Annotated in this window: 46 protein-coding genes, 15 tRNA genes and 1 riboswitch (1 of these 62 only partly in view); of the genes, 54 read left to right on the top strand and 7 right to left on the bottom strand. The window is 47.1% G+C overall.

Going from position 1 to position 55,259, the window contains the following annotated elements:
- The first annotated feature begins 7 nt into the window (after positions 1-7).
- The 33 genes from A8709_RS03865 to A8709_RS03705 all read left to right on the top strand — a co-directional run bounded on the left by A8709_RS03865 (position 8) and on the right by A8709_RS03705 (position 28,703).
- Positions 8-80 (top strand) — tRNA-Val (locus A8709_RS03865).
- 56 nt (positions 81-136) lie between these two features.
- Positions 137-213, top strand: a tRNA-Met gene (locus A8709_RS03860).
- A gap of 36 nt (positions 214-249) precedes the next feature.
- Positions 250-322, top strand: a tRNA-Val gene (locus tag A8709_RS03855).
- Positions 323-378: 56 nt separating this feature from the next.
- Positions 379-455 (top strand) — tRNA-Met (locus A8709_RS03850).
- A gap of 34 nt (positions 456-489) precedes the next feature.
- Positions 490-566, top strand: a tRNA-Asp gene (locus tag A8709_RS03845).
- Between the two features lie 22 nt (positions 567-588).
- Positions 589-664 (top strand) — tRNA-Phe (locus A8709_RS03840).
- A 15-nt stretch (positions 665-679) separates the two neighbouring features.
- Positions 680-755 (top strand) — tRNA-Thr (locus A8709_RS03835).
- 9 nt (positions 756-764) lie between these two features.
- Positions 765-846, top strand: a tRNA-Tyr gene (locus A8709_RS03830).
- 13 nt (positions 847-859) lie between these two features.
- Positions 860-933, top strand: a tRNA-Trp gene (locus tag A8709_RS03825).
- Between the two features lie 25 nt (positions 934-958).
- A tRNA-His gene (locus tag A8709_RS03820) sits at positions 959-1,031 on the top strand.
- A gap of 22 nt (positions 1,032-1,053) precedes the next feature.
- Positions 1,054-1,125 (top strand) — tRNA-Gln (locus A8709_RS03815).
- An 8-nt stretch (positions 1,126-1,133) separates the two neighbouring features.
- Positions 1,134-1,208: transfer RNA gene (locus tag A8709_RS03810), tRNA-Gly, on the top strand.
- A gap of 10 nt (positions 1,209-1,218) precedes the next feature.
- A tRNA-Cys gene (locus A8709_RS03805) sits at positions 1,219-1,292 on the top strand.
- A gap of 11 nt (positions 1,293-1,303) precedes the next feature.
- A tRNA-Leu gene (locus A8709_RS03800) sits at positions 1,304-1,392 on the top strand.
- Positions 1,393-1,411: 19 nt separating this feature from the next.
- Positions 1,412-1,490: transfer RNA gene (locus A8709_RS03795), tRNA-Leu, on the top strand.
- 227 nt (positions 1,491-1,717) lie between these two features.
- Positions 1,718-3,481: a sensor histidine kinase gene (locus tag A8709_RS03790; protein ID WP_244163093.1), complete on the top strand. Its 1,764-nt coding sequence runs from the start codon at positions 1,718-1,720 to the stop codon at positions 3,479-3,481.
- 98 nt (positions 3,482-3,579) lie between these two features.
- Positions 3,580-5,181, top strand: a complete 1,602-nt coding sequence (locus A8709_RS03785) for a response regulator transcription factor (protein ID WP_065850857.1) — start codon at positions 3,580-3,582, stop codon at positions 5,179-5,181.
- Positions 5,182-5,464: 283 nt separating this feature from the next.
- Entirely contained in the window at positions 5,465-6,595 is a 1,131-nt protein-coding gene (locus A8709_RS03780; RefSeq protein WP_244163087.1) for a glycoside hydrolase family 88 protein, read from the top strand.
- A gap of 162 nt (positions 6,596-6,757) precedes the next feature.
- Complete coding sequence (locus A8709_RS03775) at positions 6,758-7,744, top strand: ABC transporter permease (RefSeq protein ID WP_425262305.1); 987 nt, start codon at positions 6,758-6,760, stop codon at positions 7,742-7,744.
- Positions 7,745-7,783: 39 nt separating this feature from the next.
- A complete protein-coding gene (locus A8709_RS03770) occupies positions 7,784-8,659 on the top strand; it encodes a carbohydrate ABC transporter permease (protein WP_065850856.1) in 876 nt (291 codons plus the stop codon).
- A 123-nt stretch (positions 8,660-8,782) separates the two neighbouring features.
- Entirely contained in the window at positions 8,783-10,459 is a 1,677-nt protein-coding gene (locus A8709_RS03765) for an extracellular solute-binding protein (RefSeq protein WP_065850855.1), read from the top strand.
- 111 nt (positions 10,460-10,570) lie between these two features.
- On the top strand, positions 10,571-14,146 hold the full coding sequence (locus A8709_RS03760; RefSeq protein ID WP_065850854.1) for a polysaccharide lyase 8 family protein: 3,576 nt from the start codon (positions 10,571-10,573) through the stop codon (positions 14,144-14,146).
- Between the two features lie 194 nt (positions 14,147-14,340).
- Complete coding sequence (locus tag A8709_RS03755) at positions 14,341-15,699, top strand: hypothetical protein (protein ID WP_065850853.1); 1,359 nt, start codon at positions 14,341-14,343, stop codon at positions 15,697-15,699.
- Positions 15,668-16,759 carry an alpha-L-rhamnosidase C-terminal domain-containing protein gene (locus A8709_RS03750; RefSeq protein WP_065850852.1) on the top strand — a complete coding sequence of 364 codons (1,092 nt, stop codon included), beginning with the start codon at positions 15,668-15,670 and terminating at the stop codon, positions 16,757-16,759. The genes A8709_RS03755 and A8709_RS03750 overlap by 32 nt, the downstream gene beginning before the upstream one ends.
- Before the next feature lie 112 nt (positions 16,760-16,871).
- Positions 16,872-19,085 (top strand): helix-turn-helix domain-containing protein, encoded by a 2,214-nt coding sequence (locus A8709_RS03745; RefSeq protein ID WP_065850851.1) that lies wholly within the window; start codon positions 16,872-16,874, stop codon positions 19,083-19,085.
- Between the two features lie 183 nt (positions 19,086-19,268).
- Positions 19,269-20,267: a glycoside hydrolase family 130 protein gene (locus A8709_RS03740; RefSeq protein WP_065850850.1), complete on the top strand. Its 999-nt coding sequence runs from the start codon at positions 19,269-19,271 to the stop codon at positions 20,265-20,267.
- Positions 20,268-20,364: 97 nt separating this feature from the next.
- A complete protein-coding gene (locus A8709_RS03735; protein WP_167356994.1) occupies positions 20,365-20,976 on the top strand; it encodes a hypothetical protein in 612 nt (203 codons plus the stop codon).
- Positions 20,960-22,453 (top strand): glycosyl hydrolase family 28-related protein, encoded by a 1,494-nt coding sequence (locus A8709_RS03730; RefSeq protein ID WP_065850848.1) that lies wholly within the window; start codon positions 20,960-20,962, stop codon positions 22,451-22,453. The genes A8709_RS03735 and A8709_RS03730 overlap by 17 nt, the downstream gene beginning before the upstream one ends.
- A gap of 246 nt (positions 22,454-22,699) precedes the next feature.
- The gene (locus A8709_RS03725) at positions 22,700-23,683 is read left to right on the top strand and encodes an ABC transporter permease (RefSeq protein WP_084224649.1); all 984 of its coding nucleotides are present in this window, start codon (positions 22,700-22,702) and stop codon (positions 23,681-23,683) included.
- Positions 23,684-23,698: 15 nt separating this feature from the next.
- On the top strand, positions 23,699-24,643 hold the full coding sequence (locus A8709_RS03720; protein WP_065850846.1) for a carbohydrate ABC transporter permease: 945 nt from the start codon (positions 23,699-23,701) through the stop codon (positions 24,641-24,643).
- Between the two features lie 73 nt (positions 24,644-24,716).
- On the top strand, positions 24,717-26,267 hold the full coding sequence (locus tag A8709_RS03715) for an ABC transporter substrate-binding protein (RefSeq protein WP_065850845.1): 1,551 nt from the start codon (positions 24,717-24,719) through the stop codon (positions 26,265-26,267).
- Between the two features lie 434 nt (positions 26,268-26,701).
- Positions 26,702-27,412 (top strand): class I SAM-dependent methyltransferase, encoded by a 711-nt coding sequence (locus A8709_RS03710; RefSeq protein ID WP_244163092.1) that lies wholly within the window; start codon positions 26,702-26,704, stop codon positions 27,410-27,412.
- Positions 27,413-27,488: 76 nt separating this feature from the next.
- Entirely contained in the window at positions 27,489-28,703 is a 1,215-nt protein-coding gene (locus tag A8709_RS03705) for an ROK family protein (protein ID WP_244163085.1), read from the top strand.
- Here A8709_RS03705 and A8709_RS03700 read toward each other — a convergent pair.
- Positions 28,693-29,487, bottom strand: coding sequence for an alpha/beta fold hydrolase (locus tag A8709_RS03700; protein WP_065850842.1), 795 nt, complete (start codon positions 29,485-29,487; stop codon positions 28,693-28,695). The two genes, A8709_RS03705 and A8709_RS03700, sit on opposite strands and share 11 nt — an antisense overlap.
- A 184-nt stretch (positions 29,488-29,671) precedes the next feature.
- Between A8709_RS03700 and A8709_RS03695 the strand changes: the two genes are divergently transcribed.
- The 12 genes from A8709_RS03695 to eutC all read left to right on the top strand — a co-directional run bounded on the left by A8709_RS03695 (position 29,672) and on the right by eutC (position 41,663).
- A complete protein-coding gene (locus A8709_RS03695; protein WP_065850841.1) occupies positions 29,672-30,055 on the top strand; it encodes a hypothetical protein in 384 nt (127 codons plus the stop codon).
- A gap of 184 nt (positions 30,056-30,239) precedes the next feature.
- On the top strand, positions 30,240-30,965 hold the full coding sequence (locus A8709_RS03690; protein WP_065850840.1) for a response regulator transcription factor: 726 nt from the start codon (positions 30,240-30,242) through the stop codon (positions 30,963-30,965).
- Positions 30,962-32,011 carry a HAMP domain-containing sensor histidine kinase gene (locus tag A8709_RS03685; protein ID WP_065850839.1) on the top strand — a complete coding sequence of 350 codons (1,050 nt, stop codon included), beginning with the start codon at positions 30,962-30,964 and terminating at the stop codon, positions 32,009-32,011. The genes A8709_RS03690 and A8709_RS03685 overlap by 4 nt, the downstream gene beginning before the upstream one ends.
- Before the next feature lie 152 nt (positions 32,012-32,163).
- A complete protein-coding gene (locus A8709_RS03680) occupies positions 32,164-32,727 on the top strand; it encodes a stalk domain-containing protein (RefSeq protein ID WP_208607631.1) in 564 nt (187 codons plus the stop codon).
- 157 nt (positions 32,728-32,884) lie between these two features.
- Complete coding sequence (locus A8709_RS03675) at positions 32,885-34,237, top strand: molybdopterin-dependent oxidoreductase (RefSeq protein WP_065850837.1); 1,353 nt, start codon at positions 32,885-32,887, stop codon at positions 34,235-34,237.
- Positions 34,238-34,331: 94 nt separating this feature from the next.
- A complete protein-coding gene (locus A8709_RS03670) occupies positions 34,332-34,976 on the top strand; it encodes an MOSC domain-containing protein (RefSeq protein WP_065850836.1) in 645 nt (214 codons plus the stop codon).
- Entirely contained in the window at positions 34,973-35,584 is a 612-nt protein-coding gene (gene mobA, locus A8709_RS03665; protein ID WP_065850835.1) for a molybdenum cofactor guanylyltransferase, read from the top strand. Before A8709_RS03670 ends, mobA begins: the two co-directional genes overlap by 4 nt.
- Before the next feature lie 85 nt (positions 35,585-35,669).
- A complete protein-coding gene (gene moaA / locus A8709_RS03660) occupies positions 35,670-36,674 on the top strand; it encodes a GTP 3',8-cyclase MoaA (protein ID WP_065850834.1) in 1,005 nt (334 codons plus the stop codon).
- A 17-nt stretch (positions 36,675-36,691) separates the two neighbouring features.
- Positions 36,692-37,960, top strand: coding sequence for a molybdopterin molybdotransferase MoeA (locus A8709_RS03655; RefSeq protein WP_244163084.1), 1,269 nt, complete (start codon positions 36,692-36,694; stop codon positions 37,958-37,960).
- Between the two features lie 166 nt (positions 37,961-38,126).
- Positions 38,127-39,599: an ethanolamine ammonia-lyase reactivating factor EutA gene (locus A8709_RS03650; protein ID WP_065850833.1), complete on the top strand. Its 1,473-nt coding sequence runs from the start codon at positions 38,127-38,129 to the stop codon at positions 39,597-39,599.
- Positions 39,596-40,978, top strand: coding sequence for an ethanolamine ammonia-lyase subunit EutB (locus tag A8709_RS03645; protein ID WP_065850832.1), 1,383 nt, complete (start codon positions 39,596-39,598; stop codon positions 40,976-40,978). Before A8709_RS03650 ends, A8709_RS03645 begins: the two co-directional genes overlap by 4 nt.
- On the top strand, positions 40,971-41,663 hold the full coding sequence (gene eutC / locus A8709_RS03640; protein ID WP_065850831.1) for an ethanolamine ammonia-lyase subunit EutC: 693 nt from the start codon (positions 40,971-40,973) through the stop codon (positions 41,661-41,663). Before A8709_RS03645 ends, eutC begins: the two co-directional genes overlap by 8 nt.
- Before the next feature lie 479 nt (positions 41,664-42,142).
- Here the strand turns inward: eutC and A8709_RS34860 are convergent, their stop codons facing one another.
- Both A8709_RS34860 and A8709_RS35385 read right to left on the bottom strand, forming a co-directional pair.
- Positions 42,143-42,247, bottom strand: a complete 105-nt coding sequence (locus A8709_RS34860; protein ID WP_208607630.1) for a YjcZ family sporulation protein — start codon at positions 42,245-42,247, stop codon at positions 42,143-42,145.
- 165 nt (positions 42,248-42,412) lie between these two features.
- The gene (locus tag A8709_RS35385; RefSeq protein WP_167356992.1) at positions 42,413-43,204 is read right to left on the bottom strand and encodes a stalk domain-containing protein; all 792 of its coding nucleotides are present in this window, start codon (positions 43,202-43,204) and stop codon (positions 42,413-42,415) included.
- A 6-nt stretch (positions 43,205-43,210) separates the two neighbouring features.
- A riboswitch (cyclic di-AMP (ydaO/yuaA leader) is annotated at positions 43,211-43,361 on the bottom strand.
- Positions 43,362-43,516: 155 nt separating this feature from the next.
- Between A8709_RS35385 and A8709_RS03630 the strand changes: the two genes are divergently transcribed.
- The 5 genes from A8709_RS03630 to lepB all read left to right on the top strand — a co-directional run bounded on the left by A8709_RS03630 (position 43,517) and on the right by lepB (position 47,306).
- Positions 43,517-44,173 carry a PspA/IM30 family protein gene (locus A8709_RS03630; protein WP_141692408.1) on the top strand — a complete coding sequence of 219 codons (657 nt, stop codon included), beginning with the start codon at positions 43,517-43,519 and terminating at the stop codon, positions 44,171-44,173.
- A gap of 139 nt (positions 44,174-44,312) precedes the next feature.
- Positions 44,313-44,975 (top strand): cell wall-active antibiotics response protein LiaF, encoded by a 663-nt coding sequence (liaF, locus tag A8709_RS03625; RefSeq protein ID WP_065850828.1) that lies wholly within the window; start codon positions 44,313-44,315, stop codon positions 44,973-44,975.
- Positions 44,976-44,996: 21 nt separating this feature from the next.
- On the top strand, positions 44,997-46,064 hold the full coding sequence (locus A8709_RS03620) for a sensor histidine kinase (RefSeq protein ID WP_065850827.1): 1,068 nt from the start codon (positions 44,997-44,999) through the stop codon (positions 46,062-46,064).
- A 26-nt stretch (positions 46,065-46,090) separates the two neighbouring features.
- Positions 46,091-46,738, top strand: a complete 648-nt coding sequence (locus A8709_RS03615; RefSeq protein ID WP_065850826.1) for a response regulator — start codon at positions 46,091-46,093, stop codon at positions 46,736-46,738.
- 19 nt (positions 46,739-46,757) lie between these two features.
- Positions 46,758-47,306, top strand: a complete 549-nt coding sequence (gene lepB, locus A8709_RS03610) for a signal peptidase I (protein WP_065850825.1) — start codon at positions 46,758-46,760, stop codon at positions 47,304-47,306.
- A 160-nt stretch (positions 47,307-47,466) separates the two neighbouring features.
- On the opposite strand, the gene A8709_RS03605 is transcribed toward lepB, so the two are convergent.
- The 3 genes from A8709_RS03605 to A8709_RS03595 form a co-directional block, all read right to left on the bottom strand.
- The gene (locus A8709_RS03605; protein ID WP_065850824.1) at positions 47,467-48,708 is read right to left on the bottom strand and encodes an MFS transporter; all 1,242 of its coding nucleotides are present in this window, start codon (positions 48,706-48,708) and stop codon (positions 47,467-47,469) included.
- A 167-nt stretch (positions 48,709-48,875) separates the two neighbouring features.
- The gene (locus A8709_RS03600) at positions 48,876-49,343 is read right to left on the bottom strand and encodes a MarR family transcriptional regulator (RefSeq protein WP_065850823.1); all 468 of its coding nucleotides are present in this window, start codon (positions 49,341-49,343) and stop codon (positions 48,876-48,878) included.
- Positions 49,344-49,493: 150 nt separating this feature from the next.
- On the bottom strand, positions 49,494-50,222 hold the full coding sequence (locus A8709_RS03595) for a hypothetical protein (RefSeq protein WP_065850822.1): 729 nt from the start codon (positions 50,220-50,222) through the stop codon (positions 49,494-49,496).
- 130 nt (positions 50,223-50,352) lie between these two features.
- Here A8709_RS03595 and A8709_RS03590 point away from each other — a divergent pair, with 130 nt between their 5' ends.
- Positions 50,353-50,799 (top strand): GNAT family N-acetyltransferase, encoded by a 447-nt coding sequence (locus A8709_RS03590; protein WP_065850821.1) that lies wholly within the window; start codon positions 50,353-50,355, stop codon positions 50,797-50,799.
- Between the two features lie 41 nt (positions 50,800-50,840).
- Here A8709_RS03590 and A8709_RS03585 read toward each other — a convergent pair whose 3' ends face one another.
- The gene (locus tag A8709_RS03585; protein WP_065850820.1) at positions 50,841-51,203 is read right to left on the bottom strand and encodes a hypothetical protein; all 363 of its coding nucleotides are present in this window, start codon (positions 51,201-51,203) and stop codon (positions 50,841-50,843) included.
- A 190-nt stretch (positions 51,204-51,393) separates the two neighbouring features.
- On the opposite strand from A8709_RS03585, the gene zwf reads away from it, so the two are divergent.
- From zwf to A8709_RS03570, 3 genes are all read left to right on the top strand, one after another.
- Positions 51,394-52,929, top strand: coding sequence for a glucose-6-phosphate dehydrogenase (gene zwf, locus A8709_RS03580; RefSeq protein WP_065850819.1), 1,536 nt, complete (start codon positions 51,394-51,396; stop codon positions 52,927-52,929).
- Between the two features lie 185 nt (positions 52,930-53,114).
- Positions 53,115-54,188, top strand: a complete 1,074-nt coding sequence (locus A8709_RS03575) for a metallophosphoesterase family protein (protein WP_065850818.1) — start codon at positions 53,115-53,117, stop codon at positions 54,186-54,188.
- A 46-nt stretch (positions 54,189-54,234) separates the two neighbouring features.
- A protein-coding gene (locus A8709_RS03570) for a peptide chain release factor 3 (protein WP_065850817.1) crosses the window boundary here: on the top strand, positions 54,235-55,259 show its 5' portion. 559 nt of this gene lie beyond the right edge of the window; only the first 1,025 of its 1,584 coding nucleotides appear in the window; the start codon lies at positions 54,235-54,237; its stop codon lies off the right edge, out of view.

Raw genomic sequence — 55,259 nt, 5'->3', positions numbered from 1 at the left:
TTCCCATGGAGGCTTAGCTCAGCTGGGAGAGCATCTGCCTTACAAGCAGAGGGTCGGCGGTTCGATCCCGTCAGCCTCCATCATGTTTCCTTATGCAAGGCTTGATTTAATAGGAAACCTGACATATACTTAATGACGCGGGGTGGAGCAGCCCGGTAGCTCGTCGGGCTCATAACCCGAAGGCCGCAGGTTCAAATCCTGCCCCCGCAACCAATCTCTNGTCACCATTAAAATTTTGTTTATTCCCATGGAGGCTTAGCTCAGCTGGGAGAGCATCTGCCTTACAAGCAGAGGGTCGGCGGTTCGATCCCGTCAGCCTCCATCATGTTTCCTTATGCAAGGCTTGATTTAATAGGAAACCTGACATATACTTAATGACGCGGGGTGGAGCAGCCCGGTAGCTCGTCGGGCTCATAACCCGAAGGCCGCAGGTTCAAATCCTGCCCCCGCAACCAATCTCTTATCATCAAGAGAAGAATTACTTAGTGTGGAGCTGTGGTGTAGTGGCCTAACATGCCTGCCTGTCACGCAGGAGACCGCGGGTTCGAATCCCGTCAGCTCCGCCATTTTTCTTGCAATATTTAGTTAGGCTTTGTAGCTCAGTCGGTAGAGCAGAGGACTGAAAATCCTCGTGTCGGCGGTTCGATTCCGTCCAAAGCCACCATTTTAAATTAAATAAGCCGTTGTAGCTCAACTGGTAGAGCAACTGACTTGTAATCAGTAGGTTGGGGGTTCAAGTCCTCTCGACGGCACCATTGCTTTGTGGAGGCTTAGTGAAGTGGCTAAACACGGCAGACTGTAAATCTGCTCTCTTCGAGTTCGGTGGTTCGAATCCATCAGCCTCCATTTTCCTTTTTGTAGGGGCATAGTTTAAGGGTAGAACAAAGGTCTCCAAAACCTTTGGTGTGGGTTCAATTCCTGCTGCCCCTGCCAAAAAAGTAAGAAACTTAATATTGTGGCGGTCGTGGCGAAGGGGTTAACGCACCGGTTTGTGGATCCGGCATTCGCGGGTTCAAGTCCCGTCGTCCGCCCATTATTACCTAAGCACTACAATGGGGATTAGCCAAGCGGTAAGGCAACGGACTTTGACTCCGTCATGCCAAGGTTCAAATCCTTGATCCCCAGTTTTATATGCGGAAGTGGCTCAGCGGTAGAGCATCGCCTTGCCAAGGCGAGGGTCGCGGGTTCGATCCCCGTCTTCCGCTCCATTATTACTAAGGCGCCATAGCCAAGTGGTAAGGCAGAGCTCTGCAAAAGCTTTACCCCCAGTTCGAATCTGGGTGGCGCCTCCACAAATTTATAAGCCGGAGTGGCGGAATCGGCAGACGCACAGGACTTAAAATCCTGCGGTAGGTGACTACCGTACCAGTTCAAGTCTGGTCTTCGGCACCATTGTTTTACAAGTAGATATGCCGGCATGGCGGAATGGCAGACGCGCTCGACTCAAAATCGAGTCCGAAAGGGTGGAGGTTCGAGTCCTCTTGCCGGTATACCGAATGGAAGAAGCTCATGAAATCATTTGATTTCATGGGCTTTTTTTCTGTTCAAGGGGTTAACACATTCACAGATGGAGATGGGAATAATCTTTCTGTTTTCATGGATAAAGTATCCAAAATGCTATGTACATGTGTTTTGCAGATAGTAAAATATGTAAGAGATACGTACAATGAAAGATCATAGCTAAAATGAGAATGAGGCGGGGACCCTTTTGAACATAGTGAATTCAGTGCGGTTTAAAATATTTATAGGGTTTGTGATGGTTGTAGGGCCATTGGTCTTGTTTCTTATATTTAATAATGCCTATTCGATGAATGTAGTTCGGGATCAAATCTCCCAAAACTACAACAAGCTTCTACAGCAATACGTGGAGGATACGGATAATACGCTCAAAGAGTTCGATAACTATTTGTTTCATTTATATAGTGATCCGGATGTGATCAATATGAATTTGTATGCTTTAGAATCGGATGACTATGTTCTGGCGAAGCAGAGATTGTTTAATAAGCTCACGCGGCAGCTGGATATTTATAATTTGATCAACACCTTTTTTATATTCTCGAATACAACAGGTGATCTGTTAGTTACGACGAGAGAAAATACTTATTATTATGACCGTGTGCAGACGGTAAAGGAATTCATTGTGGAGAATGCGACGACGCGACCCAATGATAGCTCGAACGGTAACTGGCTCATTATGAAAGCCAAGAATGGTGATCATTATTTGATGAAAATAAATAAGGACTTGGGTGCAGGGCTATCCGGCGGGATTCTCATCAAGATGAGCAGCCTTGTAGAGCCCTTGAGCAAGTGGGACACGGGTGAAGGTGGAGGCACGATTGTTGTCGCACCTGATGGTGCAACACTGACAACGGCGTATTTCCCATTAAAAAGATACCAAAACATAAGTAATCAGATTACGCCCAAAAGCTCGGGATTTCAAATTGTGAAAGATCGGGAGCTTGATCAGCAGTTTTTGATTGTGCGTGAAGCGTCTAGCCATGCAGATCTGGATTTCGAGCTGATTATCGCAGAGAAAAATATATTACAGAATTTGCCGTATTTGCAGCTCCTGATTTACTTTTTACCAGTTGGCGGAGCCTTGGTGCTGGGGGTGTATTTGTTGTATGTGCAGCGTATCCTGTTCAAACCACTCATGCAATTAATTCGCGGGATGCGGAAGCTTGCGCAAGGGGAATTATCGGTACGGCTGCATGAGGGCAGCTCGACGGAATTTGCATTTCTGATCGCTACATTTAATAACATGGTAGATCAGATCGAGAATTTGAAGATTTCGGTGTATGAGGAGAAGATCCGAGTGCAGCAAGCGGAGTTTAAGCATTTGCAAGTGCAGATTAATCCGCATTTCTATATGAACAGTTTGAACATCATCTATAACCTTGCCGCGTTGAAGGATACAAAAGCAGTCCAGAAGATGTCTTTGCATCTGGCGGATTATTTCCGTTTTATTATGCGAACGAACCGGACGACGATGACATTGAAGGATGAAACTGAGCATATTCGCAATTATTTGGAGATTCAGGTGATGCGATATCCGGATCATTTGGTCTTTGATATAGCGCTGCCAGATACATATTGTCATTATGCGATACCTCCGCTTATTGTTCAGCCTTTTGTAGAGAATGCGGTGATTCATGGTTTTACGAAGCAGTATGGGACTTTCGAGATAAAAGTAAGTGCGGAGAAAGATCCTGACGCACCTAATGAGTTCTTTCTTCTGTCCATTAGTGATAATGGAGATGGTTTTCAACCCGAAATGCTGAAGCAATTGAATTCATCGCAGTATTTGGACGAATCGGGAGATGAACATCTAGGGATTTGGAATGTGCGGCATCGTTTGCAAATGAATTATGGCCATCAAGTCGCGCTGAGATTTCAGAATAAACCGGAGAGAGGGGCTCTTGTGCAGATGAGGTTGCCACTGCAATCCTCGAATGTGGAAGGGACGAAAACGGAAGGTTAGACGTGGAAGGGACGAAATAGAAAATTAAACGGGTAAAGACGGATACAGATGTGGAAGGGACGGAAATGGAACGCTAAATTGGGGAAGGGTGGATACGGATGTTTAATTTACTCGTTGTGGATGACGAAAAGATCGCGGTGAAAGGAATTACGATCGGAATCGACTGGGAGCCATTCCCGATTGGACAGATTTATGAGGCGCTTGATGTGAATGAAGCAAAGCTGATTCTGGCGCAGAATCGTATCGACATCATGATCTCGGATATTGAAATGCCTGGTGCGAACGGATTACAGCTGCAAGAATGGGTGCGAACGAATTCACCGCATACAGAGACGATTTTCTTAACGGGGCATGCGAATTTTGAATATGCTCAGCAAGCCGTGCGATTAGGGAGTTTTGATTATGTGCTAAAGCCTGTGGATCATGATCGGTTGCAGGATATTGTGAAGCATGCTATTGAGAAGATTAAAGAGGATCAGGAGCAGTTAGATTTTCATGAAACGTATAAGATGTATTATAGTCATTGGGTTAACGAGTTGCCTTCATTAGTGGAGAAATTTTGGCAGGAGCTTCTTGGAGGTAAAATACCAGTGAATGAGGAGCGGCTGTCTCGAAATTTCCAGATGTATGATATCCCTCTGCAGATGACGAGTACGATTTATCCTATTTTAATAAGCGTAGAGAATTGGAAAGAAGCTTTGAACGCAAGAGATGAAGAGATTATGGAATATGCGATTCGAAAGGCTGCTGCAGAGATCATTGTTGTGGATCAGCTGGGGTGTGTCATTCAAGAGAATGGCTCTACGCTAGTGCTGCTGTATGATGTGGAAGGAAATCAGCCCTCTCTCTCAGATATCAAAGCACGATGTGAAGCGTATATTAGTGCTTGTCATCGCTATTTCCAATGCAGTCTGTCCTGCTATATGGGGGAAATGACGCCGCTTCTCAAGCTTTCGGCGAAGGTAGGGGATCTGTTTCAAGCCGAACGAAATAATGTGACGAGGAGTAACTGCGTCTTGATGGAAAATGAGACGGATCAGCCACTCGTGAATAAGCCGCAAGCGCCGACTTTTGCAGACTGGATGGTGCTGCTGGAAGCTGGGAAGAAAGCGGAACTCGTTGCCCGTATTCAGGAGAACATTGATCGGTTGCAGCATGCGGACATAGGGCCCGAAACGGTGGAAGCGTTCTATTATGGATTGCTGCATGTGGTGTACCATGTTTTGCATAAAAAAGGTTTGGCTGTTCATGATATGCTCCCTCATCAAGAGTTACAGGATTATGGCAATGCGACGCGCTCGCTCAATCAACTCAGGAACTGGGCAGTACGTATCGCGACAATCAGCTGTGACTATATGAATAGTCATCTGAAAGGTGTTTCCGCAGTTACGGCGAAGTTATGCCAGTATATGGACGAACATTTGGATGAAGAGCTTAGCAGAGAGGAGTTAGCAGCCTCTGTTTATCTGAATCCGGCTTATTTATCTCGACTATTTAAGAAAGAGACGGGGTTATCGATCTCCGAATACAGCTTGAAAATACGCATGGAGAAGGCGAAGAAGCTGCTAGCAGAATCGAACGATAAGATCAGCTATGTGGCGGAGCAGGCGGGTTATTCACATTTTTCGTTTTTCGCGAAAATGTTCAAGAAATATACGGGTTTATCGCCACAGGAGTATAGGAAAAACTTTCAGGGCTGATGAAGTGTTGAGGAAACTTTGCAGAAATTGAACGCGGGGAAGAAGTAGATCCAAATTAGAGACCAGTAGCCCTTGTGTGGGTATGCTGGTTTTTTGGCGTGGAGCGAAAGGGAGTCAGTACTGACTGAAGATCAAATAGTTGCCGGAGTGATGCTGCTAAGTGCTGTGTTGCTGTTTGGCTAGCTATTTTGCAATCTTGTTAACAGAACAAAAACATGTATATTGAGCAGAACTCGCGATGTGGATATGCTTGAAGCATTCAACGGATGGGAGTGTTACAGCAATGGCAATGGACACAGAGAAGTGGATAGAGGATGCATGGGGTCATGGTGTAGATAAAATAAAAAGAACGAGCCGACGTGTCGGCGCGGGATTTCCACACGGTTCAACCGAAGGTCAATTTCAGTTGATGTCGCCGCATTATTGGACCGCTGGCTTCTGGCCAGGGTTATTATGGCTCGTCTATCAAGAGGAGCAGGATGAGCAAGCTCGGCGGCTCGCAGAGAGCTGCGAGGAGAAGCTGGATGCTGTGATTGAGGCCTATGAGCCCCTGGATCATGATATGGGCTTCATGTGGACGCTAACTTCAATAGCGAACTGGTACCTGACAGGAAGCGAGGTGTCCAAACGCCGAGCATTGAAGATTGCCAGCCATTTGGCGGGGCGATTCAATATCAAAGGGAATTTCATCCGGGCATGGAACAGCCCTGAGCGAATCGGATGGGCGATCATCGATTGCATGATGAATTTGCCGCTGCTCTACTGGGCGTCGCAACAGACAGGCGACCCTCGCTTTAAACATATCGCAGAGGCGCACGCCGAAATGGCTGCGAAGCAGTTTATCCGCGCGGATGGCTCCGCGTATCATCTGGTCTGCTTCGACCCGGAGACAGGCGAACGGGTCGGAGCTCTTGGGGGCCAAGGCTATGCGGAAGAATCCGCATGGGCACGTGGATCGGCATGGGCGATCTATGGCTCGGTGCTCAGCTACCGCCATACCGGCCGTGCCGATCTCCTGGCCGCTGCGGAGCATGCGGCCGCATTCTTCTTGGCACACTTACCAGAGGATAAGGTGCCGTACTGGGACTTCCGATTGCCGAGCTTCGAGGAGGCATCGCGTGACACGAGTGCCGCAGCGATTGCGGCAAGCGGACTGCTGGATCTAGCCGAGGTATTTGAAGGCGATCAGGCACTCTTTTATAAGGAGCAGGCTTGTACAATCTTGCAGTCCTTAACGACGAACTATCTGGCAGATGATTCGGAAGAAGCGATCCTACTTGCTGGAACAGGCAATGTTCCCATGAATCAGAATGTGAATAAGCCGCTTATTTACGGCGACTATTACTATATGGAAGCACTAGCTAAGCTGAAGGGGCATTCCTCTTTCTGGGAAAGAGGGGCTTCACAAGCCTAATCGATCATCATAATGACATGTATATCCCTAGAAAAAGTGTATATCGGACAGCGAATATCCGCACTACATAAGCCTGTTAACTGATCGAAATCATGTATATTGTACGGATGACGGCTGAGCAGGTACGATGAGTTCAAATTACAGAGCAAGGATGTGACACCGATGAGTCAAGATCACCAGCCTTCAATACCAGCGATGGTTAATCCGAAGGCGAATAAAGTAAGCACCAAAAGCAATTGGTTAGTTAGGAAGTATGGCAAACGCGTACTGAAACAGAACATTCCTTTATACATCATGTTTGTGCCCGTCATCCTCTTCTTCCTAATCTTTAAATATTATCCGATGACGGGGCTCGTGATTGCTTTTAAGAAATACAGCTTCATTAAAGGGGTTTGGGGCAGTCCTTGGGCCGGCTTGGATAGTTTTAAAATGATTTTCCAGAGCCCACAAATAAGGAGTATCATCTGGAACACCTTGAAACTAAGTGGCTTAAGTATCATTATCGGCTTCCCGATACCGATTGTCCTGGCGCTCCTCCTGAATGAAGTCAGGAAGATGCAGTTCAAACGACTCGTTCAAACGCTCGTGTACCTGCCGCATTTTCTGAACTGGGTCATCGTCGGAGGTATTGTCGTTACTATCTTCTCACAAAGTACGGGCACGCTTAATCATGTAATTGAAAAGCTTTTTGGAGAGTCTTATCCCTTCTTATATAAGGAATTCTCGTGGGTTTCGATCTTTGTCGCCTCAGGGGTTTGGAAGGAAGCCGGTTGGAACGCGATTATTTACTTGGCAGCGCTGACGTCTATCGATCAAAGCTTATATGAAGCAGCGAGTATGGATGGCGCTAATAAATGGCAGCAAACAACCAAGATTACGTTACCGGCCCTTATGCCAACGATCATAATTATGTTGATTTTGAAAATCGGGCATCTGATGGAACTAGGCTTTGATCAAGTGTATGTCCTCCAGAATAATGCGGTATCTGAGATCTCAGAAGTGATTAGTACGTTTATGTACAAAATTGGGATCCAGCAAGCCAATTTTAGCCTTGCAACAGCGATGGGGCTGTTCGAATCCTTGGTGGGCTTACTCCTAGTTATCTCGGCCAATCGGATCGCACGTCGCTTCGGCCAAGGTTTATGGTAATCGCATAATTGAACTAACATTATAAAGAAGGAGAAGCCTATGAAACATACACGAGGAGAGAAACTATTTTACATCATCAACTACATCTTTCTACTTCTAATTGGTCTTAGTTGTGTACTGCCGCTCATTCATATTCTAGCGCTTTCGTTTAGCGATAAGCATGCGTTAATGTCAGGAACGATTAGTTTTTGGCCCGTTAATTTCAGCTTGGGGGGCTACAGGGCGCTGTTTAAAGAAAGTCCAATCTTTCAGGATTTTACGAATAGTGTAATTATAACGGTGGTGGGTACATCTTTAAATATGGTGTTCACTATACTTGCCGCTTACCCTTTGTCAAAACGTTATTTTATTGGGCGCAGCGTCTACTCATTCGCGATTATTTTCACCATGATTTTCACAGCAGGATTAATTCCTAACTACTTATTGCTCAAAAGCTTAGGGCTGATTAATAGCTACGGAGCTTTATGGCTGCCAGGGTTAATAGCTGTCTATAATCTTTTGGTATTGCGCAGCTTTTTTGAAGGGCTTCCCGAAGAACTCGAAGAGGCATCACGGATCGATGGCTGTTCCGAATGGCGATTGATCATCCAAATCGTGCTTCCGTTGTCCTTACCTGTATTGGCTGCTTTATCGCTGTTCTACGGCGTTACACATTGGAATGCTTTCATGAATGTCCTTATTTATATCAATGACTCTAATAAGTTGAATTTAGCTGTGCTCGTACAGCAGATGATCCAGAATCAGACGCTGATGCAGGAGTTGACGTCGACGCAGCCTGATTTAGCAGCAGCCATTACGCCGGAGGGTGTTAAAGCGGCAGGTGTTATCGTGATGACGTTGCCTATGTTAATTGTGTATCCGTTCCTGCAGCGTTTCTTTGTCAAAGGTGTCATGATCGGTGCTGTCAAAGGATAATGGTAATTCTCTGAAAGGGGTGATGCGAAGCGCTAAACGTGGTAGTCTTAATTTTAAATGTGATGAAATAATCGGGGTTATCTTGAAAATGCACGTACAAATCATGAGGGGTGACTTATTCATATGAAAAAAATCAACAAAATGAAAGCGGCAACAGTTACTTTGGCCTTGGTACTCTCAAGCACGACGCTGCTTGCGGCATGTGGAACAGATAAAGACAAGACGGATAGTGCAACAACGACGCCAAGCGCTGCAAGCACAGCTGCGGCAACAGCGAAACCAGCGGGGCCCAAGCCGAAAATTACCGTTTCCATATATGATCGTAACAATGTCCCTGAGGGTGAAGGTACAATTACGAATAACCGCTGGACGAAGTGGATTAATGAGAATGCACCAGTGCAAGTTGAGTTTATCCCTGTTCCACGTACGAACTCTTCGGAGAAGTGGAATGTTCTGTTCGCTTCAGGACAAGCGCCTGACTTAATCATGGAATTTTCGAATCCTTATATGAAGGACTTGGCATCCAAAGGGCAAATCATTCCGCTGGATGATGCTATTTCGAAGTATTCCACCACTTACAAAAAGATGATCGCTGGCAATGAGTCCCTGCAGAAATTAACGAGATTTAATGGGAAAACGTATTTCTTTGGTCGCACGCTGCCTTTTGCAGCTAACCATTATGTGATGATTCGTCAGGACTGGCTGGATAAATTGAAGCTTCCAATGCCAAAAACAACAGAAGAGTATCTCCAAGTTGCGAAAGCGTTCACAGAGCAGGACCCTGATGGTAATGGCAAGAAGGATACACTTGGTTCGACTTTCTGGGATGTGGACTATATGTACCAATTAGGGCAAGCGAGTGATGAGACATTGCCGATGATCACGTCCTATCATCTGATCAATGATCAATATGTGCGGACATGGGATCGTCCAAAAGCAGATTTAGCATTTAAAAAGAGCCTATATGATGCTGGCGCTATCGATAAAGATACGTTCACAGATAAAAATGGTGCTAAAGCTCAGCAGGATTGGGTAAACGGCAAGCTTGGCATTTATGGTTCAGATGTGTTAGAAGGAGCTAAAGGATACGAAGTTTACAATACGCTGATCAAAAATAATCCAGATGCCAAAGTAGCGATTCTACCACTTCCGAAGTCTGAAATTGGTCAATTCTCACCTGCTGGTGCCGTACCAATGCAATTTACGTCCGCTATCAATGCAACTGCCAAAAACGTAGAAGCCGTTGTGCAATATGTGGATTGGTTAATGAAGCCTGAAGTCCAACAGACGTTGATGTATGGCTTTGAAGGCGTTAACTACAAGATGGTAGACGGTTGTCCGAAACCAATTGATGCAGAGAAAAACAAGAAAGAATTAAATTGGAATGGCGATTTCCAAATGATGTCTCAAACAGGCGAGATGGGGAAATGTGTGGATTATACGAACACATTGGATCCTTCGAAGCCGGTTGATAAAGCGTATACTGACTTGATTAAGCAAGGTAGAGCGGCTTATATCACGCCAGACCGTCCAACAACATCCGAGATCGTGCTTCCCGTTACACTGACGGATGATCTGACAGTTATTAAGAATACATTGAAAAATACACTAACCAATATTTATACAAAAGCTGTTGTCGGTGGATCAGGGTATACCGTTGAACAAGCGATGAAAGATGCACAAGATGCTTGGGAAAAAGGCGGCGGTAAGAAAGTCGATGACTTCTATACGAAAGCCTATACGGATAATAAGAAAGACGTTATTTACACGAAAGATTACTATAAGTTGTTGACGAAATAATGAAAGTATTGACGTAATAAGTTAAATTTCTTGCATTACATTATGAGCTTCCTTCCTGCTGAAAATGAGTTCGGAAGGAAGCTTATTTTTCCAATATGAAGGAGGTTAATTATGTTAATGGGTAGATTTCATTTTTTGAAAGCGCTTATATTAGTGTTTGCTATGATTGTCAATGTAGTGGCACTGCCCATTCACCCTGCCTATGCGGCAGATGAGTATGACACACTACGAGCGAAAATTTATGATTTTACTACTGGAGGTTCTACCTACGATCCAGCTGATCCAGACATTAGTGGCAAGATCACCAATATTACGACTCTTGCTCAGACGAACTGGGATACGATGAATAAGAGTGCAGGAAGAACCTACCTGTGGAGTGACATGGCAACAACAACGGAATCAGAGCACGTATCAGGGAGTTATCAGCGGTTAGAAGCGATGACACTGGCTTATGTGACAAGAGGTTCAACGCTTCAAAATAACGCAGCTTTGCTGTCGGATATTATCAGTGCTATGGATTGGATGTACACGAACAGATATAATACCAGCGTTCCTAAACGAGGTTATGACAATTGGTTTGACTGGCAAATCTCCTCGCCACTCAGCATTAATAACATTACGACATGGATTTATGGCAGTTTAACCTCAACACAGATAAATAATTGGCATGCTGTCATCGACTACCAAGCGCTGCAATGGGGAGCGGGTCTGACTGGAGCCAATCGCGTATGGGCTTGCAACATTAAAATAACTAGTGGAATTATTGTCAAGAACAGCGCCAAAATCATAGAAGGCAGAGATCAACTTAGTTCGGTATTTGATTATGTAACTTCCGGCGAAGGCATGTATAGCGATGGCTCTTTTATTCAACATACGGCTTTCATCCCTTATAACGGAGGTTATGGTATCAACTTGCTCGATAATCTGACCAAGGTGATGTATATCGTAGCAGGTTCTACTTGGGACATAACGGATCCGGATGTGAATAATATCTATCAATGGATTTACAATGCGTTTGAACCGCTATTTGTTAATAACTCCATGCTAGATATGGTCAGAGGAAGGAACATTGCCAGATTTGCGAGCGATGATAATGGATCAACGTCTATGGGGGCACTTGGTGCATCTGTGGTAAGAATGGCTTTGTCCGCTCCCTCCGCTAGCGATCGGGCAGCTTATAAATCGATGGTCAAAAAGTGGATGTTGGAGTCTACATCTCCTACGAAGTATTCGGATTTAGTCATGATCAGCTCTATCGTGCAAACGAAACAAATCATGAGTGATGCTTCTGTAACAACAAGAGCTTCGCTTACTATGAACAAACAATATCCTAATATGGCTAGAGCTGTTCACCTTAGACCGGGATTTACATTTGGCATCAGCATGTCTTCCGATAAAATCGCCAATTTTGAAAGTATCAATAATGAGAATTTAAGGGGTTGGCATACCGGGGACGGGATGACCTATCTGTATAATTCAGATTTGAGCCAGTATAAAGATTCCTTCTGGCCTACGGTAAACAGCTATCGCTTGCCAGGCACGACGGTTAACCAGAACACAACAGCAGCAACCAATGTCAAAAATCCGAATAGTTGGGTTGGAGGCACGGAGATCTCAGGGCAATACGGAATTTCAGGCATGCAATACACGGCTAATGGATATACGCTGAAGGCGAAGAAATCATGGTTCATGTTTGATGATGAGATCGTCAGTCTAGGTGCCGGCATTACGTCCACGGACAACAAAGTTGCTGAAACGATCGTTGAAAACCGAAAGCTTAACGGCAGCGGTAACAACGCACTTACTGTCAACGGTGCTGCAAAGTCAACCGCATTAGGTTGGAGTGAAACGATGACTGGCGTGAACCGGATTCATTTGGCCGGAAGTGTGGCAGGGTCAGACATCGGTTACTATTTCCCGACAACGACAACGCTTAAAGGTTTGCGAGAGTCACGTACAGATCAATGGTCTAGTATCAACCAATATTATGTAGGTACGGATTACACGACGAACCATACGAACAATTTTATGAATTTGTGGTTTGATCACGGGACGAATCCGACAAACGGTCAATATTCCTATGTGCTGCTGCCGGGCAAGTCCAGTGGAGAAGTAGATACGTATGCCGCAAACCCGGACATTACGGTCGTTGAGAATTCAACGGATGCACAGGCTGTGAAGGAAAATACGCTAGGAATACTAGGCATTAACTTTTGGAATGATGCGGTAAAAACGGTGAGCAGTGTCACCAGTAACAAAAAGGCATCCGTCCTGGTACGCACGAGTGAGAACGGAACGGAAGTTTCCGTATCCGATCCAACGAAGGCAAATACAGGCACCATTCAACTTACGATTGCGCAAAATCTGGGACCGGTCGCTTATAAGGATTCACGGATTACTGCCAGCACCAGCGGTGGTACGACCACCCTTACTGTGAATGTGAGCGGTGCCGGAGGGAACAGTATTAAAGTATTTTTTGCAACACCTACTGCAGGCCCAATTACTGGCTATACAGTGAACGAAAATTTTAATGAGATGACGCCTGGTTCGCTGACTGGGCAAAATGGCTGGATTTTCAATAACGCAGGCGTGGCTGAGAATACCGTTGTCGTTCAGCCGACGAACAGCGCTAACACCGAGAAGTCGCTGAAAGTAACGACAGGTTCAACAAGCGGAGGTGCTGAAGCTTATCGACTTTTCAACGCGCCTCAAGGGGGTTATATCACAGCTGAGGCTACTGTAACGGTTGACGACAGCAACTGGAAAAACGCCTTAATCATAGCGGACAACAGCTTAACTGCCAATAACGTAGCGGCACAATTGGTTATGCAAAGCGGTAAAATTTGGGGCTATAATGGCAGCACCAAAACCGATGTTCTAACGGGGATTACGAGTGGCCAGCCGTACAGATTAAAGGTTATTATCAATACATCTACGAAAAAATACGATGTTTATGTCAACGATACGCAGCTCGCTACGGGCTGGAATTATCGATTCACAGGAGTGAACACGCTTGACAAGTTCTCTACCTCCATCGCCGGTAATGCCAGCTCGATGAGCGTAGACGATGTGAAAGTATCGTATGCACCGCTTACTTTGACGTCTCTTATCGATGAGAACTTTAACACTATGACTCTCGGCAACCTGAATGGGCAAGGCGGATGGGTGTTCGATAACGGCGGCGTGTCAGGGAATACAGGGGTCGTGCAGATGGTGAGCGGATCGGCGACTAACAAAGCCGCCAAATTGACAACTACGTCCATGAGCGGCAAAGCCGAGGCGTATAAGGTGTTTACCGCACCAGCAGGCAGTACAGTTATTGCAGAAGCGACTGTGACCGCAGATGACAACAACTGGAAGAACGCGTTGATCGTCGCTGACAGCAGCCTCACCTCGAGCAGCATTGCTGCTCATCTCATTATGCAGAACGGCAGAATCTGGGGCTATAACGGGGGGACACAAACGAACGTGCTGACCTCGATCACGAACGGCGTACCGTACCGTCTCAAAGTGGTTATCAACACAGCAACGAAAAAGTTCGATGTCTACGTGAACGGCGAGTTACGAGGCTCGCAATGGAACTATCGGTATACCGGTCTCACGAAAGTCGATATGGTAGACGCATCGATCGGCGGCAATGCGAGCTCGATGAGTGTAGATGACGTCAAAGTGAGCTATAATCCGTAAGATTACCAAGTAGATCAGTATACATATAGGCTGCCTAAAAATATAAGCTCCTCTTTTTATTAGTCAGGTTGAATAACCACTAATGGAAGAGGAGCTTTTTTTTGTGCAAAAAGAGAGCACATGTTAATCCAGCAAAGAAATGTAGATTGATAGGACGTACCCAAATCGATATGGTAATGAAGGAGGTGTTTAGATTGCGTATACTGTTTGCTGACTTACCCTATCAAGGACAAATAGAGCAAAATCAATCCCAGAAACCTTGGGAACAGACGACGGGTTGGTCATGCCGATGGGTGACATGTAGCGAAGCGGGAGAGCCTCCCTATGTCATCGTCTACCGCTGCCTATTCACTTTAAATGAAGCCCTTCGTGTAAGGATACACGTATCTGGTGACGAAAGGTATGAGCTATATTTGGATCATACAAGGATCGGCCGAGGCAGCGAGCGTGGAGACCGCAGCAATTGGTTCTATGAAACGTATGAGGTTGACATTCCCGCAGGAGAACATCAATGGATTGGGCGCTGCTGGGCGCTAGGCGAGTATAAGCCTTGGGCGCAAATCAGCGTACAACCAGGTTTTTTGCTTAGTCCGGATGAGGTAGCACTCGCACCTCTGATGGGAACCGGCGTGGCTCAGTGGGAAGCGAAGCCAATGCCGGGCTATCGTTTTGTCCCGTTGCCTTCGAGCATCGGTACTGGCGCCAAGCTGGATATTGACGGCGCTTCCTTTGATTGGGAGGCCATGTCCGGGGAGGGTGTCGGTTGGTTTCCGGCACAGCCAGGGGAGCATGTCTACCATAGGACGGATAATTACCATTTTTCGACGACACAGCGTCTAATGCGTCCGGCTGTATTGCCCGCGATGCATGCGGTTAACATCAAGCCGAGCACAGTACGCTTCGTTGAGCAAGCCGGCATCCTGGAGTCGGGCGGACAACCGATCGACGCAAGTCGCGATTTAATAGAAGAGCATGAGCAATGGAATGGTTTACTTATAGGACAGCCCTTGTACATGCCAGCTCATACCCGAAGACGCGTCATACTCGATTTGGACGACTACTATTGTTTTTACCCTGAACTTGTCGTATCGGGAGGGAAAGGTGCTGTTATTCAACTTCATTGGGAGGAGACCCTCTACGATGAAGCGGATGGCGGACGCAAGACGAATCGGAATGACATTGAAGGTAAATGGTTCAAAGGATACGGCGATACGTTTCGTCCCGATGGGGGATTGGGCAGACAATTTGAAACATTGTGGTGGCACGCGGGACGTTATGGCGAGCTGATCGTGGAAACGAAAAGTGAAGGGTTGTATCTTAACGAGTTTAGACTGCAGGAAACGAGATATCCATTAGAGATGGAAGGTTTTATTCATTCCAGCGATGAACGCCTAAATCAAGTCATGACCAAATCTTTCAGGACGCTGCAAATGTGTGCGCACGAAACCTATATGGATTGCCCATATTGGGAGCAGCTTATGTATGTAGGGGACACAACGTATTCAGTCGCTGGTTACCTACGTGAGTACGCTCGACGATCGATTACCACGTAAAGCGCTGGACATGTTCCGAGCTTCTCGCAACAACCATCTTGGACTTGTGAATTGTGCTTACCCGGAACAAGGCGGCAAACATATTTCCTCATTCTCCTTGTGGTGGGTGGCGATGGTCTATGATTATGCTCTCTGGAGAGGTGATTCGGAATGGGTTCGTTCCATGATGAGCAGTGTCCGGGATGAATTGGATCGGTTATTGGTCCAACGTTCCTCGCAGGGTGCGGTAAAGCTGCCTATTTCATGGAACTTCATGGACTGGCAGACGGCGCCCTCAGAGGCTTGGAACTCGGGTACACCGCCGCATGGCGAGGATCGATTGAATGCGGCCTTCAACCTGCAGATGATTCATACGTTGGAGCTGGTTGCCAAGCTAGAAGCTTACTTAGGTGAAACAGAGCTGGAATTACGAACAAGACGGCTGGCTGAGGAACTGAGCAATGTGGCTTTGCAGCTATTCTGGAATGAGGAGCGGGGGCTATTCGCCGATGATACTGGTCATCAGTATTATTCGGAGCATGCGCAGGTGCTTGCCTTATTATGTGAGTCTATTCCATCGAATCTCAACCGTCGTCTTGTACCAGGTATGCTGAAGGCCAAGGACCTGATGCGCACAAGTATTTATTTCGATCATTATACATTCGAAGCGTTAGCGTCTACAAGTCATATAGAGGAGCTGTTAGCCAGATTCGAGCCTTGGTTTGGGATGGAGGCGAATGGTCTTCGAACGACGCCGGAAATTTTCCTAGATTCTACACGATCGGACTGCCATGCATGGGGGGCTCACCCGATCTACCATGTATACACCAACTTGCTTGGCATTCGCCCTGCATCAATGGGTTTTACATCGGTCGTGATTCGTCCGCAGCCAGGATCTTTAACCCATCTGCACAGTAAGCTTCCGCACCCGAAAGGTTGTATGGAAGTGAGATTGGAGAGCAGGGGAAGTCATTGGCATATCGAAGTCACACTACCCCAGGGTTTGCCCGGCACTTTGGTGTTGGGCAATGACCATTATCCACTAAAAACAGGTCAAAATAAATTTGAATTTCCAGTATGAGGAAGATACGCTCTCCTGTTAACTCCGCGAAAGGATGTATATTGCCCGTTCACCACATCAAGGATAGAATGGTAAGATAATCACCCTTTTACAGTGAAGGAGAGAGCCCAACTTGAGAAGAAATTGGTTCCATCGCTTGCTACTTTCCTATGTTCCTGTACTCATTCTTATCGTTTGTTTATTCGTATTTATCGGGGTCGTTCAGCTCAATGACCTGTCCCGCAAAGAAGCCCTAAAATCCAGTGGCGTATATGTGCAAAATATCCAAAGCAGCATTGATATGTCGCTGAACTCCATAGAAATGATGATGCTGGAAACCATAACTCGGAATATGAAACTGACGACCTTCGCAGGGATGCAAAGTGATTCGGCCTTCTTCATCGAACTTTCCCAGTTGCTTCAGAACTTAACAGCTACCCATCCGTGGATTGATTCTGCCTACTTATATCGGGCAGCTGATGGGACGGTTATTAGTGATAAAACAAAGCTGAATGTGGAGCAATTTGCCGATAAACCATTCATAGATAGCCATCTGAACCACCCTGAGCAAGATAGTTGGAGTATCCCTCGTTCCTTTCGGACGCTGAAGGATTGGAATTCAGAAGGCATGGTTATTTCGATGGCTAAAGGCGTGCCGTTGCAAAGTAAAGGTATTGCCATGTTGGTCATTAATGTCAAAGTCGGTGCCATCCAAGAGTTTCTGAGTAAATACGGCACATCTGAAGTGAATCAAATCGCAGTCAGTGACAGCGAAGGTCATAAGATTTTTGAACAAGTAGGTAAGAATCCGAAAGTGAATGATTTTACATACATATCCAACTACACAGGTTGGACGTTCACGAGTTCATTGAAGAAAGAAGAATTGGGCAATGTGTTTAACTACATGAAGAGTGGTTGGTTCATTGTCGGGTTCTTAGGTTTGCTGTTAGCCATTGGTTGGATTGTGTACATTACTCGTAAAAATTATAAACCGATTGAGACCATTATGTCCCGAATCGAGAAATACAATCAGATCCATAAAGAGCATCCGATTCAGGGACCGACGGTGGATGAGCTTAGTTATATTGATTACACGCTGAGCAGCATTATTGAGGTTAGCCAAGAATACCAGAATCAGAGTCTCGTGAATCAGAAGTATCGACGTGTTCAGCTATTTCATGAAATTGTAGATGGCAGCCATCCTTTGGATCAAGCAGAATGGCACAATGAGATGGCAGAGCTGAGCATGAAGCAACTGGGAAGTGCTGCGGTAAGTATCATTGAAATTGATAAATATCTCGAGTTTATTAGTGGGCATTCACGCGAAGATCAGGGGCTCTTTAAGTATATTTTGAGAAAAGTGGTGGAGGAAACGGCGGAAGCCGGGGGAGTGCGCATTTGGCAGGAATGGGTTACGAACCATCGGTTATGTCTTATTTTCCTGGAAGAACAGCCTGAGATTCGCATGGAGTCAACGATGTTATCGCTGATGGATCAAATCCGTCAATGGATGCAGGACAATTTAAAGTTGACCGTGACCGCAGGTTTAGGATGTACAGTAACCGAGGTAAATACCATATCGCAGTCCTATGAATCTGCAGCAAGAGCGCTTGATTATAAATCGGCGCTTGGCAGTAACCGTGTCATCGGTCATTGGGAAATCGAGCTGCTGTCCCATGATGATCTCTATGTGTACTTACAATATGTCCGGACGATCGCCCAAGCTTTCCGGGTAGGCAATGAAGGCTGGCAAGAGCAGTTAAGGCTTTTGTTTGAAGGGTTAAAAAGACTGTTGCTGCCTAAAGAAGAGATTAGCGGCATTCTGAGTTATATGAACTATTATTTCTACCGGGAAATGATGGAGCTGCCTCCGGAATATCAGGAATTGTGGAATCGCGAGTTTCCGACACCATGGGATGAGAATATAGATGCGCTCGAAACATTAGACGAGTTAGAATTCTTTTATTCCAATACGCTTTCATCATGTGCGAAGAAAATGGAAGCGATACGTGAAAGTAAAGGGAATCATGGTGTCGTGCAAAGGGTGAAGGATTACCTTGAGGAGAACTTCAGTAATCCTAATCTATCTTTGTCGGGGCTAAGCGACCAATTTCATATGAATCCATCCAGCTTGAGCACGTTGTTCAAAGAGGACTTCGGTGAGAAGTTCGTTGTGTATCTCTGTCAGATTCGGATGGAGCACGCGAAGGAACTGTTGAGAGGGACGACACTCTCTATTCAAGACATTTCGGAGCGGGTAGGTTATTTACATCAGATGTCTTTCATACGGGCATTTAAGAAAATGATAGGAACAACACCAGGCGATTATCGTAAGGTACACCAGTAAGAGCGTCCGCTATCATACCAGAGGTCGTCTGAACCTCCATTTCCACAATCGATGTGGTGATGGAGGTTTATTTTATGTAGAAAAGACCGCATGTTAATGCTGCAAAGAAATGTAGATTGATAGGGCGTATCAAAATAGGTATGGTTATGGCCATGAATAAAAACCAATGTGGAGGTCCTAATGATGTCAATTCCTATAACAGGTTTATTAAAATCGAGCCAAGTGATTCAGCGTCATCCGAATAATCCGATTTTGGACGCAGCGCGTGTTCCGTATCCGACAGCACTTGTATTTAATGCAGGCGTGACCAAGTTCAATGGCCGCTATGTAATGGTCTTTCGCAATGATTACGGCTCTGTGAGTGAGCAACGATTGGAGTCTTCATCCACGACCGATCTGGGGATTGCCTATAGTCAAGATGGGATCCATTGGGAAGTCGGTCCTAAGCCGTGTTTCAAAATGAATGATGGGGAAATCATCCGTGCCTACGATCCGCGTCTTACTGTAATTGATGGACGTTGTTACATGTGCTTTGCCGTCGATACGCAGCATGGCATTCGCGGGGGTATTGCCGTTACCGACGATTTTGAAAAGTTCGAAGTTCTAAGCTTATCGACGCCTGATTTGCGGAATATGGTCCTGTTTCCTGAAAAAATTGGCGGTAACTATGTCCGTTTGGAACGTCCTTTTACCGTGTATAGTCGAGGTGGTCTTGATCGCTTTGACACATGGATTTCGGAGTCACCTGATCTGGTCTATTGGGGCAATTCGGATCTCCTGCTGGCTGTAGAGCAAGTTCCCTTTGCTAATGATAAAGTGGGTCCGGCTGCACCTCCCATCCGTACAGAGCGAGGTTGGCTGACGACCTTCCATGCGGTAGATATCGACCACGCTAGAGGCAAGAATGGCTGGGAGTCTGCATGGAAAAAGAGATATACAGGCGGCATTATGCTGCTTGACCTGCATAATCCGAAAAAAGTGATCGGTATGTATAAAGAGCCATTACTCGCACCAGAAGCCAGTTATGAGACGGATGGCGGATTTAGGAACGATGTCATTTTCCCCGGCGGGATGATTCTTGAGCCTTCAGGTGAAGTGAAAATTTACTATGGTTCTGCGGATACGGTTGTCTGCCTTGCAACTGCACATGTGGATGATCTCGTTCAGCTATGTTTGAAATAGGGGAAAGGCGGGTGTCATCAGAAGATGCCTAAGATGTGGGATCAGCCCTTACAAAGCGATTGAAATCGCTCGTGAGTTCGAATCGGAAGGAAATCGATTGACCTTGGATACGGAGCTCGAAAGCATCTATATCGTCGGCTCATTCGGCGTTGAATCGCAATCGCCATTCACGAATGGAGAGCGTCAAGCCGTATATACAGACGGACCGTTCGTCCTCACGGAGATGCCGAATGATGTAACAACGGGAGATCTTGTCCGACAGGGCTTTCCATTCTTTGCGGGTACATTACGTGTACAGCAGCTATTGTACGTAGAGGCTAATGAAATCGCAGAGGCCAAATGGCATTATGCTCTTCCACCGGATACCATCGTCAACAAACTGCGCATAAATGGTGATGAGGTTCGAAGCTTCCTGTGGGAGCCGTATGAAGCAGATATTTCACCATGGCTGCGTATCGGAGAAAATCTGATCGAAATCGAGTTGACCAACAGCTGCCGTAATTTGCTCGGCCCTCATCATCATATTCAAGGTGAGATTTATAAGGTAGGACCATCGAGTTTTACAGATACACCTGGATGGACGGATAGGGGTGTAGAGAAGGGAACACCTATGTACACGAATCGCTATTGCTTTGTGCAATTTGGGTTACAAGCTTCGCCCTATATTCGCTATACCAACAAGGAGGTTTCCTATGTCAGCAACGATTGAGACCTACCCTGTGCCATCCATCTATGCAGAATCTGAGTATTATTTGGTGAGAGCGGGAGATACTTCCATACCTGTGATCTCTTTTTTGACGGATCGTGATTATGATTACGCTCATTTCTCTTTTTCCGGCGCAACAATAATAACTATTACGGTGTGTGATCCGATCGATACGTATGCAATAAGCCCATTGGCGTTTGAGATTCAAGGGACGGTGGTTGGGAATCAGCTTTCGTTCAATCTGGAGGAATCCCGCTATCTCATTGTGAAAATTAACAATGTGAAGGAGCTCGTCCTCATCGCAGATCCGCTAGAAGAGAGCCCTCCACCTTCGGCTGGTGATGGCATCTATCATGTGGTGGCTGATTATGGAGCTGACCCCACAGGGACAACTAGGGCAACTAGAGCCATACAAGCAGCTATCAATGCTGCAAACTCGGCTGGCGGGGGCGTCGTATACATTCCCGAAGGTGTATTCCTGATCGGTAATCTGATGCTGAAAAGCCATGTTACACTCTATCTGAAAGGAGGAGCTGTACTTACGGCTACGGATCATAAAGAAGATTATACGATTGATTTTCATAAAGATAGTTTGAACTTGGATGGTACTTGGTTGATCCAGACGGAACCCAATTCCGTTGATATTTCAATCATTGGGAGAGGGACGATCGATGGAAATGGTTCATGGCTGAGAGCGAATCAGAACTTCGTGAGCAATCTGATCGTTCCCTTGGCTACGTCCAACTTTACGATAGATGGCATTATTGGAAGAGATGCTGGTCTGTGGTCGCTCATGCCCACTCGTTCCAATCATGTGAAGATCATGAACTATAAGGGCTTTCAATCGTTGGTTGACTATGAGGATGACGCCATAGATATTGTAGAGTCACAGCATGTGCTTGTTTCCCACACAATTGCCATTTCGGAGGACGACCCGTTCTCCACCAAAACGTGGAATGAAGCGACGGATATTGCGAAAAATTGGCCTGGTTCACCTCAAGTGCTTGAGGATGTGACGTTCGATGATGTGATCGCGTGGACCTGCTGCGCAGCATTTAAGGTAGGAATGGGTGTAGAGCAAGCGCAGCGGAATATTGTCTTTAGAAATAGTTACGTCTATCAAGCCAGCCGCGCTATCGCGATTCACCACCGCTTCGGTACTGCTCCTGCAGAGAACATCACCTTCGAGAATATCGATATTGAGCAAGTCATTCATACTAGAAATGGCCCGTATTGGCTGCAGTTGGAAATTGAAGAGAGCGGAAGAGGGATTGGCCCCGTCAGCGATATTCTCTTAAAAAATATTAAGGTGCGTAATCAAGGACGACTACCATCCATGATCCGGGGGAAAGATGAATTTCTCATTGAAGGTGTTACCTTCAATGAGATCTATATGCCGGGCAGCACGGAACCAGCAGTAACGTTGGAGGAGATGAATATACGCAGGCATGAACGATATGTTCTGACGGATATTCGTTAATTGAGAATAAATGGAAATTATTTTCTTTCAAGCCCTTGATTTTTAAGGGCTTTTTTATGTTGAAGTCTATATGGTATAAACCACAGAATTCACTTCATGACCGCATGACGATCCAGCATCGAATGTCACAGAAGTGCTCATTCGGTCACTCCGAGGATAGAGATTTACGTAGGGAAACCTTACAATGAACCTATAGCAAAGAAGTTGGCTTCAGCGGATCCATTGGAAAGGGGAGCAAGAGGGATGATGAACGATACTCCGAATACGGCAGCACAAGCAGCTCCTAGGCATACTGCAAAACGAACCCGGGTCAAATCAACTTTTCTATGGACGGTTCGCAAGTATTGGATCTTCTATGTGATGATGGCGCCTGCAGCCTTGCTGCTTATCATTAATAACTACATTCCCATGGCCGGGGTGTTAATTGCCTTCAAAAACGTGAACTACACCAAGGGGATTTGGGCGAGCCCATGGATTGGTTTCGACAATTTCAAATACTTGTTCTCCAGTGACGTGGCCTGGTCAATTACAAGAAATACAATTTCTTATAATCTGGTGTTCATCGTGTTGAATTTAGTGATAGCGGTTGCAATGGCGATCATGTTTAATGAAATGCGCAGTAAATTTCTAGCTAAGTTTCATCAAAGTACGATGTTTCTGCCGTTCTTTCTATCTATGGTGTGTGTTGCTTATCTGGTCTACGCTTTCTTGGGAGCAGAGCATGGTTTTGTGAATACGGTGCTGCTGCCAAAGCTGGGCATTCAGCCGATCGACTGGTATACGGAGCCGAAATATTGGACCGTGATCCTGCCGATCGTAAACACTTGGAAAAACCTTGGTTACTACACGGTGATTTACATGGCCGCTATTATTGGGATTGATCATGAATATTATGAGGCTGCTTTAATCGATGGTGCCAACAAATGGCAGCAAGTGAAACGCATCACGATTCCGCTCATCATGCCTGTTATGATTACGATGACACTGCTACAAGTAGGCAGAATCTTCTACGCGGACTTCGGCCTATTCTTCCAAGTTACGAAAAATGCAGGCGCTTTATTTCCGACTACGCAGGTTATAGATACGTATGTGTATCAAACGTTCCTCACGATGGGGGACATCGGAATGTCGTCGGCAGCAGGCTTGTATCAGGCGGTAGTTGGCTTCTTGCTCGTCCTGGTTACGAACTTATTTGTTAGAAAAGTGAGCAAAGAGAATGCACTATTTTAAGAAGGAGTGGCTGTCATGAGTGAAGCAATTTCGGTACGCAAGCAGCGGATAGCCAAGAAACAGGGACCCAACGATTTATCACCTACAGCGAATTTGTTGGTTAACGTGTTTTTCTGGATCTATACCGCAGCCTGTATCATGCCGCTGGTTTTAGTGATTATTGTCTCCTTCTCCGATGAAAAGGGCGTACTGATTCATGGCTACAATTTTATCCCGGACGGATGGAGCTTGGAAGCCTATAAATTTATGTTCAAGGATTGGCATCAAATTTTACGCTCTTTTGGGATTTCAGTCTTCTTAGCGACGGTGGGCACGGCGATCAGTCTAGTAATGATGTCACTGTATGCGTATCCCATCTCGCGAAGTGATTTTCCACATAAAAGTTTCTTCTCCTTCTTCATGTTCTTCACCATGCTCTTCAATGGGGGACTCGTTCCTTGGTATCTGGTGTATACACAAATGCTAGACTTGAAAAATACGATCGCTGCGCTCATGCTGCCCTTACTCGTATCCGCTTTCTTCGTCTTGCTGCTGCGAACCTTCTTTGCCAATTCGATCCCCATGCCCTTAATTGAGGCTGCGAAAATCGATGGTGCCGGTGAGGTACGGATTTTTAGCCAAATTATTATTCCGCTTTCCTTACCTGTTCTAGCCTCTGTCGGATTGTTTCAGGTGTTGAACTATTGGAACGACTGGTTCCTTAGTCTGGTGTTCATCTCAGGGAGTAAAAATATCAATCTCCAATTCATGATGTACAAAACGATGCTCGATATTCAGTTTCTAACTTCAAATGTGCAGGCAAGTCAGGGATTATCACAAGCAGGCGGCATTCTTCAGCTCCCGACGGAAACTGTGCGCATGGCGATGGCTGTTCTCGGGATCGGTCCAATTGTGTTCGCGTATCCTTTCTTTCAGAAATATTTTAAGAAAGGCTTGACGGTTGGGGCCATTAAAGGGTAGTTTAAGACGGCTTGTACCAGCTTAGGCTGGATTAGCATATAGGAAGAAACAAGAAAAGGGAGGCAATCCATCAATGAAAGCTTTGAGAAAAAGCACTCTTGCACTTCTTACACTGACGTTTTCGTTATCACTCACCTTAGCGGGCTGTTCCAAAAGTACGACAGAGACGACTGCAAGCGCTACACCGGCACCAGCAACAAGTACAGCACCAGCTGCGACGAAAGCAGCAACATCCGATCTGAAGCCTTATGAAGTGAAACTCGTTTATCCTGGGACGCCTCAGCCTGACCAAGCCAAGGTGGAAGATGCGATGAATAAGGTGTTGAAAGACAAAATCAACGCAACGATCAAATTGATGCCTATCGATTGGGGTCAATGGGATAACAAAACGAATCTGATGATTGCCTCCCGTGAAGAGTTCGATATTCTGTTCACTGCACAATGGAACGGTCATGCTGTTAACGTGGGTAAAGGGGCGTTAATGCCACTTAATGACCTATTGGGGCAATATGGCAAAGGGATTACAGACTCCCTTGATCCAGCTTTCTTGGAAGGCGCGAAAATCAATGGTAAAAACTATGGCGTTCCAACGAATAAAGAGCTAGCCGCTTCCGGGGGCGTTGTGTATCGCTCAGACATAGCGAAAGAACTTGGTATTGATATGACGGCAGTGAAAACGATGGCTGATCTTGGCAATGTTCTCAAAGTGGTGAAAGAGAAAAAGCCTGAAATGACGGCGTTCTTCCTTCGCGACGGAGATAATCTGAATGCGCATTATTTGGCTCAATATGACTATCTAGGTGACAGCACCATTCCAGGTGTTATTATGAAAGATGGCACGGACACAAAAGTGATTCCGAAATGGGATCAACCGCGTTATAAGGAAATTTTGAAATTAACACGTGATTTTATGCAAAAAGGGTATGTCAATAAAGATGCGGCTACAACGCAATTATCGGGTCAAGATGCTTTGAAATCCGGCAATGTGTTCATGATTACGTCTTCTTTAAAACCTGGTAAAGACAGCGAATTAGCGAATGCGGTAAATCTTGTTGGGAAGTTGGCTCAAATTGAGCTGACACCACGTACGATTTCAACTGGCGACACAGCCGGATCCATGTTGGGTATCTCTGTTACATCCAAAGATCCAGCTCGTGCGATGATGGTGATTAACCTGCTTCACACGGATAAACAATTGAACAATTTAATCAACTTCGGTATTGAAGGTGTCCACTACACGAAAGTGTCTGAGAACATTATCAAAGCTACTGATGCAGGTAAAAATTATGCACCGGGTGCAGCATGGCAGTTCGGTAACCAGTTCCTCAACTATTTGTACGATAATGAAGATCCGCAGAAATGGGATAAATTCAAAGAATTCAATAAATCCGGCAAGAAATCGCCAGGTCTAGGCTTCACGTTCGACTCGGAGCCTGTCAAAACGCAAGTAGCAGCTGCAGTTAACGTAGGCAAAGAATTCGATGCTGCGATGGATACAGGTTCTGTAGATATGGATGCTTCCTTGCCGAAATATCAAGACAAAATGAAAGCAGCAGGCATTGATAAAATTATTGCTGAGAAGCAGAAGCAGTTGGATGCCTTCTTAGCAGCTGCTAAGAAATAAGTTTGATCTATGTATAAGGAGTCAGGTGCAATTGAGACCTGGCTCCTTATTTGTATGACCACTCAAGTATGGCTAATTACCAAACAAAAGTCATTGTTACGATAACAAGTAAAACGAAAAGAACAAGAACAACAGCAGCGGACGATCCACCATAACCAGCACAACTACCTGCAGCTACACCCATTTATGTCACCCCCCATTCAAGGACTGCTCCTCCGCAGAAGCGGGTGAGAGACAATACTATCCTATGGTAATCTGTCACGATTGGATTGGGTGTTTCGCCTATACACACGGTGAAGATAACTGGATTTAGGCAAATGCCCGTTTTTGGGAAAAAGCGGTACGGAAGTTGAACAAGTGACGTCAGCCCTCCATATGGTAGAAAAAGAACATAACGCCATTGCGGAGGTGTAGGGGCTATCGAATACTTGGATATGTTAGCGAAGCTTGGGATAGGTAATGCACATCCCGGAGGATTCGGGGAAACCATTGATCAATTGAAGAAATATCCGATAGAACAAGGTAAAAAGGTGCTGGAGGTTGGCTGCGGGACAGGACGAACAGCCTGTTACTTGGCTGAACAAGGCTGCGAAGTCACGGCTGTCGATATTCGTCCGGAGATGATCGCCAAAGCCAAAATTCGAGCGGAGAAACAGGGTGTACAAGTAAATTTTCTGATTGGGGATGTATGCCAGTTACCCTTTGAGGCTGATACTTTTGATGTAGTGTTGGTGGAGTCGGTCACGAATTTCGCTGATGCCCAGAAAGCTTTGTCCGAGTATTACCGCGTCTTAAAATCAGAAGGCAAGCTATATGACCGTGAAGTCATTAAAGTGAAAGAGATGACACCAGCCATTCACCGATCCCTATGCAGCTTCTATGGGGTAGGTAAAATTTATAAGCTGGAAGAGTGGCAAGAGCTCTTAATCGGCAACCAGTTCATTGATGTCACCTCGACGGGCATACATCCGTTTCCTTTAACGATGTTTGAGGATCAAGTTCAACATCCAGATCCTGTCCATTTATCAGACCGGCAATCGTTCATGGACCCGCGCATCTGGCAGATTACAGCGCGGTATGATGAACTCGTTAGCAAATATCACCCGTATATGGGGTACACGCTCATGATAGGATCCAAAGCGTAAGGGAAAATCTGAAGCAGGATATTGGCTCCTTGATGGCGAAGCATTTGAGACAGATTATCATTGGGGGCTGCTTCTCGTGAACGTAGATGTTATTTCAGAACGGATTTCGAATCGCAAGGCCAAAGAAGTATATGAGCTGATTACACGACAAACAACTGTTTCGAAAATAGATTTATTAGATCAAAGCGGTTTGACCGTATCGACGTTGACAAGGCTCCTAGAGGAACTGACGAGCCAAGGACTCATCTTAGAATCGGGCTTCGGCGCATCGACAGGTGGGCGGAGGCCGATTTTGTATGAAAAGAATCCCGCGTATGCCTATATCTTTGGTGTGGAAATATCGCGAACATTATCGAAGCTGGTTCTTGTTGATCTGGGCATGAATAAGCTGGATACGAAGAGCTGGGCGATGACAGAAGTCATGACCCCTGAAGTGCTGATTCCACTGATCGTAGAGGAAGCGCAGCGAATGCTGACTCAGCATCAGATTCCAACATCGGAAGTGCTGGGGATGGGGATCGGAGCGGTAGGACCTGTAGACCGGTTGTCAGGTGTTATTCTAGAGCCATCCTACTTCCCAGCTAGCGGGTGGAGGAATGTGGAAATTTGCCAGCGGTTGAGCCAGGAGCTGGGGATTCCTACACTTTTAGACAATGGGGCAAACACAGCCATTCTAGCTGAGTCCTGGCATCAGCGGACGCGTAGCTTCAAGCATTTACTCTACATTCATGCAGGCGTTGGCTTGCGTTCGTCGATGGTATCCGAAGGTAAAGTGATTTATGGCGCGGTGGATATGGAAGGCTCAGTGGGCCAAATGATTATTCAAACGGATGGCGTTGCTCACCGTAACCAAGCTGGCAATTATGGAGCGCTAGAATCTTACGCTTCCTTATATGCTATAGAAAAGGCCGCGAGATCAGCCTTAAAAAAAGGTAAATCGACAATACTCTCCCATATGGTCGAGGATCCGGAGCAGGTCTCCTACGTGCACATTATGGAGGCTCTACAAAAAAATGATCCCCTTGCCGTGGAGATCGTGACGGAGGCTGCGACCTATTTTGGGATCGGTCTTGCGAATTTATTAAATATTTTGCACCCGGAGAAAGTGATCATCGGAGGGCCCTTGATTTCAGGCGGGGAGCTCTTCTTCCAGACGGCAACGCAAGTTGCCATCCGGAAAACCTATTATTACCCCGCCTATCAGGTTGTGTTTAGCAAAGGGCAGCTGGGCGATGAAGCCCTTGCGATTGGGGCTGCGGTCATGGTGATGAATCAGCTCGTTAAGGCGTAATCTCTTGTAGGAAGCTAAAGAGCAGATCATTAAAAGCTTCGGGTTTCTCCATGGGCGTCAGATGGGAAGCTGATGGAATTACGTGGAATTGGGCACCAGCGATCCGGTCTGCCATTGCCTTCATCACGTCCGGTGGTGCGATTGCATCCTGCTCACCTGCGATGACGAGAGTAGGTACTTGAATAGAGCTTAGCAGTTCCACGGAGTCTTCACGGAATGCCATTGCAATGCTGGCATGGACAAGTCCCTCGGCTGGCATACTATCCATCGCAGTCCGTAAATCATCGATGAGCTGAGGCTGATCTTGGAGCGTCGCTGGCGTTACAAGCTTCGGCAGCATCGCATCTCGGGCGGCAGCGGGTCCTTTGTCATAGAGATTTACCGCCATGTTCATCCGATTCTTACGTCCTTCTTGGCCATCTGGCTCAGGGCGAGTATTGGCGAAGATCAGCGCTGAGAAGCGTTCAGGCGCTAAGCGCAGAAGTGCTAAGGCGACATAGCCGCCCATGGAGAAACCTCCGAGGGTGGCTTTTTCTATGCCTTTTTCATCCATAATGGCGAGAATGTCCTGTGCATAATGCGTGAGAGACATCGGTGATACGGGCACATCAGATTGCCCCATTCCCCGGAAATCAGGTGCAATGACGCGATAGCTAGGCGACAAGGCATCTACCTGGGATTGCCACATGCGATGATCTAACGGAAAGCCATGAAGTAAGATAATAGGAGCTCCTTGCCCCTGGTCTTGTACGAATAGAGTAGTGCCGTTTACGCGTTGTTTCATTGATTTTCTCCCTCCAAGATCCTCATTTTAAAATAAATAGCGAAAAAGTTATGTCTTCATACTTTCATTATGGTTAACTCATACTTACTTAACATTTCATTGCTATTCTTTTATTATACCTAGAGTACTTCACCAAGAACAGGCAAAACGAAACATTCATTTTCACGAAATGGGGTTCATTGATATGACTAAAAAACCATGGTCCACACAAGAACTGGACAGATTAATTCGCCTTTCCTCGGAGTGCCCACCTGTCGTTATTGCCAAAGAATTGTCACGTCCAGTCACATCAGTTCGCAAAAAAATGCGTGAAATGGGTGTCAGCTACGTATCGGGAGAGCAATGGAAAAAAAGTCAAATTCAATACCTCATTTCGGATGAAGGTACTACGTACAAAAATAAACATAATCTAACGCAGGAAACGAAAGAAAATGAGTTTGAATCCCCAGTGCTGGACGAGTTCTGGACAACCCTTGTGAAAATGGCGCGAGTAGCTAAAAAGAGGGGGAAACGGGTCGATGTCCTTTCGTTTATCGATACATACCGTAAGATCCGTATTGGCGGTTAATTTCATAGATGCCATCCTTTGAAGGTGAAATCCGTTACGACGTGATTTGACCTTTTTCTTTTGTTTACAGGCATGCACTCCGATTTGTAAGACATCTGTAAGCTTTGAATGAGATGAATTGAGGTATAATCAACATTATATGCAACGAAAGTAAGGGGCTTTATTTAGGAGGTAGTGTCAAGGGATGAATCATTCACTCATTCTCGTTGTTGATGATGAGACCAATATAACCGATGTGTGCTCTGTCTATTTACAGCGGGAGGGCTATCAGGTGATCACTGCGGAAGGTGGAGAGGAAGCGCTCCGTTTGTGGCGGGATCACAGCCCACAGCTGATTGTTCTTGATCTGATGATGCCTGGCAAAAACGGCTGGCAAGTATGCGAAGAAATTCGCAACGAGCAGGATGTGCCCATCATCATGCTGACCGCGCGAGGCGATGAAATGGATCGCCTGATGGGGTTAACGATGGGCGCAGATGATTACATGACGAAGCCTTTCTCCCCGCGTGAGCTGGTGCTGCGAGTGAAGGCCATACTTCGTCGGCAGCAGCGAAGCCAGCAGGAGGGGACTAGTGTAGTGGCGAGCGCAGTGCCGGGACATGTACTGAAGTTTCCGGGGCTGGAGCTGAATGTGCTGCACCGCAGTGTCCGTGTGAACGGGAAGGAAATTGAGCTAACCGTGAAAGAGTTTGAGCTGTTGCACCTGTTTACGGGGCATCCGGAGCAAGTCTTTTCACGAAATCAACTGCTAAATAAGGTGTGGGATGTTGACTATTATGGGGACACCACGACCGTTACTGTGCACATCCGTCGATTGCGGGAGAAGATCGAATCGAATCCCTCTCAGCCTCGTTTTATCAAGACCGTTTGGGGAATTGGCTATAAATTCGAGGGTAGGGAGCCATCATGAAGCTGCGGATGTATTTGCTAATCGCGAGCGGGGTAAGCACGGGCATGATTCTGCTGACCTTATTTATCTGCTATCAATATATGTTATTGAATTGGAAGGATGTTGTAATCCTCACGACCGTCACGCTTAGCGCGGCGGGGGTATCGATGCTCATTCATTACTTCATGACGAGACCGCTCGAGAAAGCAATTCAAGCGATTACACAAGAAACGACACATATTGCGGAGGGTCATTTTAAAGGCAAAGTGCCTCAGATTGGTCCTGTTGAATTCCAACGACTGGCTGAGCAATTTAATCGGATGACGGGAAAATTGAACGAGAGTTTCGGGCAAATTCGGTCTGCCGAAGCATCGCGTAAAGAGCTGGTAGCGAACGTTTCGCACGATCTGCGAACGCCAATGGCCTCGATTCAGGCCTTCGTCGAAGCCTTACAAGATGATGTCATTGCTGATAAGCCGACGTTCGAACGGTATTTGCAGACGATTCGACTGGAGACGGGGCGCTTAGATGCGCTCATTCAAGAATTGTTTAAGCTGTCCCAGCTAGATGCGGGAGGCACGGAATTCGTTCCTGAGCGATACCATGTGGATCATTTGTTGGTGGATGGGTTGCAGAGCTTGGCTTTTCAGCTAGAGGAAAAAGGGATGCAGGTTGAAGTCGATCTTCCGGATCGATTGCCGCCAGTGGCGATCATGCCGCAGGAAATGAAGCGGGTGCTTGCTAATATTTTGGACAATGCGATTCGGCATTCACCTGTTGGCGGCAGGATTGATATCCAGGCTGAGCCTATGTCAGAACAGTTCGTACGTCTGAGTATTGCCGATCAAGGGCATGGGATTGATGAGGGAGATAGGGAGCGCGTCTTCGATCGCTTCTATCGGGCAGATCCCTCCCGGACACGGGCAAGCGGCGGAGCTGGCCTCGGACTGGCCATTGCAAAATCGATCATTGAGCTGCACGGTGGAACGATTGGTGTTGAACGTCATAAGAGTGACGCGGGAGACGGAAGCCGATTCTGGTTTACGATGCCGATTTATAAATCATAGTGGATAGGGGAAAGAGTCTGGCAGGTGATGCTGGGCTTTTTTTTGTTAGCCTCCTGTAAGTGTTTCGTAAGACTCTCGTTAGTGATTGGTAAGCTTGGCACGATAAATTAGGTGATGAGAAGAGCAGGTAAGAGAGGAAAGGGATGAGAGAGATGAATGAAATGAACCGAATGACAGCAGTGGCGACAAAGGAAAATACGAAGGAGTGGAAAGGGATGCATGAAATGAGTATGGAGGATACATGGAACGCGAAGGGGACGAACGTGAGGTCGAGAACAAGGTTATCTTGGAAAAGAGCACTGCTTGTGGGCGTTGTTGCCTGTACACTGGCCTTGCCAACGATGGCTAGCGCTGAAGAAATGATGGCAAAGCAGGTTGATTACTCGGGAATTCAAACGATGATGAAAGATGGCACTGAACTAGTCCCGCTGCGCCAAGTAGCCGAATCGCTCGGGTTCAAAGTGACTTGGCAGGATGCAACACGTTCGATCGTTTTGACGAAGATGATGATGGGTGACATGGGCGATAAGAAGATGGATGATAAGGGAATGATGGGCGATAAGCATATGATGATGGGAAGTACGTTTGTCATTCAGATTGACAGCATGACGATTCAAGATGGCGGAATGGCTGGCATGTTGATGTACGCTCCTATGCTAATTAATAGTATGACCTATGTGCCAAAAGCATTTGTAGATACTTATTTGTTGAAGTAAGCAGCATGACAAATGATGAGCCTGCCGAGATGGCAGGCTCATTGTATTTCAACTGGGAGATAATATTAGGTGTTTGTAAGCCTTTCTTAATATTTATGCGTTATGATAGGTACATAGATCGATTGAACGTACATAACGAATGAAGGATGTGGCGAGAATGGAGTCCAAAAGAGGCTGGCTAAAACAGTCATTTGGTAAGCGGTTAAATGCCATACATAGCTGGAATGCTTGGATTTTGCTGCTTCTGACGGCGACGGGGATTGTGCTCAGTATTGGCGCAATCCGCGGGGATCTCGGAAGCTTTCGTGTGACGTTGAAGCAGCTTCACATTTATTTAGGCATTGCCTCGATTCTGCTGCTGATTCTGTACGCGCCAATGATTCGCAAACATTGGCGGCAGATCCGTACGCGGCCTAATCAACGCGCGAATCTAGTGTTCGTGCTCGCACTGTTGCTCGGCTGGGCCGGATCAGGCGTAATCCTGTGGCAGTTCCGACACATGCCGCCCGCATGGAACAACTCGGCACTCTTTGTGCATGACCTGCTCACGTGGGTCGGAGTGCCGTATGCCGTGTACCACGCCATCTCGCGCAGCCGATGGCTTAAGCGCCAACAGCGGCTCGAGCAAGCCGCTGCCGCAGGCAAACCGCCGGTGACACGTTCGGCGGTGCCAGCCCCTGCTGCCGCCGCAAGCGTCGCAGCGGCGGAAAAGGCTCCCGTGGCGGCGAATGACGCCACGTCACGCACGGCAGCGCAGGCGGTTATCGCCGCGCTGAAGGAATCACCGATCACACGCGCGTCATTCCTGCGACTCGTCGCAGGGCTGCTGCTCGTGATCGCGGTCGGACCGGCCTTTTATCGCTGGATAAAAGGCGCATTGGATAACGGCGGCTCCGCAACCGACGAATATGTGGCGAACGACGGCAACCGCATGCTGCCGCCGCCAGAGCCATTGCCGGACTCCGCCGCGGTTGTAGGCGGAGGAGCGAAAGGGAATTTCCGTGTCTACACGGTGACGGAAATTCCGGCATTTTCATCCGACAACTGGAAATTCGCGATTTCGGGTCTCGTTGATAACCCCAACGCGTGGAACTGGGAGCAATTCCTGAAACTGAAGCGGACCGTGCAAGTCAGTGATTTCCATTGTGTGACGGGTTGGTCCGTGTACAAATGTACATGGGAAGGTATCCCGCTGAAGGAAATGTTAGCTGCTGCAGGCGTTCAATCCTCTGCGAAATTCGTGAAATTTTACTCGGGAGATAAAGTATATACGGATGCTCTTTCCTTAAGCCAAGCGAACGGGGACGATATTATGGTCGCTGTCATGATGGACGGGAAGCCAATTCCGCAGCAATTAGGCGGACCCGTTCGATTGATCGTACCGCAAATGTATGCCTATAAATCAGTGAAATGGCTGCAAGGTATTGAACTGATCGATAAAGAGCACATGGGTTATTGGGAAGTACGGGGCTATGACAACGATGCTTGGGTCGGAAGATCTAACGCGTAATTACCAAGCTCGGACAGGATGGGCACTGACTTTTTTGAAGGTTTTTGGTATAGTAAGGGCAAAGAATCCTGTTCGAAAATGAGGGACATTTGCCATGAAAATTACATCCATTAACGTGGGGCTACCCCAAACCATACAATATCAAGGCAAAGAGCTGACTACGGGGATCTATAAGACGCCGGTCAGCTCCTCTTTGTTTGTATCGAAGGTACAGATAGAGGGAGATGGGCAAGCTGATTTGAACTTTCATGGCGGCGTTGACAAAGCCATTTGTGCGTATCCAGAGGAGCACTATGTCTATTGGGAAAAGCTGCGCGGCCATGAGCTGGAAGCCGGTACGTTTGGTGAGAATTTAACGATACGCGGTTTACAAGAACACGACATTTGTATTGGGGATACGTTTGCAATTGATGAGGTGATTGTGCAAGTTTCACAGCCTCGTCAGCCCTGTCATAAACTAGCGAAGCGGATGGATTGGCCAGAAGCAGCTCTTCATGTACAAGAGACGGGTTACACCGGGTATTATTTTCGCGTGCTGAAAGAGGGCTACATTGCTCCTGATTCTGAGATGAGACTTATCGCAAGAGATGAGAAGGCAGTGACGGTTGCATTTGCCAATCAGATCAAGTACCACGATAGGTTCAATCTGGAAGCGGTCAAAAGAGTTGCAGGGATTGAGGCACTATCGGACAGCTGGAAGCAATCATTTCAGAAAAGACTGGCGGAGCTTGAAGCATGATGACGGGGGTCATATTAGCTGGAGGGCTAAACCGACGCATGGGAGGCCAATCTAAAGCGCTCCTCCCTGTGCAGGGGGAAGCTATTATGCTAAGGCAGTTGAAGGAAATGGCACGCTGGTGTCAACAAGTGATCGTCGTGACGAATGAGCCTGATACTTTACAGCCGATGCTTGCCGCGTGGGATCACGATGTGCTATGTGTTAGTGACATTTACTTGCAGAAGGGGCCATTAAGCGGCATTCATGCCGCATCCAGTGTCGCGCAAGCATCTCATCTTTGGATTGTCGGCTGTGATATGCCTTATATCTCGGGGGAAGCTGCGGAAGCGATGCTGACGGTGTGCAGAGAGAACAATGTGGATGCGATCATTCCCGAGTTGAATGGCCGTCTGCATCCGCTGCATGGCATTTATGCCAGAGATGTGGGGAGCGAGGCCGAATTGCTGCTGCGGGAAGAGAGTTATCGCTTAATGGGGCTGCTTGACCATTTGGATTGGCAGCCTGCACAGGCTGCATTTTTCGAGGAGCGACATATCCGAACGGATTTTGCTGTGAATATCAATACGCCAGATGAGTATAAAGACATGTTAGATAATCTATCATTATAGTTAATTTACCAGATAAAGGTACTAGAGAATCTAGGATTTTGTTAGAAAATATGCCATAATGGACGGAGAGAGAAGGTGAACTCCTATGCCAAAACAGTTAGTGGATCGTTTTGGACGGATGCATGATTACCTGCGCATCTCAGTGACGGATCGTTGTAATTTGCGTTGTGTATATTGTATGCCTGAAGAAGGAATGGAATTTGAACCGGATGAGAAGCTGTTAACTTTTGATGAAATCACAGAGATTGTCCGTGTGTTAGCTGGCCTTGGTGTTCGCAAATTGCGACTAACCGGCGGGGAGCCCTTGGTTCGTAAAAACTTGGAGCAACTTATTGGTAGGCTATCCCAAATTCCTGGAATAGAAGATATTGCGTTGACGACAAATGGGATCTACTTTGCATCACGAGCGGAAAAGCTTCGGGCGGCAGGGTTGACCCGTGTAAATATTAGTTTGGATTCATTGAAAGCGGATCGGTTCTCGATGATTACACGCGGTGGAGATATCCGTCGCGTGCTAGCTTCTATTGAGGAAGCTTATCGGGTAGGTATTACACCAATTAAGCTAAATGTGGTGCTGATGAAGGGCATCAATGATGACGAAATCGCTGACTTTTTGCAAATGACGATCGATCGTCCGATTCAAGTGCGGTTTATTGAATATATGCCGATCGGTCATCAGGATGAAGACTGGAAGAGCCGATATCTTTCCCTGACAACGGTCCTCGATCGCTGCAAGGAAATGGGCTGGGAGGCAACAGCTTCCGACGCTGTGTACGGAAACGGTCCTGCGCAAAATTATCGTATCAAAGGCGCGTTAGGCTCTTTCGGCCTTATCCATCCGATTAGTGATCATTTCTGCGAAACCTGTAATCGGCTGCGCCTAACGGCGGATGGCAATATCAAGCCGTGCTTGTATTGGTCTGATGAATTCAACGTGAGAAAGTATATCGGGGACGATGCAGCGGTCGAAGATTTGTTCTTCCGTGCGCTGGATATCAAACCGCAAAATCATGAAATGGCGCAGGCACTGATGAATGAAGAACAGTCGCATACGCCAACGAATCGCCGAATGTCACAAATTGGCGGCTAGCATTAGGGAGGCATGGGGTGCAAGTGAATAGTGAAATGAAGCTTAGGTTTGGCCGTAACGTGATCTCCGTGGAAGAGGCACGAGCGACACTTTACGAATATGTTGAACCCACAGAATCAGAATCTGTTCTCTTGCAGTCGTCCTACGGAAGAAGACTCGCGATAGATATTTACGCGGATCATGCGGTGCCACATTTTCGAAGGTCGGGTGTTGATGGCTATGCCGTTCGCTCTAAGGATATTGGAGAAGCAACGCCACATGCTCCTGTTGTCTTACGGGTCATAGAACGAATCCCAAGTGGAACGGTGCCACGGCAATCCATCCAAGCAGGAACAGCAGCCCGCATTATGACAGGAGCACCTGTTCCAGATGGGGCAGATACTGTGGTGATGCTGGAGATGACGGACTCGCTGCAAGATGAGATAGGGCGGGATGCGAAGGTTAGCATCAAAAAAAATGTGCTCGCAGCTAGTAATATAACTCCGATTGCTGGTGAAGTTGCCTCTGGAGAGCTGCTGATAGAACGCGGAACTTTGATCGGTCCGGGAGAAGCCGCGATCTTAGCGACTTTCGGTTACTCCGAAGTCATGGTGCATCGAAGGCCGAGAGTGGCTATTTTCTCAACGGGGTCAGAGCTATTGCAAGTAGAGCATGAGCTTCTGCCAGGGAAAATCCGTAACAGCAACAGCTATATGTTGGCCGCGCAGGTTGAGGCCGCGGGTGGAACTGCTGTGATCATGCCAGTTCTCCCCGATGATCCGCTGCACGTGGAAGCAGCTCTGCAAGAGGTGCTCCCGCATGTCGATTTCATTTTAACTTCCGGTGGAGTCTCTGTCGGTGATTATGATGTTTTAGTAGATCTATTCGGAAGATTCGACGGAAAGCTGTTATTTAATAAAGTAGCGATGCGTCCAGGCACACCGACGAGTGCGGCAGTTTGGCAGGGTAAACTGCTCGTGGCCTTGTCAGGAAATCCGGGCGCCTCGTTCGTGGGTTTTGAATTGTTTGCGAAGCCGCTGATTGAAGCCATGTTAGGGAACCCGAAAGATGAACCAGCAGCGTATACAGCCTATCTGGACGTTCCATATGACAAACCATCGGCTTATCCCCGTTATGTACGAGGTACGACTCGCGTCGAAGAGGGTTCCTTATGGGTCAGACCAGCTGGTATTGATAAGTCGAGTATCATGGTATCGATCAAAGATGCCGATTGCTTGATTTGGCTGCCAGCAGGAGGGCAAGGGTTTCAGCGGGGCGACTGTGTGAAGGTATATGCGACTAGGTGAACAATTGAGATCATGCAACAGACTGCTCAATCGGCACAAATGTGCTCGTTCTAATAATATCATTTTCAAAATATAAAGCATCAAGTTTGGCGCTAACAAGAAACCGTCTGGTCAAGAGGGGCATCTGTGTGGCGTCTTTTTCATTCTAAAGGGGTGAGGATGAACCTTGAAGGAAACACAGCTCATCAGTGTAGGCCTTGATATCGGCACCTGTACGACCAAATTCGTTCTAAGTGAAATCACGATCGCAGCGCGAGGTCCGTCTTTTACAATTTCGCAGGATGCGATCGCAGCACGAAAGCTCTTGTATGCCAGCCCGATGTACCGGACACCGCTTACGGACCACGTCACGATAGACGCGATGGCTTTATCAGAGCTTTTAGAGGCAGAGTTGGGGCACGCTGGCGTCGGATTAGCTGATATCGGAAGCGGCGCTGTGATCATGACGGGCGAAACCGCGACGAAAACGAACACCGAAGCGCTGCTTCACAAGCTTGCGGAGCAGGCTGGTGCTTTTGTGGTGGCGACAGCTGGAAGCGATCTGGAAGCCATCATGGCAGGCAAAGGATCAGGCGCAGCAGAACGCTCACTGAGGCTGCACAACACAGTAGCCAATATGGATATTGGCGGCGGGACTGCGAACGTCGCCTGGTTTCGCAACGGCATCCCCATGGCAACTGTTACTTTTCATATGGGCGGAAGCCTTATTCGTTTGAAGACGGACGGGACGGTGACCTATGTGTCGCCTGCGATTCATGACTGGTTAGTGATGAATAGGCTTGCTATTGCGCCTGATCAGATTGCCGACAGCAGCGTCATTCATCAATTGACGAGGCAGATGGCTCGAACAGTAGGTCATTTTCTTGCGAGTGGAAACCATGATCAAGCCGCAACAAATGGAGCGAAGCTTTTGGTTCTCGGCGAGCTTCCGACACAGATCCCGCAAGCTGATGAATGGATGCTGTCTGGGGGAATTGCAGCTCTAGCCACAGGTGCTTCAGTCACAACTATGGCAGAGATATCGCAATATGGTGATATCGGACCGGCGCTTGCGCAAGCCATTCAAGAAACGTTCACGGAGCTGGGATTTACACTTGTAAAGGCTGCCCAAACACACCGAGCGACCGTCATCGGAGCGGGTCTACAGAGTATGGAGCTTAGCGGGTCGACTGTCCATGCGGATGCAGGCACGCTACCTATGCGCAATGTGCCGATCGTGCAGCTTCAGCTTCATCTAGAGGCAGACACATGTCCAGAACAGCTGAACCAATTGTTCGAATCTGCCACGAGACTATATGGAAAAGTGGAGAAGGCACCTTTTGCTATAGCTCTGAGCTCTCCATATGCCTTTACATATAAACGATTACAGGAGCTTGCGAATCATCTCATCCCACTAATAACCCGCTATTTGGCAGCGGAACAAACGGCAGTTATCCTCTGCGATCAAGATATAGCCAAAGCATTGGGCCAATTATTGTCCCTTGGATGCCAGGGAAAGCCTCGCATCGTCTGTGTGGATGGCATTCACCCCAGCTTCGGTGATTATATCGATCTTGGCGAGCTTATTGCGAACCGAACGATCCCCGTCATTGTGAAGACGCTGGTGTTTCCTAAAGAATCTCATGAGGTGAGCCCATGAAATTGAAAACGTCGATTGGCGGCCGTGTTTATTCATTTGGTCATTTGAAAGAAGTGTTCGGCAAAGCGAATGAGGAGCGCTCTGGTGATGATTTAGCAGGTATCGGTGCGTCTGATCTCAAAGAAAGAATCGCTGCTAAAGCCGTGCTCGCAGATCTCCTGCTCTCTGATATCCGAAATCATCCTTTGCTGCCTCCCGAGGAAGATGAGGTATCAAGAATCATCGAGGACAGCATAGATGAGGCCGTTTATGGACCGATGAGTGGGTGGTCAGTATCAGAGCTTCGAGAGTACATCTTACGGACGGAAACAACGGGAGATGAGCTCCTGCGTATATCGAAGGGGCTTACGAGCGAGATGATTGCGGCTGTTGCGAAAATGATGACGAACCTGGATCTCATCCAGGCGGCCTCACGTATTGAGGTTCGAACGCGGTGCAATACGGAGATTGGTCACAAAGGTACGTTAAGCAGCAGGGCCCAGCCGAATCATCCGACGGACTCGCTGGAGGGGATGCGGGCTTCACTCTACGAGGCGTTAAGTTATGGCATCGGTGATGCCGTCATCGGGATTAATCCCGTGACAGACAACGCGTATACGACCAAAGCCTTGCTGGAAGCTGCTAAGGAAGTCATGGATGTCTGGCAGATTCCTACACAGAACTGCGTCTTGGCGCATGTGACAACACAAATGGAGGCAATCAAGCAAGGGGCGAGAGCAGATCTGATTTTCCAAAGTTTGGCTGGGACGGAGAAGGGCAATCGTGCTTTCGGTATCGACAAACGGCTGTTGGACGAAGCCAACGACTTGATTAATAGCGAGGGAAGCGCGCAGGGGCCGCATCGGTGGTATTTTGAGACGGGGCAAGGCTCAGAGCTCTCCTCGGATACTCATCACGGGATCGACCAAGTGACACTTGAGGCGAGATGCTACGGTTTGGCTAGGGTGTATAAGCCTTTTCTCGTGAACACGGTCGTTGGCTTCATCGGACCTGAGTATTTGTACAACAGCAAGCAGGTCATACGGGCGGGGCTTGAGGATCATTTTATGGGCAAAATGCATGGTCTCCCAATGGGGGTTGATGTGTGCTATACGAATCATATGAATGCCGATCAAAATGATATGGATTCTCTAGCCGTCATGCTCGCCACCGCGGGTGTGAATTTCCTGATCGGTGTACCGATGGCGGATGATTGTATGCTGAATTATCAATCGCTGAGCTATCATGATATCGCCACAATACGAGAATTGTTCGGGCGTACGCCTGCGCCTGCTTTCCGCGATTGGCTGCAAGAGAGGGGCATATGGGTCAATGGCACCTTATCCCCGCTGGCTGGAGATCCAACGCTTTTTGTGCAAGGAGGTCGCAAGGATGGATGAGCTTGATAGAATGAAAGCAACGACCCCCGCACGCATTGGTGTTTCCAGATCAGGGACACGTCCGCTCACGCATGAACTGCTGAAATTGAGATGGGACCATGCGAGCGCAGTGGACGCTGTACAGCAGGAAGTGAGTGAGGCATTCCTTGCGGAGATGGGATGGTTCGTCGTAGAGAGCTGTGCAACCGACAAAGATATGTATCTGAAACGTCCGTACTTAGGAAGAGCTCTAACGCAAGCGAGTAAGGAGGAGATTAAGGCTAATTGTCAGCCGTCACCCCAGGTGCAAATTGTCATTTCCGATGGGTTGAGTGCCAGCAGTATTGAAGCCAATCTGCGGGACTTGTATCCGGCATTACGGGATTCCTTACGGCTTCGCGGATTAACAGCGGGAACGACGTTTTACGTGAATCGGGGACGTGTCGGATGCATGGATGCGATAGGTGACTTGTTGAATCCAGAATGTCTGGTGTTGCTCATTGGTGAAAGACCAGGCCTCATGACTGCGGAGTCATTAAGTGCTTATATGTGTTATAAGCCAAGAACGGGGAGGACGGATGCGGATCGCTTGGTTATTTCGAATATCCATCGAGGCGGTACACCGCCTATGGAAGCGGGCGCTCATATCGGAGGCGTACTCGAGCAAATTTTGATGCAGCGAACAAGCGGCGTTGATTTTATGTAATTTTTTATAAAACATGTAGGTCCTTCCTGGCGGAGCGCTTTGGCTGGAGCGAAGCGTAGACAGCGTTCTATGCCGCCGAGTCGGAGCTGCTGCTCCATGAGACGGTGCATCCGCTGAGGGGATGGATCCTATCCTAACATTTGGGCTGATAGGCTTGGTTCGTCAAGCAGATAAGGCAGCTGAAATTGCTTATTCACTTGATTGCCAGCTGTAATGAATGTTTAAGCAAGCTAAGGGTGTTTATGTATGGGAGATTTGCTCGGAATGCTGCTAAGTTAGTCTGAAAAGCACATACGGTGGGCTTATGTTGGGAATAGTCATCCTCTTTGAATGAATAAGCAAGTTTAGAATGCTTATTCTAAATAGGGTGCTCATGAACAATAAGACCGTACCCTCCTGAGAGGATGCGGTCTTATTTTGTGTAATTTGATATCTAGCCTGCGAATACGAGTATATTCGAACGATAATCGGGATAAGGTCTAGTAGAAAGTAGCAAGAATGATGACAAGCAGCACATAAAGAACAAGAATAACGCCTGCAGAATTTCCGTATCCTGGCGTTCCACAATTATCTACATATGACATAGTATCCCCTCCGGGTTTCAAATTGTTGTGGGTTAAACACTATACAGCATATGATACCGTGATATTCGTTGATTGGACGAATGCCCTATTTGAGAGGAGAAGAGCCTGGTTATAACAAAAAAGCTGAGCTCGAGAGCAATCTCGAAATCAGCTTTTTCGTCATCATTAATTTGAAATATTGTACACTTTAATCTTTTGAATACCGAAGCTTTGCAAGGATTTCTTGGATCCTGGGATAAAGATGTCCAAACGGTTTCCTTTAATGGAACCACCTGTATCCGTTGCATAGACGTACATGCCGCCTTGTGGAAGTCCATCGAAGGAATATCCTTCAATGTAGAGCTTTGAACCAAGAGGAATGACGGATGGATCTACAGCAACTGTTCCCATTGCCAAGGGGTTACCCATGTAATCGATAGCGCCATAGCCACCATTTTCGGAAGGATCTGCTGAATAAGCGGTAGATTCGAACACTTGATAATCTGGCATATGCCGTTGGCCATCTTTATTTAGAATAGCTAGATTACTGCTTGCATCCCATTGTACAGGGATTCCTGCAGCCGTTGAGAGAAAACGCAGCGGCACATACACGCGTCCATTCTGATATTGAGAAGCCGTGTCCAATTGGACAGGCGCATTATCAATGCTAGCTTCTTTTTGCCCAGAAAGTAAGGAGATCGTATGTTGGTCGTTGGTTAATGTAACCTTAATTTGATTTCCTTGTTTTTGCCAATCCACCGTGTAGCCCAACTTCTCAGTAACGAACCGAAGTGGAACTTGGGTGCTGTGGTTGCCATCCAGAAATGGCTGTGCATCCGGGAAATGAATCAGACTGTCGTTGACTTGCACTTTCACTTCCATGCCAGCTGCATGAGCTGAAAATGGGGAAAGAAAGCCTCCTGCCAATACTGTCAGTGATACAGCAAGGCTAGTTAACCCTTTAGTAAGCTTATTCAATTGGTAATCCTCCTTCATTTGCGCCTCCGAGGTTAGTTGACGGGTTCGGGAAGAAGGTTCTCCCTAGTCTGCTCCAAGCCGAAGCAAATATTCACCCCAAGTAAATCGTCCCCCGTACTAGTGCTTTTTGTGGCACCAGACTCGGCTCCAAATAGTTTATCACTGCAGCTAGGCTTGGACAACGACCAAAATATGGGCGAAGCCTCATGAACTGGACTTAGGTCTAGGTTCAAAACAGTCGGGAGTCGGTTTTGAGCATCCTAGAATTGCGTTAAAATAGGAGTATGAAGAATGGATGAGGGGCGAAGGAATATGACGAAGAATCGAGAGCAGGATCTTAACCATATATTTGATCGGATTGGCAAAATGGCCGAAACCGTCTGGCAGGAAGCCATCGGTAAGACGAGAGCGGGTGCTCCTGACAGTACCACGATAGCGAAGGTCGAGGCGCGTTACGATGAAGCGCTTGAGACGGCCATTGCACTGCGCGGCCACATCGCGCGCGCCGAAGAGATGGCGCAGCTGCGCGCCGAGCAAGCCGAGCTCGCGATGCGAGCGGGCGAAGAGGATCTCGCGCGGCTGGCGCTGGAAGAGAAGCTGCGCGAGGAAGCCGCGTGCGAGCACTACCGCACGCAGTACGCGATCTGCCAGGACACGTGCCTGGCACTCGCTGATCAACTGCACCGGCTGCGTTCCGGGCACGTAGCCGAGGATGTGCAGCCGCCGCGTGGCGGGCTGCACGGTGCTGATGCTCGCGACACCTGGCGCGAGCTGGAGGTCACCGGCCGCGAGCTTGGCCGGGAAGCTCTGCAGGGGCTCCGCATCGCGGGCCGCCTGTCGAAGGAGACGCTGAAGGAAGCCGGAGGCAACCTTCAGCAGGAGCTGCGCGCGCTGCGCAGCAAGCTGCAGCACGACTGGCAGCACGAGCAAAGCAGCCGCGAGGAGCGAGACCCGCGCGATAAGAAGTAGTCGTTTACGCTGTACTTGTGACCTCCACGATAGCAAACCCTTGCGGGACAAGGATTTGCATCTTGGAGGTCGTCCATTCTTGTGGTATGCTAGGAATCGTATGAACGAAAGACAAATGGCAGCCAGAGGAGGTGCATCGATGGGAGAAGACACGAAAAATAACCGCAGCCGGAATACAGCCCTTGTGCTGATAGGAGCCGGTGTTTTTTTGCTTCTGGATCATACCATTGGCTTTTTTCCCATTCTCGCGGTCATCCTTATTCTGCTGGGCATTCATCGTGTTCGTTCACGTAAGGAGCGCAAGGGATATGTGCTAATGGGAGTTGGCGCTGTCATCTTATTTGGGGATCATATTACCATCGTGGTAGCGGTTGTTCTGATTTCACTAGGTTTATTCTTCATTCGGTCGAAACAGATCCATAAAGATGACACATATATTCAAAAACAAAAGATTGTTGATAGTGTTCGCCTCGGCCGTGAGCCTTGGATTCTGCGGAATACCTCGACATGGTACATGGTGGGAGAAACCTATATTGATCTCTCGCTGGCCATTCTAGAACAAAAGGAAACAACAGTCATCCTGCAAGGCATTGTGGGGGATATTGATATAAAAGTACCTGATGATATCGGTGTATCCGTGACGTCGTCCGTCATGTTTGGACAGCTTCATATTGCTGAAGAACGAGAGTCTGGCGTGATGAACAAAGTCGTGTGGCAATCGGAGAATTATCAGCATGGCGACCATCGGGTGAAACTCATACTCTCTTTTATCGTAGGAGATATCAAGGTCAAAGTATTGTAACGACTGGGGGTTCATCACCAAGTGGACGGCTATAAACGACGATTAACGAATATGATATGGCGAAGCATGGGGGAAGCGATCCTCTATAGCTTCGCTGTCTTCGGGGCAATCATTTACTTTTTAAACTCCAGACATATGATTGATGCCTTCAGCAGTTGGCAGGAGGGTGTCAAATTTTCATTCATGGCCATATTGATCTTGGGTGGTATCGGCGCTGTGTTCGGCTATTGGAACAGCTCTAGGGTAACTCGTAGGCTTGAGCCGATGATGGAGACGATGATTTTATTAGAAAAAGGGACGTTCGCCCGCGGCAGTTTGGAAAATGGGGAAGATGAGATCGGACGCCTCGGCGAGCAGCTTGGCCGTATTATGAAACGGTGGGAGGAGCAAGTGACCTCACTCCAACGGTTATCCAACCATAACGCTGAGCTTACAGAGAAAGCGAAGCTTTCTGCTGTCATTGAAGAGCGTCAGCGTTTGGCACGTGAATTGCATGATGCGGTGAGTCAGCAATTATTTGCGATTTCGATGACGGCAACTGCCGTTGGCCGGACGCTGGATAAGGATTTTGAGAAAGCGAAGCGTCAAATTCATCTGATTGAAGAGATGGCGTCTGTGGCGCAATCGGAAATGAGAGCGTTGCTGCTGCACCTACGACCGATTCATTTGGAAGGAAAACGATTGTCCGAAGGACTGGTTGAGCTATTGAAGGAGCTTGCAGCGAAGGTGCCCATGGCGATCTCGTGGGATATGGACGAAGAGGTCCGTTTGAATAAAGGGATTGAAGATCACTTATTCCGTATCGTGCAAGAAGCACTGTCTAACGCGCTGCGCCATTCCAAGGCGAATAAGCTGGAAGTGAAGCTGCTGCACCGTTCTGATGGTGTTCGACTGGTCATCCGCGATGATGGCGTCGGATTCCAGTTAGATGCGAAGAAGCTGACTTCGTACGGGATCGTGTCTATGAAGGAACGTGTGAATGAAATTGGCGGATCGGTCGATATCATAACGGCACCTGATCGAGGAACTCGCATTGAGATTCGTGTACCTATATTATTAGCAAGCGATCCTGCCGTGATCGAGAATTAGCTTTGTACATAGAGAGGGAGAAGCGAATGGATGACACCTTGATTAAAGTACTACTCGTTGATGATCATGAAATGGTGCGGATTGGACTTGCGGCTGTACTGGGAACCGAGGATGGGATTGAGGTTGTTGGTGAGGCTAGCAATGGACAAGATGGCATTCGACTAGCACAAGAGTACCGTCCTGATGTTGTACTGATGGATTTAGTGATGGAAGGTATGGACGGTATCGAAACAACCAGAAGATTGCTGCAATTATATCCGGAGTGCAAAGTCATTGTGTTGACGAGCTTCTTAGATGATGAGAAAATGTATCCAGTGATTGAAGCGGGGGCTTTCAGCTATTTGTTGAAAACCTCGCGCGCTTCCGAAATCGCCCAAGCGATTAGAGCCGCGGCCAAAGGACAGTCGATTCTGGAATCGCAGGTTGCTTCCAAGATTATGAATCGTTTCCGTCAACCGAAGCCGGCTGCGGAACCGCATGAAGAATTGACCGATCGTGAAATGGAAGTACTTCGCCTGATCGCCAAGGGCAAATCCAATCAAGAACTGGCAGATGATTTATTCATTGGTGTAAAGACGGTGAAATTCCATGTCACCAACGTACTAGCTAAGCTTGGTGTAGAAGATCGCACACAAGCGGCGATTTATGCCTTCAAGCATGGACTAGCGGAATAACACGAGGGAGCGATACGAATTGAATGTAGTCAAACAGATATGGAGCTGGTTTGGTTCCATCGCGATTTCCTTTGTTATCGTCGTGTTTCTCGGCGTATTCGTGTTCCAATCGACGCGAGTTAGCGGACATTCGATGGATCCGACGTTACACGACAGTCAACGTGTGTATGTATCCAAGCTTTCGCATACTTTTCATTACGAACCCAACTACGAAGATATTGTCATTATCGACTCTAGGGTTGACCTGAAGCGTACGTTTAAAAATGATTTGATGGACAGCCCCTTACTTAGCTTATTCGTCCGCGGCGATGATAAGCATGTATGGATTAAGCGAGTGATTGGCAAACCAGGCGATCAACTTGAGCTGAAGGATAATCAGATGTATCGCAACGGGGAACTGTTAAATGAGACCTACATTAACGAAGAAATGCGAGCGAATGGCAACAAAAAGTGGACCGTTCCCGCCGATCATATTTTCGTGATGGGGGATAATCGGAATAACAGCATGGATAGCCGTGTGATTGGGTTCATCCCGATTGACCATGTACTAGGTAAAAAGTTGTTTTAGTGTAAAAGGAGCTAAGCGCATTGTTCGCGCTTAGCTCCTTTTCTTTACCACATTAGAAAGTATAAGTTTTCGGTTCCCGAAAACGACTTGATAATTGGCGATAAAAACTACCTATAAAACGCGGTCGCACATCCTCGAAGTACTTCGATAGAAGTTTTTCTCAATTTACGTGCGCAACTCGCTTATACAAAACCGGAATTGCCGCGGCTATGAGGATCATACCCATAAAAGCGGGTGCGGCATGACCAAATGATACATAGATTTGACCTCCAATGATAGGTCCAATCATTCTTGCTAAAGCCTGAATGGATTGGCTGCCTCCTTGAATTCTTCCTTGTTCACTAGCATCGACAGACTTGGAGAGCATCCCATTGAAGGAAGGCCCAAAGATCGAATCACCGAAACCGAAGATAAACATGCCAGCGATTAATAGCGGATAGAAGGTGAACAGAGCTGATAGCGCAATAAGGCAGTAGCCTATAATTTCTGCAACCATGCCAACAATTGCAATCTGTTTATCAGAAAGTTTTATCAAGAGCTTGGGCATGATGAACCCCTGTGAAACGATGTCTTGGATGCCCATAATTGAAAACATAAGTCCGATTAGGGCAGGCTTCCAACTGAAAGTATCCATTGTAAATTGTGAGAAAACGGCTTGTAGTGATCCGTTGGGGATCCACAGTAAGAACGCTGAGATCAGTAACCTCTTTAAGTTTTTCGTGGAAAGCAGGTTGGCAAGTTGTGTAAATGGATTCAGTCGTACAAAGGAAATCTCTTTCAGTCTGTTCGTCTTGCCAAGACTCTCAGGCATATAAAAGAGGCCATAAACAACATTCACTAATGTGATGATTGCTCCAAAATACAGGGGTGCAGTATAGCTAAACTTGGCAAGTAATCCGCCTAGTGTTGGACCAATGACAGTGCCTACACCGACAACGGCACTCACCCATCCAAAGTATTTGGTTCGCTGTGCTGGAGGAATGATGTCTGCGAAATAGGCGAAGATCGTGCTTATGCTCCCGCCTGTTACCCCTTCGATGATGCGCCCAGCAAATAGGACCCATAGCGCGCCGCCTATGCCAAAAACGAAGTACCCGATGGCAGAACCCAATAGGCAGATTAAGAGCAAGGGGCGACGGCCATATTTGTCGCTCAAAGCTCCAAGAACGGGGGCTGCAAAAAACACGCAGACGGCATAAACAGAAGTCAACAGGGTAACAACGATTGCTTGTTCTCCTGGAAAGCTAATATAAGGCTGTACTAAGAAGGGGACGACAGGTGCTATGATACTAAAGCCGATACCGCAAAGAAACACCGAGATAAGACCGAATAGTAAAGCATGTTTATCAACGGTTTGTTCGGAGTTCGGATCATGGTTGCTTTGTGATTTAATTAGGGGCATTGGATGTTCTCTCCTAAAAGGTGATGGTATTGATTCCTTGGAAACAAAGTCATCGTATCGCAATTTTGTTTCCTTGTCAACAAATTTACAGCAATAAAAAAGCAGCCCAATCTCAATTGAGACCAGCTGCCTATGGATTCATTTTCATATTCATATGGATTGGATTGCTACTTACTATCTATACCCACTTTCTTTATTTCTGCATCCAAATGCTTGCAATACTTGTCCACGAAGCTAAGCATACTGTCATATTGTTCCTCGGTAATCTGTTCGAATACAGCTTTATCCCGCTCTTGAAACTCTTGGTGCAGGTCCTCATGAATGTTATAAATGACTTTCCCTTGCTCCGTAAGCTTAAAATAGATTTCTTTCTTGTTATCCGACTTCTGGTAGCTCTCGATGAGGCCTTTTTCTATGAGTTTCTTTGTTAATTTACTAATGGCGCCGCGAGTCATATAGAAAAACTCTGCAAGTTTAGTCACGTTGGAATCTATATTTTTTTCAATGTATTCTATGCAGTGTACCTCAGTAGACGTATACCCCTTAAGACTCTCTTCCATCTTATCTTTATTAAGCCAAACAATCCTGTTGTATAAGTCCCTTAGACCCTTTAAGACCTGATCTTCTTTGTTCATGGCCTGTCCTCCCACCCGTTGGTGCATTACCCCTATTATATAATAAATCTTTGTTTCTATTTCAACAATATGTAGGGTAACGCCGGAAAGGCCTTGGCCCGATGAGATTCAGGACCAAGGCCTCATAACTGAATTGATTTTACTGCGGTCTCACATCTTCGCATCCAACAAAATGCCGCGCATCGGAACCGGCAAATACGACTGTAGTTGCGATTGATACTGTCCATATGGCTTCAATGGTGATGAAGACAATTGGAAAAATGAAGCGGATGGCAGCTGCTGCATCCGATTAATCGTGTTCACGAGAGAGCTGGCAAAGCTGGTTAAGTGGTTTAAACTCGTAGAGACGGCACTAACTTGACTCTTCATCTGGCCAACGAGTGTATCCACATCTAAGCCGAGTTGCCCAGTATCCTGCTTCGTAATCCCAAGTTGCTTCAGGGAGAGGGGCTTAGCAGCGACTTCCAAACCTTGAAGGAATGCACTGTTCACTAAATCAGGTGTGCCGACTAACTGATCCTGAAAGTCATTATATGTTTGAATAAAGTCTTGTATCTTCTGGGTGAGAGCTGCTTGCTGATCTTCTGCCGAACTGGAGGCGGGTAACGCAGTAGAATTGGAAGTTAAATTAGAGCTCGTCGTAATCAAGGTCTGAGCCGATTGCTTGACCGTCTGTGCAGATTTGACGAATTGCGATACATCTTTGGCCGCCGCTTGAGCGAACTGTTTGTAAGCGAGCTCTTCATAAGGAAGATCCAGCATTCTGCGAATCGTATTCGTTTTGCCGCCGGATACAGCACTTACTGCGCCAACACGATAATAGTCCTTGTGGGTTTGGTATCTGTTCACAGCCATGATGGATGGATAGGCATTAATCATGAAAGTCACCTCATTTCACATACGTTAAGTATATCACTTGCGTAGACTGGGGTAAATTGGTACTTGGGGGGTCAATTGCAGGTGAACTGACATAAGATAGCATTATTGCTTCTTGTGGAGGCGGTGCCATGTGATTCGCAAACGTTTGTCTACTATTGACGACGCTGCTATATACCGATTAGTTGTCGAGCAATTAGTTCCATTTTCCAGAATGTATGCTTCGGAGAACTCGGTCACCTTTGCTGAGATTCGTAAGCGATTAAACGGGAATAAAACATTCGTTATGGCTAAAGGATATAAGAAGCCTTACGGCTTCATTTCCGTCATGCGCAAATCAAATGTGCTCTTCATTGATATGCTTGCTGTGGACGCACGCGAACAGGGGAAGGGTTTGGGACATTCGCTGATGAAGATGGCTGAAGATTACGGATTAAGTGAGCGCTGCCGTACCGTCGAGCTCTTTGTCGATGATAGCAACCCGAAAGCGATTCGGTTTTATACCAAAAGGGGCTATGAGATTGATTCGTATGTACCCGAACTGAGCTGTTACCGTATGAGTAAGAAAATTAGGCGTTGAAAAAAAGGGCTGTAGATGAGCTGAATCCACAGCCTTTGTATTCATTCACTGAACAGCGCCGCAATGTAGTCAATTTGAATATCCACAGGACCTGTTGGTCTAGGTGCGGGTGCAGGGCCTCCAAAGAGGGGAAGACCGAAGGAAGAAAGCTGCTCGGTGCTTTCCGCTGATGTTGGCATATCCCGCTGGACGGGCTGTTTCTTTCCTTTTTTAGCTATCGTGGTTTTCGTTGACTTGGGAGTCGAATTGAGTTTAGCTTGTGGGCTGTCATTCAAAATTAGCTTGTTTTTCTCAATGCGACTGACGATTCCAGCGAGTTCAACACCATTATTCAAAACCAGTAGAACAGGCTTTCCGACAAGGCTTCTGCACGTTTTTTCAGTGATGGGGTGAAAGGCTTGCATGGGATGAGGCACCTCCGTGTGGGTATGTACTGTTAGCCTATGCCAGGCCTTGCACATCGGTATAGACGAATGTCTAGTTTCTTATAAGAAAAAGTTATGGAAGAAAGTACGTAGAAAAGTTGAATAGCTTGACAATTTTAGGTATGCTAAGCATATTAACTAATTCTAATAGAGAAAGAATGATGCATAGATGAGTGGAGCTGTGTTTTATATTTTCGGGGCAACGGGGGATTTAGCGAAAAGAAAGCTGTTTCCAGCCTTTTATAGCCTGTACCGCGAAGGCAAACTGGGTGACAATTTTGCAGTTGTAGGTCTGGCACGCAGACCGCGTACGAATGAGCAATTCCGCGAAGACGTGAAGAATTCGATTCAGGATTTTGCTCGTTACAAAAATACGGATGCGGCGGAATGGGAGCAATTTGCTCAGCGGTTTGAATATATGTCACTCGACATTAATAATGTGGATGGGTTCCATGAACTGAATGACCTGACGGCTAAGTTGGATGAGAAATACCAAACGGGCGGGAACCGTCTGTTCTATTTAGCTCTGGCGCCTGAATTGTTCGGCAATGTATCGTACAATTTAAGCGAAGGCGGCTTGCTCAAAACAAAAGGCTGGCATCGCCTTGTTATCGAAAAACCTTTCGGTTACGATCTGCCATCGGCTGAGCGCCTGAATGGACAACTTCGTCAAGTGTTCGAAGAGAAAGATATTTACCGTATCGATCATTACCTTGGCAAAGAAATGGTGCAAAATATCGAGTTCGTTCGTTTCGCGAATGCATTCTTCGAGCCGCTTTGGAATAATAAATACATAGCTAACATCCAGATCACACTTAGTGAAACGGTCGGGGTTGAAGAGCGCGGTGGCTACTATGACCACTCGGGTGCCCTTCGTGATATGGGTCAGAATCATATGCTGCAAATGCTGATGATGATGGCGATGGAGCCGCCAAGCCGCTTGCATCCGGAAGATATCCGCGATGAGAAGGTGAAGGTGCTGCGCTCCTTGCGTCTGTTTGAAGACGGCAATGATGTGCGTGCGAATGTCATTCGCGGTCAGTACGCTGAGGGCTCTGCCAAAGGCAAAGCGTTGCCAGCATACCGTGAAGAGGACAACGTGAACCCGCAATCAACCACAGAAACGTATTTCGCAGCGCGTGTACACGTGGATAATTTCCGCTGGGCGGGAGTGCCGTTCTACATTCGTACGGGGAAAAGACTGCCGGTCAAAACAACAGAAGTTGTGGTGGAGTTCAAGAACATCCCGAACAACGTCTATTTGGCTAAAAAGCATGAGTTAGAGCCTAACTTACTTGTATTCCGTGTGAATCCGATGGAAGGCATCTATTTGAAAATGAACGCGAAGCAGCCTGGTTCAGAAGGTGTAATCGTACCAGTAGCGATGGATTTCTGCCAAAGCTGTCAGATCGGGATCAATACGCCTGAGGCTTATGAGCGTTTGCTGTATGATGCGACACGCGGAGATTCCACCTACTTTACACGTTGGGATGAAGTTGCGCTTGCTTGGTCTTATGTGGACCGCATAGCAGCTGCTTGGGCCGAACAGACGGAAGATCTGAAGCACTACCCTGCGGGCTCATGGGGTCCTGAAGAAGCGTCGAAGCTTCTGAGCGATGATGGGTTCAAGTGGTGGCCGATTAACGGTCAAAATGAAGGGGAAGTCGATTGGGAAGCTATTCAGAAAACAACCGTATTGGCTTAAATATTCGGTAGCTTATCCAGCAGGCCCATGCGGCCTGTTGGATTTTTTAAGTTATAGAATTTATATATTTCACATCATAATTTTGATTGTATCCATTCCACATACGGGACATCTTATAACGCCTTTATTTGTGGTATACTAGATCATAAAGCTATTTTGCCAATTAATACACTTGAGGTGCATCGATGTCACGAAGAGCGTTTGTGCGATGGCTGCTCGCCATTGGGGTTGTTTTAGTAGGATTAAGTGCATGGTTTAGTGTGCTGGTGAAGAAGAAATTCATTCAGGAAGGTCAGCCAGCTATTGCGCCAGCAGGCAGTCCAGAGCCTCCCCAAGCTACGGCAGAGCCCTCGGAGGAACCTTTGCCTCTTGGACCCTTGATGTCCTTTTTTATCCTAAGCGATTTACATGTGACGTCGGGTGATCCCCAAACCATCAAGAAGCTGCGCCAAGCGCTGGATGATGTGACTCATTTCGATGGTCCCGTGGATGCGATTATGTTGACAGGGGATTTGACGGATACTGGAACAGAACGCGATTATAAGGAATTGCGCAGCATATTGAGCAGTTATAAGCTGCCTCCCGTTCATGCGAACATGGGAAATCACGATTATTACACCATCTGGATTAACAAAGCGAACGCTTGGGATCAAGATGCTGTCCCGAATGGCAAGAATGATGCATTAAGCCGAGATCAGTTCAAGCATTTTATGAGCTATAATACCATTTATAATGATTTTACAACGAATGGACACTCGATCCTACTGTTATCGCAAGAAGCTTATGTGCAAGAGAAGCCCGAAGTGGGTGAAGGCGCATGGTACTCAGATGAACAAATGGCTTGGTTCAAAGAAAGAACCAGCCTTTTATATAAGCCAGGAAGGCCGCTATTTGTTATGACGCATCAGCCTCTGCCGCCGATTGGCACTGATGGTGCGACACACCAGCTCATTCGAGCGATCCAGTTCAGAGAGACGTTAAAGTCTTACAAAAATGTTTTCGTCTTCTGCGGCCATCGCCACCAGGATTTCCAGAATGGGACACCGCATTATGTTCAGGAAACGTTCCATTTTTTCCATAATTCCTCCGTCGGTAGGACGCTTAACCGCGCTTATCAGCAAGATGCGAAGAATAAAGCGCAGGGAATCTATGTTCAAGTATTTGCGGATAAAGTCGTGGTGCGCGGCAGGGAATTCAGCAACCGTACGTTCATTGAAGAAGCGAACTGGAGCATTCCGCTGGAGAAAGCTCACGTTTGATGCCGAGAAAGTCTATATGTAAAAGAAGAAGGGAATAAACGAACACATGAAAACGCAACTCACTAAACTTCTCGAAACGGAAGTCGCTAAAAGACGGACGTTCGCGATTATTTCTCACCCGGATGCCGGGAAAACAACGTTAACCGAGAAACTGCTCTTATTCGGGGGCGCAATCCGCCTTGCAGGAACGGTAAAAGGCCGTAAAGCCAGCAAGCATGCTACATCTGACTGGATGGAAATTGAAAAACAACGTGGTATCTCTGTAACGTCAAGCGTGATGCAGTTTGATTATGAAGGGCACCGTGTCAACATTCTGGATACACCGGGTCACCAAGACTTCAGTGAGGACACTTATCGTACACTGACTGCCGCGGATAGCGCGGTGATGTTGATTGACGTGGCCAAAGGGGTCGAGACCCAAACGAAGAAGCTTTTCCAAGTGTGCCGAATGCGCGGGATTCCCATTTTCACCTTCATCAACAAATTGGACCGTGAGGGTCGCGATCCGTTTGAGCTTCTAGAAGAGCTAGAGGAAGTGCTGGGCATTCGTTCGTATCCGATGAACTGGCCGATTGGTTCAGGCAAGCAGTTCTGCGGCGTGTATGATCGCGGGAAATCCCAGTTGGAGCTTTACCAAGGGGATGACCATAAGGATATTGAAGTCCGCAAGGTGGATGGCGTAGAAGATCCATTAGTCAAACAAATCGCTGGCGAATTCCTGCACAAGCAATTGTGCGGAGATATTGAGCTGCTGGATGTGGCTGGGGATCCTTTTGATATGGAAAAAGTGATGAAGGGTGAGCTGACGCCTGTATTCTTCGGGAGTGCGGTAAACAACTTCGGGGTGCAGACGTTCCTTGAGAACTTTCTGCAGCTAGCGCCAAAGCCAGAGCCGCGCACAAGCACAGCTGGTGTGATCGAGCCGACGAGAGAGAAGTTCTCAGGCTATGTGTTCAAAATTCAAGCGAATATGAACCCTGCTCACCGTGACCGTGTAGCTTTCCTACGTATCGTTTCTGGGAAATTCGAACGGGGCATGTCCGTGAAGCATGTTCGTCTTGGCAAAGATAT

The organism is Paenibacillus pectinilyticus (genome assembly GCF_001700435.1).
Taxonomy (GTDB): Bacteria; Bacillota; Bacilli; order Paenibacillales; family NBRC-103111; genus Paenibacillus_E; species Paenibacillus_E pectinilyticus.
Note: the sequence above shows the minus strand (reverse complement) of the source record. Positions and strands in the feature narration are given on the sequence as shown.

Excerpts from the sequence above, each read along its gene's own strand:
- A8709_RS03785 (WP_065850857.1), top strand. The coding sequence starts at position 3,580 with ATGTTTAATTTACTCGTTGTGGATGACGAAAAGATCGCGGTGAAAGGA.
- A8709_RS03780 (WP_244163087.1), top strand. The coding sequence starts at position 5,465 with ATGGCAATGGACACAGAGAAGTGGATAGAGGATGCATGGGGTCATGGT.
- A8709_RS03775 (WP_425262305.1), top strand. The coding sequence starts at position 6,758 with ATGAGTCAAGATCACCAGCCTTCAATACCAGCGATGGTTAATCCGAAG.
- A8709_RS03770 (WP_065850856.1), top strand. The coding sequence starts at position 7,784 with ATGAAACATACACGAGGAGAGAAACTATTTTACATCATCAACTACATC.
- A8709_RS03765 (WP_065850855.1), top strand. The coding sequence starts at position 8,783 with ATGAAAAAAATCAACAAAATGAAAGCGGCAACAGTTACTTTGGCCTTG.
- A8709_RS03760 (WP_065850854.1), top strand. The coding sequence starts at position 10,571 with ATGTTAATGGGTAGATTTCATTTTTTGAAAGCGCTTATATTAGTGTTT.
- A8709_RS03740 (WP_065850850.1), top strand. The coding sequence starts at position 19,269 with ATGTCAATTCCTATAACAGGTTTATTAAAATCGAGCCAAGTGATTCAG.
- A8709_RS03730 (WP_065850848.1), top strand. The coding sequence starts at position 20,960 with ATGTCAGCAACGATTGAGACCTACCCTGTGCCATCCATCTATGCAGAA.
- A8709_RS03725 (WP_084224649.1), top strand. The coding sequence starts at position 22,700 with ATGAACGATACTCCGAATACGGCAGCACAAGCAGCTCCTAGGCATACT.
- A8709_RS03720 (WP_065850846.1), top strand. The coding sequence starts at position 23,699 with ATGAGTGAAGCAATTTCGGTACGCAAGCAGCGGATAGCCAAGAAACAG.
- A8709_RS03715 (WP_065850845.1), top strand. The coding sequence starts at position 24,717 with ATGAAAGCTTTGAGAAAAAGCACTCTTGCACTTCTTACACTGACGTTT.
- A8709_RS03710 (WP_244163092.1), top strand. The coding sequence starts at position 26,702 with ATGTTAGCGAAGCTTGGGATAGGTAATGCACATCCCGGAGGATTCGGG.
- A8709_RS03700 (WP_065850842.1), bottom strand. The coding sequence starts at position 29,487 with ATGAAACAACGCGTAAACGGCACTACTCTATTCGTACAAGACCAGGGG.
- A8709_RS03695 (WP_065850841.1), top strand. The coding sequence starts at position 29,672 with ATGACTAAAAAACCATGGTCCACACAAGAACTGGACAGATTAATTCGC.
- A8709_RS03690 (WP_065850840.1), top strand. The coding sequence starts at position 30,240 with ATGAATCATTCACTCATTCTCGTTGTTGATGATGAGACCAATATAACC.
- A8709_RS03685 (WP_065850839.1), top strand. The coding sequence starts at position 30,962 with ATGAAGCTGCGGATGTATTTGCTAATCGCGAGCGGGGTAAGCACGGGC.
- A8709_RS03680 (WP_208607631.1), top strand. The coding sequence starts at position 32,164 with ATGAATGAAATGAACCGAATGACAGCAGTGGCGACAAAGGAAAATACG.
- A8709_RS03675 (WP_065850837.1), top strand. The coding sequence starts at position 32,885 with ATGGAGTCCAAAAGAGGCTGGCTAAAACAGTCATTTGGTAAGCGGTTA.
- A8709_RS03670 (WP_065850836.1), top strand. The coding sequence starts at position 34,332 with ATGAAAATTACATCCATTAACGTGGGGCTACCCCAAACCATACAATAT.
- mobA (WP_065850835.1), top strand. The coding sequence starts at position 34,973 with ATGATGACGGGGGTCATATTAGCTGGAGGGCTAAACCGACGCATGGGA.
- moaA (WP_065850834.1), top strand. The coding sequence starts at position 35,670 with ATGCCAAAACAGTTAGTGGATCGTTTTGGACGGATGCATGATTACCTG.
- A8709_RS03645 (WP_065850832.1), top strand. The coding sequence starts at position 39,596 with ATGAAATTGAAAACGTCGATTGGCGGCCGTGTTTATTCATTTGGTCAT.
- eutC (WP_065850831.1), top strand. The coding sequence starts at position 40,971 with ATGGATGAGCTTGATAGAATGAAAGCAACGACCCCCGCACGCATTGGT.
- A8709_RS34860 (WP_208607630.1), bottom strand. The coding sequence starts at position 42,247 with ATGTCATATGTAGATAATTGTGGAACGCCAGGATACGGAAATTCTGCA.
- A8709_RS03630 (WP_141692408.1), top strand. The coding sequence starts at position 43,517 with ATGACGAAGAATCGAGAGCAGGATCTTAACCATATATTTGATCGGATT.
- liaF (WP_065850828.1), top strand. The coding sequence starts at position 44,313 with ATGGGAGAAGACACGAAAAATAACCGCAGCCGGAATACAGCCCTTGTG.
- A8709_RS03615 (WP_065850826.1), top strand. The coding sequence starts at position 46,091 with ATGGATGACACCTTGATTAAAGTACTACTCGTTGATGATCATGAAATG.
- A8709_RS03605 (WP_065850824.1), bottom strand. The coding sequence starts at position 48,708 with ATGCCCCTAATTAAATCACAAAGCAACCATGATCCGAACTCCGAACAA.
- A8709_RS03600 (WP_065850823.1), bottom strand. The coding sequence starts at position 49,343 with ATGAACAAAGAAGATCAGGTCTTAAAGGGTCTAAGGGACTTATACAAC.
- A8709_RS03595 (WP_065850822.1), bottom strand. The coding sequence starts at position 50,222 with ATGATTAATGCCTATCCATCCATCATGGCTGTGAACAGATACCAAACC.
- A8709_RS03585 (WP_065850820.1), bottom strand. The coding sequence starts at position 51,203 with ATGCAAGCCTTTCACCCCATCACTGAAAAAACGTGCAGAAGCCTTGTC.
- zwf (WP_065850819.1), top strand. The coding sequence starts at position 51,394 with ATGAGTGGAGCTGTGTTTTATATTTTCGGGGCAACGGGGGATTTAGCG.
- A8709_RS03575 (WP_065850818.1), top strand. The coding sequence starts at position 53,115 with ATGTCACGAAGAGCGTTTGTGCGATGGCTGCTCGCCATTGGGGTTGTT.